General features: G+C 62.9%; 46 protein-coding genes and 4 tRNA genes (2 of these 50 running past the window's edge). 19 read left to right on the top strand and 31 right to left on the bottom strand.

The window, feature by feature from the left end:
- The 4 genes in view from queC to PJK54_RS03270 are tightly spaced (at most 8 nt apart) and all read left to right on the top strand, a layout consistent with a single transcriptional unit that may run on beyond the window.
- Positions 1 to 119, top strand: the final stretch of a protein-coding gene (queC, locus tag PJK54_RS03285; RefSeq protein WP_084208111.1) for a 7-cyano-7-deazaguanine synthase QueC. Its footprint begins 625 nt before the window's first position; only the last 119 of its 744 coding nucleotides appear in the window; its start codon lies beyond the left edge, outside the window; its stop codon occupies positions 117 to 119.
- Complete coding sequence (gene queE, locus PJK54_RS03280; RefSeq protein WP_077374732.1) at positions 119 to 811, top strand: 7-carboxy-7-deazaguanine synthase; 693 nt, start codon at positions 119 to 121, stop codon at positions 809 to 811. The genes queC and queE overlap by 1 nt, the downstream gene beginning before the upstream one ends.
- Before the next feature lie 8 nt (positions 812 to 819).
- Positions 820 to 1,719 carry a 6-carboxytetrahydropterin synthase gene (locus PJK54_RS03275; RefSeq protein ID WP_271302234.1) on the top strand — a complete coding sequence of 300 codons (900 nt, stop codon included), beginning with the start codon at positions 820 to 822 and terminating at the stop codon, positions 1,717 to 1,719.
- A complete protein-coding gene (locus PJK54_RS03270; RefSeq protein ID WP_077374738.1) occupies positions 1,716 to 2,003 on the top strand; it encodes a YkgJ family cysteine cluster protein in 288 nt (95 codons plus the stop codon). Before PJK54_RS03275 ends, PJK54_RS03270 begins: the two co-directional genes overlap by 4 nt.
- A 28-nt stretch (positions 2,004 to 2,031) precedes the next feature.
- Here PJK54_RS03270 and PJK54_RS03265 read toward each other — a convergent pair whose 3' ends face one another.
- The 3 genes from PJK54_RS03265 to PJK54_RS03255 all read right to left on the bottom strand — a co-directional run bounded on the left by PJK54_RS03265 (position 2,032) and on the right by PJK54_RS03255 (position 5,959).
- The gene (locus tag PJK54_RS03265; RefSeq protein ID WP_271302233.1) at positions 2,032 to 3,288 is read right to left on the bottom strand and encodes a CobW family GTP-binding protein; all 1,257 of its coding nucleotides are present in this window, start codon (positions 3,286 to 3,288) and stop codon (positions 2,032 to 2,034) included.
- A 178-nt stretch (positions 3,289 to 3,466) separates the two neighbouring features.
- The gene (locus PJK54_RS03260; RefSeq protein ID WP_191237500.1) at positions 3,467 to 4,618 is read right to left on the bottom strand and encodes an iron-containing alcohol dehydrogenase; all 1,152 of its coding nucleotides are present in this window, start codon (positions 4,616 to 4,618) and stop codon (positions 3,467 to 3,469) included.
- A 342-nt stretch (positions 4,619 to 4,960) separates the two neighbouring features.
- Complete coding sequence (locus tag PJK54_RS03255; protein WP_077374747.1) at positions 4,961 to 5,959, bottom strand: NADP-dependent oxidoreductase; 999 nt, start codon at positions 5,957 to 5,959, stop codon at positions 4,961 to 4,963.
- A 263-nt stretch (positions 5,960 to 6,222) separates the two neighbouring features.
- Here PJK54_RS03255 and PJK54_RS03250 point away from each other — a divergent pair, with 263 nt between their 5' ends.
- Positions 6,223 to 7,179, top strand: a complete 957-nt coding sequence (locus PJK54_RS03250) for a LysR family transcriptional regulator (protein ID WP_271302232.1) — start codon at positions 6,223 to 6,225, stop codon at positions 7,177 to 7,179.
- A 191-nt stretch (positions 7,180 to 7,370) separates the two neighbouring features.
- On the opposite strand, the gene PJK54_RS03245 is transcribed toward PJK54_RS03250, so the two are convergent.
- The 10 genes from PJK54_RS03245 to PJK54_RS03200 all read right to left on the bottom strand — a co-directional run bounded on the left by PJK54_RS03245 (position 7,371) and on the right by PJK54_RS03200 (position 16,888).
- Positions 7,371 to 9,185 carry a SurA N-terminal domain-containing protein gene (locus PJK54_RS03245; RefSeq protein WP_271302231.1) on the bottom strand — a complete coding sequence of 605 codons (1,815 nt, stop codon included), beginning with the start codon at positions 9,183 to 9,185 and terminating at the stop codon, positions 7,371 to 7,373.
- A 259-nt stretch (positions 9,186 to 9,444) separates the two neighbouring features.
- Positions 9,445 to 9,717, bottom strand: coding sequence for an HU family DNA-binding protein (locus tag PJK54_RS03240; protein WP_065392603.1), 273 nt, complete (start codon positions 9,715 to 9,717; stop codon positions 9,445 to 9,447).
- Between the two features lie 178 nt (positions 9,718 to 9,895).
- Positions 9,896 to 12,304, bottom strand: a complete 2,409-nt coding sequence (gene lon, locus PJK54_RS03235) for an endopeptidase La (RefSeq protein WP_271302230.1) — start codon at positions 12,302 to 12,304, stop codon at positions 9,896 to 9,898.
- 234 nt (positions 12,305 to 12,538) lie between these two features.
- On the bottom strand, positions 12,539 to 13,831 hold the full coding sequence (gene clpX / locus PJK54_RS03230) for an ATP-dependent Clp protease ATP-binding subunit ClpX (RefSeq protein WP_077374762.1): 1,293 nt from the start codon (positions 13,829 to 13,831) through the stop codon (positions 12,539 to 12,541).
- An 84-nt stretch (positions 13,832 to 13,915) separates the two neighbouring features.
- Positions 13,916 to 14,536 carry an ATP-dependent Clp endopeptidase proteolytic subunit ClpP gene (gene clpP, locus PJK54_RS03225; RefSeq protein ID WP_065392597.1) on the bottom strand — a complete coding sequence of 207 codons (621 nt, stop codon included), beginning with the start codon at positions 14,534 to 14,536 and terminating at the stop codon, positions 13,916 to 13,918.
- A gap of 136 nt (positions 14,537 to 14,672) precedes the next feature.
- Positions 14,673 to 16,022, bottom strand: a complete 1,350-nt coding sequence (gene tig / locus PJK54_RS03220; protein WP_077374765.1) for a trigger factor — start codon at positions 16,020 to 16,022, stop codon at positions 14,673 to 14,675.
- A 314-nt stretch (positions 16,023 to 16,336) separates the two neighbouring features.
- A tRNA-His gene (locus tag PJK54_RS03215) sits at positions 16,337 to 16,411 on the bottom strand.
- Between the two features lie 68 nt (positions 16,412 to 16,479).
- Positions 16,480 to 16,554, bottom strand: a tRNA-His gene (locus tag PJK54_RS03210).
- 93 nt (positions 16,555 to 16,647) lie between these two features.
- Positions 16,648 to 16,724, bottom strand: a tRNA-Arg gene (locus PJK54_RS03205).
- 87 nt (positions 16,725 to 16,811) lie between these two features.
- Positions 16,812 to 16,888: transfer RNA gene (locus PJK54_RS03200), tRNA-Pro, on the bottom strand.
- Positions 16,889 to 17,528: 640 nt separating this feature from the next.
- Here PJK54_RS03200 and folD point away from each other — a divergent pair.
- Together folD and mtnN are read left to right on the top strand one after the other, a co-directional pair.
- Positions 17,529 to 18,398 (top strand): bifunctional methylenetetrahydrofolate dehydrogenase/methenyltetrahydrofolate cyclohydrolase FolD, encoded by an 870-nt coding sequence (folD, locus tag PJK54_RS03195; protein ID WP_077374768.1) that lies wholly within the window; start codon positions 17,529 to 17,531, stop codon positions 18,396 to 18,398.
- Positions 18,399 to 18,477: 79 nt separating this feature from the next.
- Complete coding sequence (mtnN, locus tag PJK54_RS03190; RefSeq protein ID WP_271302229.1) at positions 18,478 to 19,188, top strand: 5'-methylthioadenosine/S-adenosylhomocysteine nucleosidase; 711 nt, start codon at positions 18,478 to 18,480, stop codon at positions 19,186 to 19,188.
- Positions 19,189 to 19,293: 105 nt separating this feature from the next.
- Here mtnN and cysS read toward each other — a convergent pair whose 3' ends face one another.
- Complete coding sequence (cysS, locus tag PJK54_RS03185; protein WP_271302321.1) at positions 19,294 to 20,676, bottom strand: cysteine--tRNA ligase; 1,383 nt, start codon at positions 20,674 to 20,676, stop codon at positions 19,294 to 19,296.
- A gap of 202 nt (positions 20,677 to 20,878) precedes the next feature.
- A complete protein-coding gene (locus tag PJK54_RS03180) occupies positions 20,879 to 22,558 on the bottom strand; it encodes a glutamine--tRNA ligase/YqeY domain fusion protein (protein WP_077374771.1) in 1,680 nt (559 codons plus the stop codon).
- 236 nt (positions 22,559 to 22,794) lie between these two features.
- Between PJK54_RS03180 and PJK54_RS03175 the strand changes: the two genes are divergently transcribed.
- Positions 22,795 to 23,289 (top strand): peptidylprolyl isomerase, encoded by a 495-nt coding sequence (locus tag PJK54_RS03175; protein WP_043331309.1) that lies wholly within the window; start codon positions 22,795 to 22,797, stop codon positions 23,287 to 23,289.
- A 156-nt stretch (positions 23,290 to 23,445) separates the two neighbouring features.
- Positions 23,446 to 24,213, top strand: coding sequence for a UDP-2,3-diacylglucosamine diphosphatase (locus PJK54_RS03170; protein ID WP_271302228.1), 768 nt, complete (start codon positions 23,446 to 23,448; stop codon positions 24,211 to 24,213).
- A 131-nt stretch (positions 24,214 to 24,344) separates the two neighbouring features.
- On the opposite strand, the gene PJK54_RS03165 is transcribed toward PJK54_RS03170, so the two are convergent.
- From PJK54_RS03165 to PJK54_RS03155, 3 genes are all read right to left on the bottom strand, one after another.
- Positions 24,345 to 28,259, bottom strand: a complete 3,915-nt coding sequence (locus PJK54_RS03165; protein ID WP_271302227.1) for an AAA family ATPase — start codon at positions 28,257 to 28,259, stop codon at positions 24,345 to 24,347.
- Between the two features lie 94 nt (positions 28,260 to 28,353).
- Entirely contained in the window at positions 28,354 to 29,055 is a 702-nt protein-coding gene (locus PJK54_RS03160) for a tRNA-(ms[2]io[6]A)-hydroxylase (protein ID WP_176493576.1), read from the bottom strand.
- Positions 29,056 to 29,125: 70 nt separating this feature from the next.
- Entirely contained in the window at positions 29,126 to 29,614 is a 489-nt protein-coding gene (locus PJK54_RS03155) for a DUF1289 domain-containing protein (RefSeq protein ID WP_077374777.1), read from the bottom strand.
- A gap of 405 nt (positions 29,615 to 30,019) precedes the next feature.
- Between PJK54_RS03155 and acnB the strand changes: the two genes are divergently transcribed.
- Positions 30,020 to 32,623, top strand: a complete 2,604-nt coding sequence (acnB, locus tag PJK54_RS03150; protein WP_271302320.1) for a bifunctional aconitate hydratase 2/2-methylisocitrate dehydratase — start codon at positions 30,020 to 30,022, stop codon at positions 32,621 to 32,623.
- 165 nt (positions 32,624 to 32,788) lie between these two features.
- Here the strand turns inward: acnB and PJK54_RS03145 are convergent, their stop codons facing one another.
- Positions 32,789 to 33,409: a porin family protein gene (locus PJK54_RS03145; protein ID WP_077374780.1), complete on the bottom strand. Its 621-nt coding sequence runs from the start codon at positions 33,407 to 33,409 to the stop codon at positions 32,789 to 32,791.
- A gap of 332 nt (positions 33,410 to 33,741) precedes the next feature.
- On the opposite strand from PJK54_RS03145, the gene rraA reads away from it, so the two are divergent.
- Entirely contained in the window at positions 33,742 to 34,242 is a 501-nt protein-coding gene (gene rraA, locus PJK54_RS03140) for a ribonuclease E activity regulator RraA (RefSeq protein WP_077374783.1), read from the top strand.
- Positions 34,243 to 34,341: 99 nt separating this feature from the next.
- Here rraA and PJK54_RS03135 read toward each other — a convergent pair whose 3' ends face one another.
- Together PJK54_RS03135 and ppsA are read right to left on the bottom strand one after the other, a co-directional pair.
- Complete coding sequence (locus PJK54_RS03135; protein ID WP_205632738.1) at positions 34,342 to 35,607, bottom strand: dicarboxylate/amino acid:cation symporter; 1,266 nt, start codon at positions 35,605 to 35,607, stop codon at positions 34,342 to 34,344.
- A gap of 462 nt (positions 35,608 to 36,069) precedes the next feature.
- A complete protein-coding gene (gene ppsA, locus PJK54_RS03130; protein ID WP_271302226.1) occupies positions 36,070 to 38,457 on the bottom strand; it encodes a phosphoenolpyruvate synthase in 2,388 nt (795 codons plus the stop codon).
- A gap of 394 nt (positions 38,458 to 38,851) precedes the next feature.
- Between ppsA and ppsR the strand changes: the two genes are divergently transcribed.
- Together ppsR and ppnP are read left to right on the top strand one after the other, a co-directional pair.
- Complete coding sequence (gene ppsR, locus PJK54_RS03125; RefSeq protein WP_077374789.1) at positions 38,852 to 39,685, top strand: posphoenolpyruvate synthetase regulatory kinase/phosphorylase PpsR; 834 nt, start codon at positions 38,852 to 38,854, stop codon at positions 39,683 to 39,685.
- Positions 39,686 to 39,761: 76 nt separating this feature from the next.
- Positions 39,762 to 40,049 (top strand): pyrimidine/purine nucleoside phosphorylase, encoded by a 288-nt coding sequence (ppnP, locus tag PJK54_RS03120; RefSeq protein ID WP_136938717.1) that lies wholly within the window; start codon positions 39,762 to 39,764, stop codon positions 40,047 to 40,049.
- A 156-nt stretch (positions 40,050 to 40,205) separates the two neighbouring features.
- On the opposite strand, the gene PJK54_RS03115 is transcribed toward ppnP, so the two are convergent.
- From PJK54_RS03115 to PJK54_RS03085, 7 genes are all read right to left on the bottom strand, one after another.
- On the bottom strand, positions 40,206 to 41,591 hold the full coding sequence (locus PJK54_RS03115; protein ID WP_271302225.1) for an MATE family efflux transporter: 1,386 nt from the start codon (positions 41,589 to 41,591) through the stop codon (positions 40,206 to 40,208).
- Between the two features lie 167 nt (positions 41,592 to 41,758).
- Complete coding sequence (locus tag PJK54_RS03110) at positions 41,759 to 42,172, bottom strand: rhodanese-like domain-containing protein (protein WP_077375616.1); 414 nt, start codon at positions 42,170 to 42,172, stop codon at positions 41,759 to 41,761.
- Between the two features lie 63 nt (positions 42,173 to 42,235).
- Positions 42,236 to 43,150, bottom strand: coding sequence for a 3-hydroxyisobutyrate dehydrogenase (mmsB, locus tag PJK54_RS03105; RefSeq protein ID WP_084208097.1), 915 nt, complete (start codon positions 43,148 to 43,150; stop codon positions 42,236 to 42,238).
- A gap of 85 nt (positions 43,151 to 43,235) precedes the next feature.
- The gene (locus PJK54_RS03100) at positions 43,236 to 44,420 is read right to left on the bottom strand and encodes an enoyl-CoA hydratase/isomerase family protein (protein ID WP_271302224.1); all 1,185 of its coding nucleotides are present in this window, start codon (positions 44,418 to 44,420) and stop codon (positions 43,236 to 43,238) included.
- A complete protein-coding gene (locus PJK54_RS03095) occupies positions 44,417 to 45,235 on the bottom strand; it encodes an enoyl-CoA hydratase (protein WP_077374805.1) in 819 nt (272 codons plus the stop codon). The genes PJK54_RS03100 and PJK54_RS03095 overlap by 4 nt, the downstream gene beginning before the upstream one ends.
- 53 nt (positions 45,236 to 45,288) lie before the next feature.
- Complete coding sequence (locus PJK54_RS03090) at positions 45,289 to 46,455, bottom strand: acyl-CoA dehydrogenase family protein (RefSeq protein WP_271302223.1); 1,167 nt, start codon at positions 46,453 to 46,455, stop codon at positions 45,289 to 45,291.
- A 116-nt stretch (positions 46,456 to 46,571) separates the two neighbouring features.
- Positions 46,572 to 48,152, bottom strand: a complete 1,581-nt coding sequence (locus tag PJK54_RS03085) for a CoA-acylating methylmalonate-semialdehyde dehydrogenase (RefSeq protein ID WP_271302222.1) — start codon at positions 48,150 to 48,152, stop codon at positions 46,572 to 46,574.
- 355 nt (positions 48,153 to 48,507) lie between these two features.
- Between PJK54_RS03085 and PJK54_RS03080 the strand changes: the two genes are divergently transcribed.
- From PJK54_RS03080 to PJK54_RS03070, 3 genes are all read left to right on the top strand, one after another.
- The gene (locus tag PJK54_RS03080) at positions 48,508 to 48,945 is read left to right on the top strand and encodes a MerR family transcriptional regulator (protein WP_077375619.1); all 438 of its coding nucleotides are present in this window, start codon (positions 48,508 to 48,510) and stop codon (positions 48,943 to 48,945) included.
- Positions 48,946 to 49,126: 181 nt separating this feature from the next.
- Positions 49,127 to 50,836 carry an AMP-binding protein gene (locus tag PJK54_RS03075; protein WP_271302221.1) on the top strand — a complete coding sequence of 570 codons (1,710 nt, stop codon included), beginning with the start codon at positions 49,127 to 49,129 and terminating at the stop codon, positions 50,834 to 50,836.
- 34 nt (positions 50,837 to 50,870) lie between these two features.
- Positions 50,871 to 51,845 (top strand): SAM-dependent methyltransferase, encoded by a 975-nt coding sequence (locus PJK54_RS03070; RefSeq protein ID WP_271302220.1) that lies wholly within the window; start codon positions 50,871 to 50,873, stop codon positions 51,843 to 51,845.
- Positions 51,846 to 52,327: 482 nt separating this feature from the next.
- Here PJK54_RS03070 and PJK54_RS03065 read toward each other — a convergent pair whose 3' ends face one another.
- Genes PJK54_RS03065 through PJK54_RS03055 form a run of 3 tightly spaced genes read right to left on the bottom strand, consistent with a single transcriptional unit; the run spans position 52,328 to position 54,803 of the window.
- Positions 52,328 to 53,293 carry a biotin-dependent carboxyltransferase family protein gene (locus PJK54_RS03065; protein ID WP_271302219.1) on the bottom strand — a complete coding sequence of 322 codons (966 nt, stop codon included), beginning with the start codon at positions 53,291 to 53,293 and terminating at the stop codon, positions 52,328 to 52,330.
- A complete protein-coding gene (locus PJK54_RS03060) occupies positions 53,290 to 54,036 on the bottom strand; it encodes a 5-oxoprolinase subunit B family protein (RefSeq protein WP_136938725.1) in 747 nt (248 codons plus the stop codon). The genes PJK54_RS03065 and PJK54_RS03060 overlap by 4 nt, the downstream gene beginning before the upstream one ends.
- Entirely contained in the window at positions 54,036 to 54,803 is a 768-nt protein-coding gene (locus tag PJK54_RS03055; protein ID WP_084208091.1) for a 5-oxoprolinase subunit PxpA, read from the bottom strand. The genes PJK54_RS03060 and PJK54_RS03055 overlap by 1 nt, the downstream gene beginning before the upstream one ends.
- Before the next feature lie 290 nt (positions 54,804 to 55,093).
- Between PJK54_RS03055 and PJK54_RS03050 the strand changes: the two genes are divergently transcribed.
- The 3 genes from PJK54_RS03050 to PJK54_RS03040 form a co-directional block, all read left to right on the top strand.
- On the top strand, positions 55,094 to 55,534 hold the full coding sequence (locus PJK54_RS03050; protein WP_077374827.1) for a VOC family protein: 441 nt from the start codon (positions 55,094 to 55,096) through the stop codon (positions 55,532 to 55,534).
- 109 nt (positions 55,535 to 55,643) lie between these two features.
- Complete coding sequence (locus tag PJK54_RS03045; protein ID WP_176503108.1) at positions 55,644 to 56,555, top strand: LysR family transcriptional regulator; 912 nt, start codon at positions 55,644 to 55,646, stop codon at positions 56,553 to 56,555.
- Positions 56,556 to 56,779: 224 nt separating this feature from the next.
- A protein-coding gene (locus PJK54_RS03040; RefSeq protein WP_271302218.1) for a TRAP transporter substrate-binding protein crosses the window boundary here: on the top strand, positions 56,780 to 57,671 show its 5' portion. Its footprint extends 128 nt past the window's final position; the window shows 892 of its 1,020 coding nt (coding positions 1-892); its start codon is at positions 56,780 to 56,782; the stop codon falls past the right edge of the window.

Below are 57,671 nucleotides of genomic sequence, written 5' to 3'. Positions count from 1 at the left end.
TGGCCTGTGGGGAATGCGGCAGCTGCCGTGAGCGCCTCGCTGCCTTCGCCGCCCATGGGCTAAGCGATCCGCTCGGGTATGACTCGACCGATTCGGCCAAGGGCGCAGGCACTCTCTGATGTATACGGTAAAGGAAGCGTTCTACACCCTGCAGGGCGAAGGTGCTCGCGCAGGGCGCGCCAGCGTGTTCTGCCGCTTTGCGGGCTGCAATCTGTGGAGTGGTCGTGAGCAGGACCGCGACACCTCGGTCTGTCGCTTCTGCGACACCGATTTCGTCGGCACCAACGGCCAGAATGGCGGCAAGTTCCGCACCGCAAGCGAGCTGGCGGACTTCCTGGCCAGCCTGTGGCCGGAACACTCCGGCATCGCCACGCCCTATGTGGTCTTCACCGGCGGTGAGCCACTGTTGCAGCTCGACCGCGAACTGGTGGACGCGATGCACGCCCGCGGCTTCGAGATCGCGGTGGAGACCAACGGCACCGTCACGCCGCCCGCCGGCATCGACTGGCTATGCGTCAGCCCCAAGGGTGCCAGCGAGCTGGTCCTCACCGGCGGCGATGAGCTCAAGCTCGTCTACCCGCAGCCGGAGGCGCTGCCGGAGCGCTTCGTCAGCCTGGACTTCGCGCACTTCTATCTGCAGCCACTGGATACCGCCGCCCTGGATGCCCTGCCCGCGCCAGCCGCCGCTCGCGAGCATTATCGCGAGGTACTGGCGACGGATACGCCGATGAACCAGTGCGTCAGTTACTGCATGGCCAATCCCCAGTGGCAGCTATCGCTGCAGACTCACAAGATCAGTGGTATCGATTGATGACGGCAATGACTTCCAAGACCCTGTTCGTCAGGGCCCTCACCGCGGTGGATGCCTCGGTGTGGAGCAATACCCGCGGCCTGCATGGCATCAGTCAGCATCTGGACCTGGAGCTGGACGGCGCCGTCGGCCATGACGGCATGCTGTTCGACTTCGGCGACGTCAAGCCGTGGGCCAAGCGCATGATCGACCAGGACGCCGATCACACCTTGATCGTGCCCAGTCAGGCCGACGGCGTGAGCGTCACGGACTGCCCGGAAGGACTGTGTCTGCGCTTCACCCAGCCCTATGCCATGGAAGTGCGCGGCCCGCGTCAGGCCTTCTGCCTGCTGCCGGTGGCCGAGGTCACCACCGTGGTGCTGGCCAACCACTTCGAGAAGCTGCTGACGCGCCGCCTGCCGCCGCGCGTCGAGGCGCTGCGCGTGCGCCTGCGCGATGAGTGCATCGAGGGTGCCGCCTACACCTACAGTCATGGCCTGCGTCATCACAGCGGCAACTGTCAGCGTATCGCGCATGGTCACCGCTCTCCGCTGGTCATCGAACGCAATGGCGTGCGTGACACGGCACTGGAAGCCGAGTGGGCCGAGAAGCTCAATGACCGCTACCTGGCCGAAGAAGGCGATCTGATCGACCGTCCCGGCCGTGAGCTGGTGTTCAGCTATGAGGCACCGCAGGGCAGATTCCGCATTCGCCTGCCGCGCAAGCAGGTCTGGTTGCTGCCGACACCGACCACCATCGAGTGGATCGCCGACTGGCTGGCGCGCCAGATCGCTCTCGACAGCGGCGACAGCATTCGCGTCGAAGCCTATGAAGGGATCAACAAGGGCGCCATCGCGCGGCACACGCCAGAGACCGCCCGCCAGCCGCTGGTGCTGCCTGAGCATGAGGAAATGCCCGCCACATCATGACGCAGACCGCCCACCACCTCGCGGCCACTCCCGCATCCGGCTGCCGCGCCGGCTGCGGGGGGTGCTGCATCGCGCCTTCCATCTCGAGCCCGATTCCCGGCATGCCCAATGGCAAGCCGGCAGGCGTGCGCTGCGTGCAATTGGATGACGAGAATCTGTGCAAGCTGTTCGGTACGCCACAACGACCGGCCGTGTGTGGCAACTTCGACTTCGATATCGAGCTGTGTGGCAATTCAAGCGAAGAGGCTCTGCGCCTGATCGGCGAGTGGGAGCGCCTGACGTGAGAGACGCCCCTGAGGGATAGATCTCAGCTCACTCGCCGAAGAAATTGAAGGGCCTGGCGGCACCCTCGCTGCGACAGGCCAGCAAGGCGGCATTCAGCTGACGGGAATCCGCCAGCGGCAACGCAGTCGCCATCCCCTCCTGCCCCTGCTCCCCCAGCGGTGCGATCAACTCGAGTCGTGAGTCCTCGCGCCAGCTGGAAGGCGCAAGTTCGGCACGCCCCTTGGCACGGTTATAGCTGCGCCAGCCTTCCGTCGTGTGAAAGATGCCCTTCACCCGCCAGTCGCGCGGCAGTCCATCCAGCCACCGGGTAAGCTGATCAAGATCGAACACCTCGCCCGCCACGATTCGCCATCCCAGACTGGCATGCTCAAGCCCTTCGGCCTGCTCGATCACCGGTGCGCCGGGCAATGGCATCACGCCTGAGGCTGACGACTTTTCACTGGTGGAGGTCTCCTGCGCCAGACGCGCCCTATCCCGCGCAGCGCGATGGGCAGCCGGCATGCTGATCTCGGGCTGGTTCTCACGATCTTCGCTGACGTGATGATCTTCGCTGGCGCGCAAGCCGCCCTGGCGATGGGATTCACGCCCTGCTGGCAGCAGCCAATCGATCAGCGTGACCTCCTGACCGTCCATGCGTGCCTGGGCCGGCAGGCTTTCGCCGTCGGCTCTGCCCAGCTCACCCACCCAGCGCTTGCGCGGCCACATCCCTTCCAGAAACTCATGCGCGGCCGCCAGCTGCTCATCAGTCGCCAGATCCCGCTTGCTGAGCACCACGCCCCCCGCCAGCGTCAGCTGGTCCTGGAAGGTGCCGTGTTCACGCGTGCGGGTATCGTCCAGTGCACGCGGGTCCAGCAGGGTGATGACCTCCTCGAGCTCAAGCGCGGAGGCCAGCCCTTCACTGCGCAGTACATCGATCAACCCTGCGGGATGTCCCAGCCCCGAGGGCTCGATGATCAGACGATCAGGACGGGTCTGATGGATCAGGCTGACCAGTCCCGCCTGCAGCACGAAGGCCAGCTGACAGCACAGGCACCCGCCGGGCAGCCCCTTGACGCTGACATCCTCGCGTCCGGCAAACAGCGCCTGATCGATCCCCACCTGCCCGAATTCATTGACCAGGATCGCCCAATGCTCATCCGCCGGCTTGGCCGCGACCAGTGCCTGGATGAAGCTGCTCTTGCCGGTTCCCAGAAAGCCGGTGATCAGATGCACCGGTATCCGCGTGTGACGTGCTAAATCCGTCGAGGCGTCGCCGGTATCGGCGCCGCGTGAAGCCAGAGACATGCTGAATTCTCCGCAGGATGAAGGGCATGCAAAAGGTTATAGAGTAACAAAATAAGCCCGCACATGACGCAATCCGGCAATCGGCAAGCCCCCGCCAAGGGGACATACGCAAAACCCCTCGCCACCAGGGGTGACGAGGGGTTTCAGGCTTGCCTTGCGCCCTGACTGACGTGCGTGATCAGGCAGCGCGGGTCAGGATACGACGCGCCACGTCCGGCGTGATGTCACCGTGCTCGCCGATGGCAGTGAAGCCATGACGTGCCAGGTTGTCGACCAGCTGGTCGATGCTGTCGGCACCGATGCCGGCTTCGCTCAACGATACCGGCGCGCCCATGCGGGTGAAGAATTCACGCGTCTTGTCGATGGCAGCGCGGGCGACGCTTTCGTCATCACCGTCCAGCCCCCAGACACGACGACCATACTGCGCCAGCTTGGCACGCTTGGCCTCGAACATTTCTTCCCACAGTGCCGGCATCACGATGGTCAGGGTGCGGCCATGATCGACACCGTGCAGTGCGGTGATCTCGTGACCGATCATGTGCGTGGCCCAGTCCTGCGGCACACCACGCCCGATCAGCCCGTTGAGGCCCAGGTTGGCGGCCCACATGATGTTGGCACGCACGGCCAGGTCATCCGGCTGGCTCAGTACCTTGGGGCCTTCCTCGATCAAGGTCAGCAACAGACCCTCGGAGAAGCGATCCTGGACCGGCGCGTTGACCGGGTAGGTCAAATACTGCTCGCTGACGTGCACGAAGGCATCGACGACACCGTTGACGCTCTGGCGCTCCGGCAGGGTCAGGGTGGTGGCCGGGTCCAGCACCGCGAAGCGCGGGTAGGCCAGTTCGCTGAACATCGGCAGCTTGTCGTGGGTCTCGTAATTGGTGACCACGGCATTGCCGTTGGACTCGGAGCCAGTGGCCGGCAGGGTCAGCACCACTCCCAGCGGCAATGCCGTCTCGGGATGCTTGCCTTCGGCGAGAATCTCCCACGGATCACCGGCGTGACAGGCGGCCAGCGCGAGGAACTTGCTGCCATCGGCGACGCTGCCTCCCCCGACTGCCAGCAGATAATCGACCTTCTCGCGCTTGATGACCTCCAGCGCTTCCAGCAGGGTGTGATAGCTCGGATTCGGCTCGATGCCGCCGAAGCTCCACCACTGATGGCCCTCCAGTGCCGCTTCCACCTGATCCATTACACCGTTGCGCTTGATCGACCCGCCACCGTAGGTGACCAGCACGCGGGCATCGGCGGGAATCTCGTCACGCACCTTGGCGATCTGGCCGGCACCGAAGTGCACGCGGGTCGGGTTCTGATAGGTAAAGTCCTGCATGATGCTCTCCTCGCAGAGTCAGGGGCGGCACGGCGGCAATGCAGAACGCCGCCATGATCAGGCGCCACCTGACACAGGGTGTCGCGTGAGGGCCTGGTGACACGAAAACGAAATGAAGACGTCACCACCCCACGAATGTTGCGCACATTCTAGAGCAGCATCTACGACGAAAGTAGAGCACAGTGCGCACGTCTTTGGTTCGTGTGAATCACCAATCGCATCGCGACGTGACAGCTTCTCACAAACGCGAAAGGCTCGCCGTGGCGAGCCTTTCGTGAATGCCTGAGCACCGCGCGTACGCGAGGCGTCAGGTGTCCGGGGCTTCAGTGCTGCCGTCTCAGGTTAAAGACGTACCAGCATCTTGCCCTTGTTGGCGCCTGTGAACAGCTTGAGGAAGGCGTCCGGCGTCTGTTCCAGTCCCTCTTCCACCGTCTCTTCGTAGTCGATATCGCCCTTGGCGACCTGCGGCCCCACTTCCTCGAGGAAGCGGCTGTAGTTGTCCCAGTGGTCAAAGACGATGAAGCCCTGCATGCGCGCCCGGCGAATCAGGATCATCGAGATATTGGAGGGCCCCGCCGCCACCTCGGTATCGTTGTAGCTGGAGATCATGCCGCAGACGGCGATGCGTGCACCGACGTTCAGGTTGTTGAGCGCCGCCACCAGGCAGTCACCACCGACATTCTCGTAGTAGACATCGAAACCGTCCGGGCAGGCCTCCTTGAGCGCTTTCGTCAGCTGCTCAGCATCCTTGCCCTTGTAGCTGACTGCCTTGACGCCGCGCGCCTCCAGCCAATCCAGTTTCTCCTGGCTGCCGGCGATGCCGACGACAGTCCCGCCCTTGGCCTTGGCCAGCTGCACGGCGAGCGAGCCGACCGCACCGGAGGCCGCGCTGACCAGCACGTTGTCGCCCTCTTTCATCTCGGCGATGATGTTCAGACCGGTCCAGGCTGTCATGCCCGGCATGCCCAGCACGCCCAGGTAGGCCTGCTCCGGCACGTCGATGCTCGGCAGCGGCTCGACCTGGTCGCCAGACAGCTGCGCGATATCACGCCAGCCGCCCATGTGACGCACCTTGTCGCCGGTCTTGAAGCGAGAGTCGCGTGACTCGATCACCTCACCGACTGCCGCACCCTGCAGCGGCTCATTGAGCTCGAAGGGGTCAATATAGGTCTTGGCGCCACTCATGCGGCCACGCATGTAGGGATCGACGGACAACCAGCGGTTGCGAATGCGCACTTCCCCTTCGCCAAGCTCGCTCAGCGCCTCTTCACGCAAGGTGAACAGGTCGCGTTCCGGAGTGCCTTTCGGATAGTCGGTGATCGTGTAATAGCGTGTCTGCATGAAATGCTCCTTGCGAATGATCTGGTCAAACGTCACGTGATCAGAATCGTCATCAGGCAGGTGGCCCGAGGCCTTGACCGTGTGACGACGGGTCGCCGCAATCGTTCCCCGGCGACGAAGTCCCACCAGATTACTCGCGCTCCCGATATCACACCAATGACAGAAACTGAATTCCGGTATGCATGAGACTGATATCATGCGTGGTTGAAAATACGCACCTTCATCCCCGTCCGGGGCCTCTTCACCACCGGAAACTTCCCGCCATGCATCTGGCTGAACTCGCTCGCCATGACCTCAACACGCTGGTCGCGCTGCATGCGCTGCTGGAAACGCGCAGCGTGTCTCGGGCCGCGGAGCGCCTCAACCTGAGTCAACCTGCCGTTTCACGTACCCTGGCTCGGCTGCGCGAGGCCTTTGACGATCCCCTGTTCGTGCGTGCGCAACGCGGCCTGCGCCCCACGGCACGTGCCGAGGCGCTCAGACAGCCTCTCGCGCGCCTGCTCCAGGAGCTGGGCGCACTGCTGGCCCCCCCCGAATTCTCGCCAGCCGACAGCCAACGCCGCTTCCAGCTGGCCACCACCGACTATGGCATGCACGCCTTCGTGGCACCGCAGATAGCGCCGCTGCATGACCAGGCGCCCGGCATCCGCCTGGACATCCAGGCCTATGGGGGCAATGTCGAACAACAGCTGGAGGAAGGGGGGCCGGAGCTTGCGATGTGCGTGCCCACCGCCAAGGTGCCGGCCGGCGTGCATGGGCGTGAGATCGGGGATGACCAGTTCGTCTGCGTGATGCGCAAGGACCACCCGCTGGCAGCGAAGGAGACATTGAGTCTGGAGGACTTCGTCGCCGCCGGCCATCAATTGATCAGCATGGGCGGTGATGAGCGTGGTGCGGTGGATCTCAAGCTGGCGGAGCTGGGCTTGAGTCGGCAGGTCGTCATGCGCCAGCCCCACTTCCTGGCCGCCTTCAGTGTCACCTGCCATAGCGATCTGCTGCTATGCGTTCCGGGCTGCCTGGCCATCAGCATGCTGGATCAGCTACCGCTGGTGCTGCGCCCGCTGCCCATCGCCATCAAACGCTTCTCCTACTGGCTGGTGTGGCACGAACGCCTGCATCATGACGCCGGGCATCGCTGGCTGCGTCAGTCTCTCTCGACAGGCATTCAAGCCCGCCACCGCGAACTCTCCCATCGGCTGCGTCAGCGCCTCACGCCGTGACACTGTCGTGACTGCGGGAATGTGCGCAGGATTGACTCGGCACTGCCCCAGAAATTGCCCCGACACTGAGCCAAAAAAAGACCGCCACCCCATGGGGTGGCGGTCTCTGGTGGCAGAGGTCAGGACGTGATTCTCAAGGGAGGCAATGCCTCGAGTGAGACGTGACGGTACTCACGTCCGTTGCTCCGTGCTCACTTGCGCTCGATATCGGCACTCTCGCGCAAGGATTCCTGCAGCCCCTCGACGGCTGACTGGGCCTGCAGGCGCATCGCCAGACGCGACAGGAACTGGTCCATGTCACCCGGCTCGGCCTCTCCTATATCGGTCAACGCGATCAGGGCGATGCCGCCCTTGAGGGCTGCCTTGCCATACACCGGCTGGTCTGCCTCGGGATGCGGCAGCGCGAAGGCCTGCTTGACCAGATTCTCAGGCAGCTGGGAATCTCCCTGACGGCTGACGTCGTCTGCGTCGCGCCAGTCGATCCCTTCCAGCGACTTGCCTTCACGCAGCGCCTCGATGCGCGTCTGTGCCAATGCCTCAAGCGCCTTGGCGGTCTTGTCCGCCTTGGCTTCACGCTGCACCTGCTGCTTGACCTCGTCGAGGGCCAGCGTGGTAGCTGGACGCTGCTCGAGCACGCGCAGCACCAGACGGCGACTGTCGTCGAGTTCGATCACATCGCTGTTGTAGCCTTCCTTGAGCACTTCGTCATCGAAGGCAGCCGCCATCACACCCGGCTCGGACAGCAGTTCGTCGTCATTGTCCTGTGCCACCCAGTCGGTCTTCTCCAGCGGAAGATCCAGATCCTCGGCAACGCTGGCCAGATCATCCGCCGCGAAGCTTTCATCCTTGAGCAGCTGCGCCTTCTCATTGAAGGTGTCACGCGAGGCTGACTTGCGCGCCTGGGTGAGCAGTTCATCACGCATTTCGTCGAACGGCGCGATATCGAGCCCGGTCACCTTGATCAGGTGCAGGCTGTCGCCGGTATCGACGATGTCCGAGACCTGCCCTTCATCCAGCGCGAAGGCGACGTCATCGAAGTCTTCGCCGAAGATACCGCGGGTGATCACTCCCAGCTCACCGCCATCCTCGGCCGTGGAGCTGTCTTCGGAGACCTCGGCCGCCACCTTGGCGAAGTCTTCGCCGTTGGCGAGTGCGTCACGTGCACCTTCGAGCTTGGCACGTGCAGCCGCCACATCATCGCCCTTCTCGACCATGATGTGCGCGATCTCGCGCGGTGCATCGGCACGCTTGGCGGCATATTCGGCCTTGAGCGTGTCTTCACTGATCTCGCCGCCGTCGGCCAGCTCATTCTGATCCAGCAGCACATAGGCCAGCTTGACCTGGGCCGGACGCCGATAGTTGTCCTGATGGCTGTCATACCAGGCGGTCAGCTCATCCTCGTTCAGGGTGACCGGCGACTCGAGGTCGGCCTGACTCAGGGTGGCGTAACGGAAACTGCGCGTCTGACGCTGAAGCTGGCTGAGGGTCTCTTCTTCGCCCGGCAGCACGAAGGCACTGGCAGCGAAGCCATCGGTCAGCTGCTGACGCAGGGTGTCGCTGCGCAACTGCTCGCGGAAGGACGTCGGCGAGTAGCCGGCGCTGGCCAGACGATTGCGGAAGACGTCGGCGTCAAAGCGGCCCTGGTCATCCTGGAATTCCGGGAAGCTGACGATCAGTTGATCGAGCTGTTGTTCTGAGAGGTGCAATCCACCCTCTTCGGCGTACTGGTCCAGCAGACGGGAATCGATCATCTGGGTGATGATCTGATTGCGTGCCTCACGCTCCTGTTCGGGAGCGACCTGTCCGGAACGGATGGCACGTTGCACTTCGGTCTCAACTGACTGACGGCTGATCTTGTCGCCATTGACGCTGGCGATCTCATCACTGCTGCCAGTGAAGGCACCAATGATCGACTCAACGCCGAAGAAGGCAAAGGTGACGACGATAAAGCCAACGATCGTCTTGGCCACCCAGCCATGCGACCGGTCTCGAATTCGTTGCAGCATGCGGGCCTCGAGCTACAGGGAAGGAAATGGCCTCTAGGGCCGCGAATCAGTGACTGTTGATTATACGCATGACGCCGACAGATGCAGGTGCCTTTGGTAGCGGCAGAAGCAGGGTCACCGCAGATTGCCCATGATATCAGTCACAAAAAAAGCGCATCGCCAGGCGATGCGCTTCGATTTCCTGGTGCCGACCTGACAGACAACGATGTCCTGACAGGGCGGCACCACGTCACCGGGTACCTGCAAGAGCAGGCAGTCCTCAGTTGACGGCGTCTTTCAGTGCCTTGCCAGCCTTGAAGCTCGGCACCTTGGCAGCACTGATTTCGATCGGATCGCCAGTCTGCGGGTTACGGCCAGTACGAGCAGCGCGCTCCTTGACAGTAAAGGTGCCGAACCCGACCAGTGCCACGGTCTCACCTTTCTTCAGGCTATCAGTGACGGTGTCGACCATCGCATCGAGTGCACGGCTAGCTGCTGCTTTCGGAATATCGGCAGATGCAGCAATGGCTTCGATCAGCTCGGATTTATTCACTCTTCACCCCTTGAATTTGCAAAAAAATTACCAGAAATCAGCGCGAAAATTACGGGTGCTAAACGCGATCGCGACGAAGCGGAGTTTATAGCAACGCCCTCAAACGACTGTCAAGCAACCTCACGCGCAAAACCGCACCACGCCGCCGTTTCGACAACGGCATGGCCAGAAATATCCATCAATGTGTACTGATGACTGACTGACGACCACTGGCATCGTCCTGTCGAGATTCATCCGGCTCACTTGAAGACTTTTCCGCCAGAGCCACCTCAAGAACTTCATCGATCCAACGCACGGGGCGAATGTCCAATGCATCCTTGATGGTGTCCGGGACCTCCTTGAGATCACGGCGATTCTCTTCGGGAATCAATACGAGCTTTATACCACCGCGTCGCGCTGCCAGCAATTTCTCCTTGAGGCCGCCGATCGGCATGACTTCGCCGCGCAGGTTGACCTCACCGGTCATCGCCACATCACAGCGCACGGGGCGCCCACAGTAAGCGGACACCATCGCGGTGACCATGGCAGCCCCCGCACTGGGGCCGTCCTTCGGCGTGGCACCTTCCGGCACGTGAATGTGCAGGTCTTCCTTCTCGAAGCGTTCAGCCTCGATACCGAAGGACTCGGCGCGTGCGCGCACGACGGTATGCGCTGCACTGACCGACTCCTTCATCACGTCGCCCAGCGAGCCTGTCTTGCTGACACGGCCCTTGCCGGGCGTGACCACCGACTCGATGGTCAGCAGCTCACCGCCGACGGACGTCCAGGCCAGACCCGTCACGCGCCCGATCTGGTCCTCGGCATCCGCGAGACCGAAGCTGTACTTGCGGACACCCGCGTAATGCTCGACCTGCTCGGCCTCGAGGTGCATGGAAGACAGCGCACCTTCCTTGGCCTCGGCGACCACGCGCTCGCGCACGATCTTGCGGCAGACCTTGGCGATCTGGCGTTCCAGCTCACGCACACCGGCTTCACGCGAATAGTAACGAATCAGCTCGAGCACGGAGGCTTCACTGAAGGTCAGCTCGCCTGGCTTCAGGCCATTGGCCTTGAGCTGCTTGGGGGCCAGGTAGCGCATCGCGATGGCCAGCTTCTCGTCTTCGGTGTACCCCGGCAGACGGATGATCTCCATGCGATCACGCAGCGGCCCCGGAATGTTCATCGAGTTCGAGGTACAGATGAACAGGGTCTCGGACAGATCGTAATCCAGTTCGAGGTAGTGATCGGCGAACTTGTCGTTCTGCTCCGGGTCCAGCACCTCAAGCAGCGCCGAGGCCGGATCACCACGGTGATCCATGCCCAGCTTGTCGATCTCGTCGAGCAGCACCAGCGGATTCTTGACGCCGGTCTTGGTCATGCGCTGGATGATCTTGCCCGGCAAGGCGCCGATGTAGGTGCGACGGTGGCCACGAATCTCGGATTCATCCCGCACGCCACCCAGCGCCATGCGAGTGTACTGACGATTGGTGGCGCGAGCGATGGACTTGCCCAGCGACGTCTTGCCGACACCCGGCGGTCCTACCAGACACAGCACCGGCCCCTTGAGCTTCTTGACGCGCTTCTGCACGGCGAGATACTCGAGGATGCGTTCCTTGACCTCGTCGAGACCGTAGTGGTCCTCATCGAGCACCCTGGCGGCGTGATCAATGTCGTGACGCACGCGGGTGCGCTTCTTCCACGGCACGTCGCACAGCCAGTCCAGGTAGGTGCGCACCACGGTCGCCTCAGCGGACGTCGGGCCCATCATCTTGAGCTTGTTGAGCTCCTGATTGGCCTTTTCCTCGGCGTCCTTGGGCATGCCGGCGTCCTTGATGCGACGCTCATACTGCTCGACCTCATTGGGCACGTCATCCAGCTCACCCATTTCCTTCTGGATGGCCTTCATCTGCTCATTGAGATAGTACTCGCGCTGCGACTTCTCCATCTGCTCCTTGACGCGGGTACGAATGCGCTTCTCGACCTGCAGCAGGTCGATCTCGGCTTCGATCAGCGTCATCAGGTGCTCGATGCGGTCGCGCACCTTGTCCATCTCGAGCAGCGCCTGCTTGTCATCGATGCCCAGTGACAGGTGGGCACTGATGGTATCCACCAAGCGACTCGGGTCCTCGATGCCCTGCAGGCTGCCCAGCACTTCATTGGGCACCTTCTTGGACAGCTTGACGTACTGCTCGAACTGGTTGAGCAGAACGCGTACCAGGGTCTCCTGCTCGCGCTCGGACAGCGGCTGGCTGTCACGCAGCACGACATCGGCGATGCTGTGACCGTTGTCATGCAGACGAATCGCCTGGATATCGGCGCGTGAGCTGCCCTCGATGAGCACCTTGACGGTGCCATCGGGAAGCTTGAGCAACTGCATGATGTCGGCGACGGTCCCGATCGCGAAGAGATCCTCGGCAGTCGGGTCGTCCTGGCTGGCTTCACGCTGTGCCGCAAGCAGGATCTTCTTGTCGCCTTCCATGGCCACTTCGAGGGCCTGGATCGACTTTTCCCGGCCGACGAACAGCGGAATCACCATCTGGGGATAGACCACCACATCCCGCAGCGGCAGCAGCGGAAGTGTCAGGGTCTGATCATCGTTCTGCTCCATGGCAGACGTTCCTCGGTATTCTGTGGGTGGGCCGCCTCACACGGCTCTCTGATACAGAGACCATGGGGGCAAGGTCATGATTTTGCAATGATCCTGAGACGCATGGGCGGTAACTCAACGCTGAATGAAGCCGCACGCGAGTCATGAGGAACATTGCCAGAGAGGCGAGTGACGAAGGCAAACGCAACGGGGGGCCTTGCGGCCCCCCGTTGGTGCGACTCAGGCCTGGACGCTTCAGCCGTCCTTGCCGGCCACCTTGCCCTGACTCTTCTCTTCGCTCTGGGAGTAGATCAGCAGCGGCTTGCTGTCGCCGGCAATCACTGACTCATCCACTACCACCTTGCTGACATTCTCTTCCGAAGGAATGTCATACATGGTATCGAGCAGCACGCCCTCGAGAATCGAGCGCAGACCACGTGCGCCGGTACGACGCTCGATGGCCTTGCGAGCCACGGCACGCAGTGCGTCTTCACGCAGGTCCAGCTCGACATCTTCCATCTCGAACAGGCGCGAGTACTGCTTGACCAGCGAGTTCTTCGGCTCGGTCAGGATCTGTACCAGCGCGTCCTCGTCCAGCTCGGTCAATGTCGCGATGACCGGCAGACGCCCGACGAACTCGGGGATGAGACCGAACTTGACCAGATCACTCGGCTCGACATCCGCCAGTACGCGACCAACCGTCTTCTCGTCCTGCTTGCTCTTGACCTCGGCATTGAAGCCGATGCCACCCTTCTCGGCGCGCTCACGGATCACCTTGTCCAGACCGGCGAATGCACCGCCGACGATGAACAGGATGTTGGCCGTGTTGACCTGCAGGAACTCCTGCTGAGGATGCTTGCGCCCGCCCTGCGGCGGCACCGAGGCAGTGGTGCCCTCGATCAGCTTCAGCAGTGCCTGCTGCACACCTTCACCCGAGACATCACGGGTGATGGAAGGGTTGTCAGACTTGCGGGAGATCTTGTCGATCTCATCGATGTAGACAATGCCGCGTTCGGCCTTCTCGACATCGTAATCGCACTTCTGCAACAGCTTCTGGATGATGTTCTCGACATCCTCACCGACGTAACCCGCTTCGGTCAGGGTGGTCGCATCCGCGATGGTGAAGGGAACGTTCAACAGGCGTGCCAGCGTCTCGGCCAGCAGCGTCTTGCCGCTACCGGTCGGGCCGATGAGCAGAATGTTGGACTTGCCCAGCTCCACTTCGTCCGCTGCCTTCTGACCGGCACGCAGACGCTTGTAGTGGTTGTACACCGCGACGGACAACACGCGCTTGGCGCGGTCCTGACCGATCACGTAGTCGTCGAGAGTCGAGCGAATCTCACGCGGCGCCGGCAGGCGATCATCATCACCTTCGGCGTCGGCTTCGAGGACCTCTTCGCGAATGATGTCATTGCACAGATCGACACATTCGTCGCAGATGTAGACGGAAGGTCCCGCGATCAGCTTGCGCACTTCATTCTGATTCTTGCCACAGAAGGAGCAGTACAGCAGTTTGCCGTTCTCGTCCTTGCCTTTGCCGTCAGCCATTCGCGTACCTCTCAATGGCGGTGACTCCCCGGGGAGTCACCGGAAATGCATGTTTACCGACGTCAGGTCAGCCGTGTGCGTGGATCATTCCACGTCCGGACGGCGTTCCAGCACGGCGTCGATCAGGCCGTACTCCATCGCCTGATTGGCGGCCATGAAGTTGTCACGGTCCGTATCGTTGGCGATGGTGTCGAAGTCCTGTCCCGTATGGTGCGCGAGAATGCGGTTCAGCTTCTCGCGAATGGTCAGGATTTCCTTGGTGTGGATCTCGATGTCCGTTGCCTGGCCCTGGTAGCCACCCAGCGGCTGGTGAATCATCACACGAGAATTGGGCAGCGCGTAACGCTTGTCAGCGGCACCGCCTGCCAGCAACAGTGCCCCCATGCTGGCCGCCTGGCCGATGCATACGGTGGACACGTCGGGCTTGATGAACTGCATGGTGTCGTAGATCGCCATCCCTGCAGTCACGGAGCCACCCGGCGAGTTGATGTACAGATGGATGTCCTTGTCCGGGTTTTCAGACTCGAGGAACAACAGCTGAGCCACGACCAGATTGGCCATGTAATCCTCAACCGGGCCCACAAGGAAGATCACCCGTTCCTTCAGCAGGCGGGAATAGATGTCATAGGCCCGTTCGCCGCGAGCATTCTGCTCGACAACCATCGGAACCAGACCGCCTGCATTCTTGATGTCGAAGTCGTTCATGGGGGCTTCCTTCATCCGATGACATTGATATCCATTGAGCATGCCACTTTACCCTGCCCACTGACCAGAGACCCGGCCGTAGCCGGGTCCTGGAATCACATGCAGAAAGTCAGCACGCTAGGTCAGCAGACAGGTATCAGGCCTGCTCTTCTGCTTCTGCCGCTTCTTCTTCGGCTTCTTCCTGCTGCTGTGCTGCCTGCAGGGCTTCCTGGTAGGACATGGTAACGTCCTTAACCTGAGCCTGTGTCAGCAGCTTGTCAACGGCCTTCTCTTCGAGCAGGACGGACTTGAGCTGGTTGCGAGCCTGTTCGTTGGAACCATAGTACTCGGTGACCTGAGCCGGATCCTGATACTGCTGGGCCATTTCTTCAACGCGAGCGTTGAGCTCTTCGTCGCTGACGTCCATCTCGTTGCTGCTGACGACTTCGCTGAGCAGCAGGCCAGTCTTGACGCGCTGTACGGCCTGGTCCTGGAACAGCTCACCCGGCAGCTGGGAGACGTCGAAGTCTTCGCCCAGACCGAACTGCTGTGCTGCCTGACGCTTCAGGCCGTCGATTTCCTGATCCGCCAGTGCCTGCGGAACGAGGATGTCATTGGCCTTGGTCAGCTCAGCCAGCACCTGCTGCTTGACGCGATTCTCGATCGCGTTCTTCAGCTCGCGCTGCATGTTCTTCTTCACTTCCACCTTGAAGCTTTCGACATCGGCAGCTTCCAGGCCGAACTGGGCGATGAACTCTTCGTTCACTTCCGGCAGTTCCTGAGCCTTGACGGCGTGGACCTTGACCTTGAAGGTCGCTTCCTGACCGGCGAGGTGCTCGGCCTGGTAGTCAGCCGGGAAGGAAACCTTGATTTCCTTGTCGTCGCCAGCAGAAGCACCGACCAGCTGCTCTTCGAAGCCCGGGATGAAGCTGTTGGAACCCAGCACCAGCTCGTGGCCTTCAGCGCTGCCGCCTTCGAAGGCTTCTTCACCGAGGAAGCCTTCGAAATCGATCTTGACCTGGTCGCCGTCAGCGGCAGCACGCTCGACGTCGGTCCAGGAGGCATTCTGCTTGCGCAGGGTCTCGATCATCTCTTCGACGTCGGCGTCGGTCACTTCGGCCTGCGGACGCTCGATTTCAGCGCCTTCGATCGGCTTCAGCTCGATTTCCGGGTAGATTTCCAGAGTCGCGACGAACTCCAGATCCTTGCCGGCTTCATCGACGGTGGCATCGATCTTCGGCCAGCCAGCCGGGTTCAGTTCGTTTTCGGTGACGGCGGTCACGTAATGCTGGCGCATGATCTCGCCAACGATCTCGTTGCGCACGTCCTTGCCGTAACGCTGTTGCACCACTGCCATCGGCACGTGGCCCTTGCGGAAGCCGTTCAGACGAACGGTCTTGGCGGTTTCCAGAAGACGGGCGTTGACGGCCTGGTCGACTTCAGAAGCCGGCACCGTGATGGTGACCTTGCGCTCGATCGGAGAAGTCGTTGCGACAGAAGCTTGCATGAAAGTTCCTCTACCCACTGGTGGCGTTCGAATCATAAAGGCGAAGATTGTAGAAACCCCGCCACGCGCTGGCAAGCGCGGATATGACCTGCCATATGGTGCCTTGGTCCAAGATATTCAAGGAGCCAGGCCTTTTTCTGCTCCGTCCTCCCGCCTGACAGGCGCATGGAGCGCCCGTCAACCCGGTCAGATCGCAGACGAAGCAGTGCGAAAAAACACGAAAAAAGGGGGAGAAAGCCATTGGCCTTCTCCCCCTTTTGCGGCATGCCGCCCGCCCAAGCGGGACAGGCAGCATCCTGATATTCATCGAGACGTGGGGTGGATGATGGGGTTCGAACCCACGACCACCGGAGTCACAATCCGGGGCTCTACCACTGAGCTACACCCACCACTTCTGGAGGTTGGACAGAAAGCCTGCCGTCTCCATCTCGTTGATACTGCTCAAGCTGACATGCAATGGGGTGGATGATGGGGTTCGAACCCACGACCACCGGAGTCACAATCCGGGGCTCTACCACTGAGCTACACCCACCACTGCATGAACACCTTCACATCGTCTGGTCGCCATCATCAGGCTCAATGAAGAGCAATCCGATTCCCATCATGACAACAATCGCTATCGTGATGGCACGCCCAGCAGGACTCGAACCTGCAACCTACGGCTTAGAAGGCCGTTGCTCTATCCGGTTGAGCTATAGGCGCAGAAACTGATGCTGCGAGTCAACCTCCGGACAAAGCCTTGAATGCGTGTCTCGAAAGACCGAAGTCTTGCGAGGTGCTGCATTCAAATGGTCGGGATAGAGGGATTCGAACCCCCGACATCCTGCTCCCAAAGCAGGCGCGCTACCAGACTGCGCTATATCCCGAAACCGTCTTCAACCGACCGTCGAACCCCGTCGATGCGAGGCGTATTCTACCGAACTTTCGTCTGCGGTCAAGCCCTTACGTGAATTCTTTCCAAAAGAATCGTTTCCCTTCCTGCTGTCACGCCACTGTCATGTCAGCATCCAGTGATACACGCGGGGTGCGCTACCACCTCCATACGGGCACCTCACTCTCGCCCCCTACCCTGGCACCGGGCGAGATCAGTGACGACTCACTTCCACTGAGCGGCATCCGTGGCCCGACCATCGGGTCTGAGCTTCTCCTTCTCCTCGAAGCTGATCACGTCGATCGTCCTTTCTAGCTCTACCTCTTTCTATTTCTCTTCCCCGATCAGGCATCTCACGAACGCCTCGTCTGACGGATCCCTGGAAAACTGACAGAAAGGTCTGACAGAGAGAACTGGCTGAGAGAACCGACAGCTGTGGTCTCATGACGTCGAGTTCCAGACTCGTGGGCAATCAGCACCGCTGCCTGCCCACGAGACGCCTCCAAAAGAGGCGATACTTGCACCTGCTTTCGACCAAGGTCGTCATTCGGCGTTGACTGCCAGACAGGGCATGCGAAAATTGTCCCCGGTTTCTCCCCTCCTGCATTTTTGCCTATGAGAAGGAATGATCGCTGATGGCAGCACAACTGATTGATGGCAAGGCCATTGCCGAACGCGTACGCCAACAGGTCGGCCGCCAGGTCGAAGCGCGCCGCGATGCCGGTGAACGAATCCCGGGGCTTGCCGTCGTGCTGGTCGGCGAAGACGCGGCATCCGAGGTCTATGTCCGCAACAAGCACCGCGCTTGCGAGAAGGCAGGCATCCTCTCCACCCAGCACCGTCTGCCTGCTGACACGACCCAACAGGAACTTGAGGCACTGGTCGACTCGCTGAATGACGATGCCAGCATTGATGGCATCCTGGTCCAGCTGCCGCTGCCGGAGCACCTCGACTCACGCCCGATCCTCGAACGGATCCGCACCGACAAGGATGTGGACGGTTTCCATCCCTACAACCTCGGTCGTCTGGCACAGCGCCTGCCGGTGATGCGTCCCTGCACGCCCAAGGGCATCATGACGCTGCTGTCCGAGAGCGGCCTGCAGGTGCGCGGCATGGACGCCACCATCGTCGGCGCGTCCAACATCGTCGGCCGTCCGATGGCGCTGGAGCTGATGCTGGCTGGCTGCACCACCACCGTCTGCCACCGCTTCACCAAGGACCTTGAGAGCAAGGTCCGCCAGGCGGATCTGGTCGTGGTCGGCGTGGGCAAGCCGGGCCTGGTCAAGGGGGAGTGGATCAAGGACGGCGCCATCGTCATCGATGTGGGTATCAATCGTCTCGAGGACGGTTCGCTGGTCGGCGATGTGGAATTCGCGCCAGCCGCGGAGCGCGCCGGCTGGATCACGCCGGTCCCCGGCGGGGTAGGCCCGATGACCGTGGCCTCGCTGCTTGAGAACACCCTGTTCGCCGCCGAGCTGCACGACGCGCGCCTCACCGCCGAGTAACCCCCTCGCCCTTCTCTCTAGCTCGTGATGGAGGCCCGACATGAACGGGCCTTCATCGCGTCTGACTCAGGATCGCATCATGACCCTCAAGACTCTTGGCATCATCGGCGCCATGGCCGAGGAAGTGGCCATTCTCGCCGAGCGCCTGGAAGACAGCACCACCAGCACCCACGCCGGCGCTACCTTCCATGTCGGCCAGCTGCACGGAATGAAGATCGTGCTGCTGCAATCCGGTATCGGCAAGGTCAATGCCGCCGTCGGTGCCTGCCAGATGATCGAGCGCTACCAGCCGGATGCCATCATCAATACCGGCTCGGCCGGTGGTTTCGCGTCTGATCTCGAGATCGGCGATGTGGTCATCTCCAGTGAAGTGCGCCATCACGATGTCGATGCCGTGGTCTTCGGCTATGAGCACGGACAGGTGCCGCAGATGCCGGCGGCCTACCCGTCAGCCCCTGAGCTGGTCAAGGTCGCGCGCGAGTGCGTCGAGGCTCAGGGAGAGATCAAGGCGCGTGAAGGCCTGATCTGTACCGGCGACATCTTCATGTCCGACCCGGAACTGGTCGCGCTGACCCGCTCACGCTTCCCGAGCATGCTGGCCGCCGAGATGGAAGCCGCCGCCATCGCCCAGACCTGCTACCTCTACGACATGCCGTTCGTGGTCATCCGTGCGCTGTCCGACATCGCCGGCAAGGACAACAACAGCCAGTCCTTCGAGGAATTCCTGCACGTGGCCGCACGCCAGTCCTCGCGCATGGTCGATGCCATGGTCAAGCGACTCGCCAGCTGATCGCAGACGGCTCGAAAGCGGTGCTGGTCGACAGCGCACAAAAAACCGCCGCCCCTCATGGGACGGCGGTTTTTTTCATGCTGACATCGCATCACGCCAGTGACATCAGCCTTCCAGCACCCAGGTCGTCCCCTCACGGGAGTCCTTGAGGATGATGCCCTGTGCGGCCAGCTCGTCACGGATGCGATCCGCCCCCGCGAAATCCTTGGCCTTCTTGGCGGCGGCACGCGCCTCGATCTGCGTCTGGATCTCGTCTTCAGACAACGCCAGTGCCGCAGTATCGCCCTTGAGGAAGACTGCCGGGTCCTGCCCGAACAGACCCAGCAGACCGCCCAGCGCGGTCAGCTCGAAGGCCAGCGCCGGCGCCTGCTGCGGTGCTTCCTTCTTGGCACGGTTCAGCTCGCGTGCCAGCTCGAACAGCACCGACAGCGCACCCGCCGTATTGAAGTCGTCATCCATGGCGGCCACGAAGCGTGCCCGCCAATCGCCTGACACCTCGCCTTGCTCGGGCGTGACAGTCTCGAGCGCATTGTAGAAGCGCTCCAGCGAGCGACGCGCCTCATCCAGCGAGTTGGCTTCATAGCTGATCGCGCTGCGATAGTGGCTGGCCACCAGCAGGTAACGCACCACTTCCGGGTTGTGCTGCTCCAGCACGTCACGAATGGTGAAGAAGTTGCCCAGCGACTTGGACATCTTGTCCTGACCGACACGCACCGCGCCGGCATGCATCCACACGTTGGCGTACTGCTGGCCCGTGGCGGCCTCGGACTGGGCGATCTCGTTCTCGTGATGGGGGAAGGTCAGGTCCGGCCCGCCGCCGTGGATATCGAAGGTGTTGCCCAGGCAGCAGGTCGACATCGCGGAGCACTCGATGTGCCAGCCAGGACGCCCCTCCCCCCAGGGCGACGGCCAGCTGGCCTCGCCCGGCTTGGCAGCCTTCCACAGCACGAAGTCGAGCGGATCTTCCTTGGCTTCCTCGACCTCCACGCGCGCACCGGACTGCATTTCGTCCAGCTGACGGTTGTTGAGCTTGCCGTAGCCCTCGAAACGACGCACACGGTAGTAGACATCACCGTTGCTGGCCGCATAGGCATAGCCCTTGTCGATCAGCGTCTCGGTCATCGCGATGATGTCAGCGATGTGCGCGGTGGCACGCGGCTCGCGATCAGGACGCAGAATCCCCAGGCGCCCTTCATCTTCATGCATCGCCTGGATCATGCGCTCGGTGAGCGCATCGAAGGCCTCGCCATTCTCGTCGGCGCGCTTGAGGATCTTGTCGTCGATGTCGGTGATGTTGCGCACGTAGGTGACGTCATACCCGCGCGCACGCAGGTAGCGCGTGATGACATCGAAGGCCACCATCACACGCGCATGCCCGATGTGACAGAGGTCATAGACCGTCACGCCACAGACGTACATGCGCACCTTGTTGCCTTCCAGTGGCACGAAAGGTGCCTTGGTCCGGCTCAGGGTACTGTAGATGGACAGTGTGCTCGCGGCATCTTCGAGTGGAATCATTCAATCATCGCCCTTGGCTACTTTGCTGACAGAAAGCTGTCAGCCTTTCAAAATGGAACGGCCCGCAGGCCGGTCATGCAACTTCGTCACAGAAGGTACAGGATCAGACTGCGGGCCGTGAAGCAGGTCACGAAAGCGTGACGACAGGGCTCCCGCGGGAGCCCGCCGACCATCACCCCTTCTTCTGTGCCTTGGCCCAACCGTCCTTCAGGCTGACGGTGCGGTTGAAGACCAGCGCGCCATCGACGCAGTCATGACGATCCGCCACGAAGTAGCCGATACGCTCGAACTGGTAGCGCGTTTCCGGCGCGGCATCGCGCAGACTCGGCTCACCGAAGCCCTTGACGATGCTCAGCGACTGCGGATTGAGGTGCTCAAGGAAATCGACATCCTTGTCACGGTCCGGCTCGGCTTCCAGGAACAGATTCTCGTACTGACGCACCTCGACCGGCACTGCATGCTCGGCGCTGACCCAATGGATGACACCCTTGACCTTGCGGCCTTCCGGGTTCTTGCCGAGGGTATCGAGGTCGACACTGCACCGCAGCTCGACGATCTCGCCGGCGTCATCCTTGATCACTTCATCACAGCGGATGACGTAACCGTTGCGCAGACGCACTTCCTTCTCGGGCGCGAGACGGAAGAACTTCTTCGGCGCGTCTTCCATGAAGTCATCCGCGTCGATCCACAGCTCACGGGTCAGCGGAATCTGACGCGTGCCCATGTCATCACGCGCCGGATGGCCGGGGACCTCGAACACTTCCTCATGGCCTTCCGGCAGGTTGGTCAGCACCACCTTGAGCGGGTTGAGCACGCACATGGCACGCAGCGCGTTGTCTTCCAGGTCCGAGCGAATGGCGTGGTGCAGCATGCCGATCTCGACCATGCCGCCGTCAGCACGGCTCACGCCGATCATGTCGCAGAACTTGCGGATGGATGCCGCGGTATAGCCACGACGACGCATGCCGGAGATGGTCGGCATGCGCGGATCATCCCAGCCATCGACCACGCCTTCATCCACCAGCAGCTTCAGCTTGCGCTTGGAAGTGACGGTGTAATCCAGGTTCAGACGCGCGAACTCGATCTGACGCGGCGTGCTCGGCACCGGCAGATTGGCGAGGAACCACTCGTACAGCGGGCGGTGATCTTCAAACTCCAGCGTACAGATGGAGTGCGTCACGCCTTCCAGTGCATCGGATTGACCGTGGGTGAAATCATAGGACGGATAGATCTTCCACTTGTCGCCGGTCTGATGGTGGCTGGCATGACGAATGCGGTAGAGGATCGGGTCGCGCAGATTGATGTTGGGCGCCGCCATGTCGATGCGCGCACGCAGCACCTTCTCGCTCTCGCCGAACTCGCCCTTCTTCATGCGCTCGAGGAGATCGAGATTCTCCTCGGGGCTACGCTCACGGTAGGGGCTGGGACGTCCCGGCTCCTTGAGCGTGCCACGGTATTCACGGATCTCGTCCGGCGAGAGGTCATCGACATAGGCCTTGCCTTCGCGCACCAGGTGCTGGGCCCAGGCATAGAGCTGATCAAAATAATCGGAGGCGAAGCGCACCTTGCCGGCCCACTCGAAGCCCAACCACTCGACGTCTTCCTTGATGGCGTCGATATAGGCCTGCTCTTCCTTGGCCGGGTTGGTGTCATCGAAGCGCAGGTGACAGTCGCCACCCAGCTGTTGCGCCAGACCGAAGTTCAGACAGATCGACTTGGCGTGCCCGATGTGCAGGAAGCCGTTGGGCTCCGGCGGGAAACGCGTGACAACCTTTTCGGCGCGGCCGGCGTCGAGTTCTTCGCGGATCTGGTTCAACACGAAGTTCGGGGCGCTCTGGGTCTCGGTACTCATGAAGTTTCGCTGCACCTCTGTGTGGTTCTTGGGCGTCGTGTTCCGGGACGTCACGGGGACTGGCACTGGGTAGCAGGCGATCGTGACGCGCGCTGGCGTGCGTCTCCGGGGCCTGCCGCCCCCTCAGGCTTTCGTCTCAGGATACAAAGCCGCTATTATAGCGCGACGCCCGCAGGCGATGCCATGAGGCCCCGCCTGCCTGACACTTGAGCAAGACAGATGACCGGGAAATTCGCATGATCGTTCTTCACACCAACTACGGCGACATCACCCTCGAACTCAACCACGAGAAGGCCCCGAAGACTGCGGCCAACTTCGAGCAATACGTGCGTGAAGGCCACTACAGCAACGTCCTTTTCCACCGCGTCATCCCGGGTTTCATGGTTCAGGGCGGTGGCTTTGACACCGACTTCAACCAGAAGCCGACCAACGGCGTGATCGAGAACGAAGCCGACAATGGCCTCAAGAACGACCGCGGCACCGTGGCCATGGCACGTACCATGGATCCTCACTCCGCCAGCGCCCAGTTCTTCATCAACGTCAATGACAACGACTTCCTGAACTTCACCAGCAAGACCAGCCAGGGCTGGGGTTACTGCGTGTTCGGCAAGGTCGTCGAAGGCATGGACGTGGTCGAGAAGATCGAGGCGGTCAAGACCACGCGTCGCGACGGCCACGCCGACGTGCCGGCAGAAGACGTGATCATCACCAGCGCCGAAATCACCGAATAAGCGATTTCCGCTGATCGCGCCTCACTGCGTACCTGCCGCCCGGCCTTGCCTCGTGATATCGAGCGTCAAGCCGGGCGGTTTGCGTTGCTCTCTCACTCGGCCTCTTCCGTCGCCTGCTGCGCATGACGACACCCGCCCCGACCCGTGGACCTGACCATGACTGCCACCACTCTGTTCATCTCCGACCTGCACCTGCAGCCCGAGACTCCCGAGATCGCCCAGGGCTTTCTCGACTACATGGCGCGCCTGGCGACCTGCGAACCTGCGGTGGATCGCCTCTACCTGCTGGGGGATATCTTCGAGGTATGGGTCGGCGATGATTATCGCGACGACTTCACCCAGCGCATGAGCGAGGCCATGCAGCGCGTCTCGGCCCGCGGCACCAGGCTCTACTTCATGCATGGCAATCGCGACTTCCTCATCGGCGAGACCTTCGCGGCCGAGGCCGGCGTGACCCTGCTGCCCGACCCGAGCGTGATCGAGCTCGACGGCGAGCGCGTGCTGCTGATGCATGGCGACAGCATGTGCACCCGCGATGAGGCTTACATGAAGTTTCGTGCCATGACGCGCGACCCTCAGTGGCAGGCACAGATTCTGGCCATGCCGCTGGAGCAACGACTGGCGCTGGCCCAGTCACTGCGCATGCAGTCCGGCGAGACCAATAGCGAGAAGGATGAGGCGATCATGGACGTCACGCCCGAGGAAGTGGTTCGCGAGATGCGCGAGCACGGCGTGCGCACCCTGATCCACGGCCACACCCATCGCCCGGCGGTACATGAACTCGAGATCGATGGCGAAGCGGCGCGCCGCATCGTGCTGGGCGACTGGCGCCCCGATACCGCCTTCGACATCATTGCCTGCGGCCAGGGACCGACCCTGCGGGAATTCGCATTGCCACTGTGTGATGCGATCACCCACGACTGATCGCTCGCAACGCCCATGAAAAGCCCCCGTTGCCTTGAGTGGCAACGGGGGCTTTTCCTTGTCTAGCCTCGGCTTTCGAAGCGACTGGCGCCGTTCAGAGTCTGCTCAGCCCGGAGCGCCGGGCGTGCGCGTCAGGCCGGCGAGGACGCCTTGCGACGCGCACGCCCTTCCACCGCCTCCACCAGCTGATGCCACCCCAGTACCGCGGGTGCATCCGTTGCCGGCAGCTCATCCAGCAGTGCCTTGAGGCGCTCGCAGCGCTCGGCATCCTGCGCATCGACCAGCCTCAACCAGGCAGCGAGTCCCATTGCTTCATGATGCGGATTTTCCTGCTCGATGGAGTAGGCCAGGCCCTGCTCGATCAAGGAACGCACCTTCTCGCTCGGCAGACCTTGAGCGGCACGCAACGCGGCCACCAGGTAGCTGACCTCTGCCAGATAGAAGGAGTTGCGCTCCTGAGCCACCAGCAGCACCTTCTCCATGTACTCTTCGGCCGCCGAATGCTCACCCAGCGCCATCACGGCATCCATGTACCAGAGATTGGGCCGCTGATGCCGCTCACGCCCGGTCAGCTCGGCGAACTCGTTGATGCTGGACTGCAGCATCGCGAGCCCGTCGCGGTCGCCGTTCATCGCCCGCGCCCAGCCAAGCACGCCATGCGCCGCCATGTGCCAGAGGTGCAGATCCGCGGAGCGGGTCAGCTCCAGCGCCCGCTCGGCACGCTGGGTGGCCAGATGGGTATGGCCCAGCTGACGATAGAGCGAGGTGGAGAACATCAACGCCATGGCCAACGAGCCCGGCTGACCGATGACCTCCGCCATGCGGATGGCCGCCTCGGCCTGCTGCTCGGCCTGCACGTAGTCAAAGCGCAGGCAGGACGTCCAGCTCTGCAGACATGCCGCTGCCACCTGAGGGTGATCACTGAACGGCAACCATTCGAGCACCATGGGATTGTGGACCGGATCGATCTCATCGAGATGCTCACCTGCCACGCGTACGCGACCGGCCCAGAATTCGCAGTGTGCCCGCGCATAGTCGGCCAGACGACGATAACGGCCATCCGACAGCTCTTCCGCCAGATCACTCAGGCCCGAGGCCAGCGCGAAGGCATCCGCATGCGCATGGCGCTCACTGCAACCGACCCACAGTCCCCACTTCACGATGAAGGCCTGCTCGAGATCCGGCTCATCATCTTCCAGCAGCGCCGGACTGTTGAGCAGATTGCGCGCCTGCACGAAGCTCTCGTGCGCGATGCGGGAACCATGCCCTTCCAGCGCGAAGCCGGCCTGGCCGCGCACGGTCAGCAGGCTGACCTCGCGCTCCTCCTGCCCTTCGACATGCTTGAGACACGCCAGACCACTGTCGGCCATCTTGAGCGCGGTACGGTTGGCGCTGATCTTGAGCGCTTCACGTGCCGACAGCTCGAAATAGCGCGCAGCACGACTGAAGTTCTGTGACTTGCGCAGATGGACGGCGAAATAGCCGGGGTGACGGCTGATCCAGGCAGGATGCTTGTCCTCGATGAGGGCCACGACCTGCAGGTGAATGCGGCGACGCACGTCACGCGGGCAGGACAGATAGGCCGCTTCCTGGATCAGCTGGTGGGTGAACTGATAGTCGAATTCACTATCGTTGCCACAGGCCTCGATGATCTCCAGGCGCTGCATGCTCTCGATGGAACGCTTGAGGCGCCCTTCCTCGAATTCGCAGCTCTGGCGCAGGAAGCTCAGTTTGAAGACACGTCCCAGCACGGCGGCGGCGTGGGCCACATCGCGGCCTTCCTCCAGCTGGTCGATACGGCTGGACAGCAGGCCGATCAAGCCCTTGGGCAGCTCGTCGAGCTGCACCGGACGCCCCTCACGGCGATCCATGTCGAGACGACGACAGATCTCCTGCAGGTAGAGCGGCACACCATCGCAGCGCTCGATGAGCTGGCTGCGCATGCGCGGGCTGAGATGCAGACGATAGCGACGCGACAGATGCGACAGCAGACGCGAGACCTGCATCGGGTCCAGGCGACCCAGCGAGATATGCTGGTCCCAGTTGAGCTTGACGGCAAGGCTGTCGCGGCCGTTGTGACTGGCCGCCAGCATGAAGCCGATGTTGATGGGCAGGCGCGCCTGCAGTCCCGCCAGCACTTTGAGCGACGGTTCATCGAGCCACTGCAGGTCGTCGATCATCATCACCAGCGGGCGCAGGCTTGCCGATTTCTCGATCACCAGATGCAGCACACGCACCACACGCTCGACCGTCTCGCTGCTCTGGATCAGGGATTCATCTTCCGAGGCCTCCTCCGCGGTCCCCAGCACCGCATGGAAGGAGCGACGCACGTCCTCGTCGAGAGCCTGCAAGGCCTCGGAGGATTCAAATACCTGTTCGACGCCATCACGATCCACATGACCATCGAGGCGCCAGCGCATCAGGGTGCGCACCACGCTGTAGGGTTCCAGCTGCGAGAGGCGAGTCGTCGGCATCCAGCACAGGCCCACGTCCTGACTCTGTTCGAGCTGCCGGAAGTTGACCATCAGGGCCGACTTGCCCATGCCGGAGTTGCCGCTGACCAGCACGCTCTGACGCAGCCCGATACTGGCACGCGCCAGCGCATCGCGCAGACGGCGCAGCTCGCCTTCACGTCCGATCAGTGTCGGCAGTGACGCCTCACGATGCCCCACGCTGCTGCTCAGGACCAACGCGCGCAGACGCACCCGCCCGTCCGCTGCCAACAGGCGTGACGTGAGACGCGGCTGCAGATCCAGTGCGGGAGGCATGTGCTGACTGGCCTCCTGGGAAATCACCAGCTCGCTGCCTTCGGCCGCCGTCATCAATTCCAGGGAATACTGGGTCACCTGGCCAAGCGGGTCGGCCAGCTGACGCTCCGGCAGATAGATGACCTGCCCGGAGTGGAGACCCGCCGACAGCGAGAAGACCGGCGGCTTGCCTTCGCCATCCCAGATCCGCTCGATCTCATCCGGCATCGCCTTGCTGCAGTGCTCATAAAGCGCCACAAGCTCTGCCAGCTGGTGGGCCGGGCCATGCGTGCCGAAGCACGCCAGGCCGACGCCACCCGTGGCACCCGGCAGCCAGAAACCGCCCAGGTGGTGACATTGCTGCTCCAGCCAGCGCAGCAGCTCGATCTGCAGGGTCAGACTGGCGCGGGCCCAGACACGATCACGATGACTGTCCTTGACGCTGAGGCGAATCGCCATGACCGACAGCTGACGATGGTCGATCTCATCTTCACGCAGCGGCGCGCTGTCCAGCGACAGCGTGCGAGAAATGGCGCCCTGCGGCGTGAGCGCGCCCATCTGCTCGCTCTTGCCATCGGACCAGTAACGGGCCAGCTGCAGGAATCCCGGATCAGGCTGCTGACCGGAGAGTGCCAGCTGTTGCAGGAAGGCATTGAACTGCTCATGCGCCGCAGCCGACTGACCATCTTCCGCGAGCTGACGTACCAGGCGTTCATGGAAGGGGCCATATCCGGAGAAGCGGCTCACCAGGGTCCGCAGCACATCGTCCGGGACCGGCTCATCGGTCGCCAGTACTCGCTCGGCATACTGGATGACGCGCTGACGCCATTCGCCGCGCACCTTGATCATCCAGCGCTGGAATTCCGGGCACTGGGTCAGGGCAAGCTCTTCGACGAGATCGCCCCGGTAGAGTCCCAGCACCTCGTTGAGCGTCGCCACCGAGGGCGGCGCCAGCAACAGGCCGTTGAGCTCGTCGAGATCCAGCTCCCAGTAATCCGGAATCGACAGCGCGATCGTCTGACGTGAGACCGTCAGAAGATTGTCGGCCTCCTCCCCCAGGCTCTGACGCAGGCAATGCAGGGCATGGCGCAGGTTGGTGCGGCCCGAGGACAGCCCCTGATCCGGCCATAGCAGCTCTGCCAGCCCCGCCCGCGAGACGGCCTGATCATGCAGCAGAAGATGCAGCAACAGTGCCTTGACCTTGTCGTAGCTGAACTGCGTCAGCGTGTCATCGCCCAGGGTCAGCTGGAAATGTCCCAGCAGCGCCAATTGAGCTTGACCAGATGTTTCCTGCGTCATGTGTCATCCATTTCAAAGTCGCGAACGAAACGCCAGCCCAGCCATGGCGCCGGAGGTCCCCTGTTCTTGAGCCTTGCCTTGTGTCTGTACTGCCTCAACTCACCTGGCTTGAGGCGTTTTCCACCCGATTCATGACGGGGATGCCGCTGTGGAAACGGAAGCTGACATCAGGACGCTCGATCAGCTCCTTCTCCACCGCACGCAGTACCGCAAGACGGGATTCCAATGGTTCCTTGCTGTAACGCTCGGCCAACATGAGGTAATCCTCATAATGGCGTCCCTCAGACTTAACCAAAGTGCGATAGAACTTTGCAAGCTCGGGCTCAAGATACGGGATCAGACGCGCGAATCGCTCGCAGGACCGCGCTTCGATCAATGCCCCGATCAGCAGGATATCCACCAGCCGCTGAGGGTCTTCCTTGCGCACCTGCTGACGCAGCCCTTCTGCATATCGGGAAGCCTTGATATGACGATAGACGATTCCACGCCTTTCCATCAGTCCTACCACCTGCTCGAAGTGCAGAAGCTCCTCTCGAGCCAGCTGTGACATCTTGCTCAGCAGCAAGGGGTGGTCCACATAGCGGTACATCAGACTCATCGCGGTGGAGGCCGCCTTTTTCTCGCACTGCGCGTGGTCGATCAGCAACAGCTCAGGATTGTCGAGCGCCGCCTCTACCCAGGCGTGCGGTGTGCGGCAACCGAGAAAGGCCAGCAGGGAGTCCGGCAGCAGTGCATCGGTATCCTCGTTGCTCGGCCCCTGCGGCGCCTTGATGACGCGTGAAAGCTCATGGGCCATCCGAGCGTCATGCTCATCCGTCGCGAAACGCTCGCGGTCAGTCATCAGGGTCATGCCATCGTCCATCATGTCAGTCTTTTCTCTTGCCAGCGTCATCTTGCGTTGCATCAGAAGGATGACCTGCCGGACTCACTTCATTATTGGCCCGCTTTGCCGCTTCCACCATGATTTCATCGTTTATTCGCGAAAAAAGCTGTTCCGGCTCAAGTTCTTCGCCGCCACTGCACGGCGTGATGCCATAGGCAGAGAGGTCACGAATCCTGGTGCGTCCCACCCGCAGGAGCTCCACCGCACGTGACAGCGCCGACTGATCCTCACGAAAACGAATCCGGTGTCGCGTCAACTGTTCCGCCAGCGCCGCCTCGTCATGCACGTACAGCCAGCGCCCGGCGACGTCACTGCGCAGCGCATCCAGCTCGCGCATGCGCTGCGTGCGCTGCTCACTGTCATACCCGAACCAATCGAGGATCTCCTGGTCATGGCGCTGGCATCCACGACAGACGTTGTCACCCACCGTGGTGGAACACACCCCGACGCAGGGAGAAAGAATACGGCTCATGCTGCCCTCGGCTTGCGGCGAAATTTCAGGAAAAAGGATAACAGCATCATACCGTGCGCCTGCTGAGCTCGACAGCGGTGCACGGAGACCGCAAGGCTCGAGTCACCTCGACGCGACATCGGGCGATGCGAGCCGCGCCATGCCTGAAGCGCGACAAAGAAATGCAATATCAAGCTGTTAAGGTCGAAATGGCGCCCTGGATGACGACCAAAGTCTCAGCCCCCACACGGGGGTGCTCCTTAACATTGTCGACAAAGTTGAGTAGACTCGCGTTCGCCCCGTAGCGCCTGATTCGCTCGCAATAAGACGCTTGAATTACCCGCAAGAAGCCTCGGGATGTCTCTGCCGGTTCGCGTGACGACTGGCACACGCATCTCGACACGATTACAGATGAGGGTCTCCCACGTGCTTGAAGCCTACCGTCAACAGGTTGAAGAACGCGCCCAGCAGGGCATCCCGGCGAAGCCGCTGAATGCAGAGCAGACCGCTGATCTGGTCGAACTGCTCAAGAATCCGCAGGCCGGTGAAGAAGAGTTCATCCTCGACCTGTTCACCAATCGCATCCCGCCGGGCGTCGATGAAGCCGCTTACGTCAAGGCTGGCTTCCTGACCGCCATCGTGCGTGGCGAAGCTTCTTCACCGCTGATCGACAAGACCCACGCCACCAAGCTGCTCGGCACCATGCAGGGCGGCTACAACATCGCCACGCTGGTCGAGCTGCTGGACGACGAGTCCATGGCCAAGGAAGCCGGCGAACAGCTCAAGCACACCCTGCTGATGTTCGATGCCTTCCACGATGTCGCCGAGCGCGCCAAGGCCGGCAACACCGTCGCGCAATCCGTGCTGCAGTCCTGGGCGGACGCCGAATGGTTCCTGTCAAAGCCCGCCCTGGCGGACAAGATCACCCTGACCGTCTTCAAGGTGCCGGGCGAGACCAACACCGACGACCTGTCCCCGGCGCCTGACGCCTGGTCACGTCCGGACATCCCGCTGCACGCCAACGCGATGCTCAAGAACCCGCGTGATGGCATCATCCCGCAGGAAGAAGGCGTCATCGGCCCGCTGGCCCAGATCGAGGAAGTGAAGGCCAAGGGCTTCCCGGTCGCCTACGTCGGCGACGTGGTCGGTACCGGCTCCTCACGCAAGTCCGCCACCAACTCCGTGCTGTGGTTCTTCGGTGACGACATCCCGAACGTGCCCAACAAGCGCGCTGGCGGCTTCGTGTTCGGCAACAAGATCGCGCCGATCTTCTTCAACACCATGGAAGATGCCGGTGCCCTGCCGGTGGAAATGGACGTCGAGAAGATGGCCATGGGCGATGTCATCGACATCTACCCGTACGAAGGCAAGGTCTGCCGTCACGACACCGACGAAGTCATCTCCACCTTCTCCCTCAAGACTCAGGTCCTGCTGGACGAAGTGCGTGCTGGCGGCCGTATCCCGCTGATCATCGGTCGCGGTCTGACCGACAAGGCACGTGCCGAGCTGGGACTGGACGCCTCTGACGTCTTCCGTCTGCCGGAGCAGCCGAAGGATACCGGCAAGGGCTTCACCCTCGCGCAGAAGATGGTCGGCAAGGCCTGCAACATGGAAGGCGTGCGTCCGGGCATGTACTGCGAGCCGAAGATGACCACCGTCGGCTCCCAGGACACCACCGGCCCGATGACTCGCGACGAGTTGAAGGATCTGGCATGTCTGGGCTTCCAGGCCGACCTGGTGATGCAGTCCTTCTGCCACACCGCCGCCTACCCGAAGCCGGTCGATGTCGAGACTCACCACACCCTGCCGGACTTCATCATGAACCGCGGCGGCGTGTCGCTGCGCCCGGGTGACGGCATCATCCACTCGTGGCTGAACCGCATGCTGCTGCCGGACACCGTCGGTACCGGTGGTGACTCCCACACCCGCTTCCCGATGGGCATCTCCTTCCCGGCAGGCTCTGGCCTGGTGGCCTTCGCCGCCGCGACTGGCGTGATGCCGCTGGACATGCCGGAATCCGTGCTGGTGCGCTTCAAGGGCAAGCGTCGCCCGGGAATCACCCTGCGTGACCTGGTCCACGCCATCCCGCTGTACGCCATCAAGCAGGGCCTGCTGACCGTCGACAAGTCCAACAAGAAGAACGCCTTCTCCGGCCGCATTCTGGAAATCGAAGGTCTGGAAGATCTCACCGCAGAGCAGGCCTTCGAGCTGTCTGACGCCTCTGCCGAGCGCTCCGCCGCGGGCTGCACCATCACGCTGTCCGACGAGAGCGTGACCGAGTACCTGACGTCCAACATCACCCTGCTCAAGTGGATGATCGCCAACGGTTACGGCGATGCCCGTACCATCGAGCGTCGTATCGCCGGCATGGAAGAGTGGCTGGCCAACCCGAGCCAGATGCGTGCCGACAAGGACGCGGAATACGCCGAGATCATCGAGATCGACCTCGACGAGATCGATCAGCCGGTGCTGTGTGCCCCGAACGACCCGGACGATGCGCGTCTGCTGTCCGACGTGGCCGGCCAGAAGATCGACGAGGTCTTCATCGGCTCGTGCATGACCAACATCGGTCACTTCCGTGCCGCCGGCAAGCTGCTCGAGAAGCAGCCGGCCGGTAGCCTGAAGACCAAGCTGTGGCTGGCACCGCCGACCAAGATGGACCAGCACCAGCTGACCGCCGAAGGCTATTACGGCATCTACGGCCGTGCCGGCGCGCGCATGGAAATGCCAGGCTGCTCGCTGTGCATGGGTAACCAGGCACGTGTGGCTGCCAAGTCCACCGTGGTGTCCACCTCCACGCGCAACTTCCCGAACCGTCTGGGCGACGGCGCCAACGTCTTCCTGGCGTCTGCCGAACTGGCCGCCATCGCCGCGGTCATCGGTCGTCTGCCGAGCGTCGAGGAGTATCAGGGCTACATGGGCGAATTCGATGCCATGGCCGGCGAGATCTATCGCTACCTGAACTTCCATGAGATCGAAGAGTTCCAGAACGCCGCCTCCAACGTGATTCCGGTCACTCAGGAAGCCTGATCAGGCGAGGCGCCGGGCTCCAATGTCCGGCGCCTCTCTGGACAGCAGCCGTCACTGGTCACGCCAGAGCTGCCAGCGAGACAACGAAACGGGCCGCCCCATCAGGGACGGCCCGTTTTTTTATGCCTGGCGTTTTCGCCCGCCGCCCGAGACGACCTGCTCGGCCTAGAACTTGTAACCGACAGAGGCCGTGAAGGCATCTACCTGATAGTCGCTGTCGAAGTCATAACGCTCGTATTCGGCACGGATCAGGAACGGATCGAGATTGACCTGGGCACCGGCACCATAGACCGGGTCGAAGCCGTCATTGTCCTTCAGGTCGACACTGGAATCGCCCAGATTGCCGTCGACATCGGTTTCCCACTTGGCCATGCCCGCCTTGGCGAACAGCGAGAAGTACTGGCCGATCGGCAGGATACCCACCACGTTGACGCCGTAGGCCTTGGACTTGAGGTCGGTATTGCCGAAGTCATTGCCCTTGAGCTGAACGGTCCCGAGATCCGTATAGAAGGCTTCGGTGGCGAAGTACGGGTTGTACTGATAGCCCACGAAGGCCTTGTAGACGTTGTCGTCATCATCCACGTCGAAGTCATCACTGCCGGAGTCGATGAAATCGCCGGCCTCATCGGAATCATCGTTCTTCAGGCTGGAAAAACCGGTACCGGCACCGATATAGAGCCCTTCGGTGGCATTGCCTGCCGCCTGGGCGTGTCCACTGAGCGCCAGAGCGAGAGCGGCGAAGGAAACGGTGGCCAACGGGGCGGCCAGAAGACGTGACTTGCTCATGTGTTGCTCCTTGATCCAATGGGCGGCACAGGCGGATACCTGCCAGAGGCAGTCTGGTTCAACGTCGCCTGCCATGGGTGCAGGAGCATCGTGGTAGATATCGAACGGTGTTTCAAGAGTGGCGTTTTCACTACTTCCCACGTCGCCAGTCAGCAACATGCCCTCGTGCCCCTCCCGTCCCTCGCTTGCACGCGCCCGAGGCCCGCTTAGCCCTTCGCACAGGTGCAAAGCCTTGGCGTATCGGGCATTCTCGACGTTGTGGCATTGCAGCAATCGCCAGCGCTCCGTCCCCAAGCGACCCTCACCGGGCCGCCCAGCACAAGGAATCCGACATGACGCACTCCATCTCCACCCCCGATCTCTGCGATGAGTTCCCTGATGTGCAAGTCCTCGAGCCCCTGTTCATCAACTACGGCGGCGTCGAGTCCTTTGGCGGCGAAGTCGTGACCATCAAGTGCTTCGAGGACAACTCGCTGGTCAAGGCGGCGGTCGCGGAACCCGGTGCAGGGCGCGTGCTGGTCGTCGATGCCGGTGGCTCGATGCGCTGCGCCATGCTGGGCGACATGCTCGCCGAGCAGGCCGCCAAGAGCGGCTGGGCCGGCGTGATCATGTATGGCTGCATCCGTGATGTCGACGAGATCCACGCCACCCAGCTCGGCGTGCAGGCACTGGGCTGCTACCCGCGTCCCAGCATCAAGCGTGGCGAAGGCCAGCGCGACATCCCGGTCACCTTTGCCGGTGTCACCATCGTGCCGGGCGACTTCCTCTATGCCGACAACAACGGCATCGTCACCTCGAAGGAAGCGCTGATTCGCACCCAGCCGACGCCCTGACCGGTTCCCGACCACCGGTCGAACCGTTCAAGCCCCCAATGAAAACGCCCCCGCAACCGTTCTGGCTGCGGGGGCGTTTTCCTGTCAGTCGTGTCTGTCTCAGCGCACGCTGACCGGCTCACCTGATGCGGTGTCCTGGCGCTCGGCGACCGCATCATCGGCACGCGCAAAGCGATCCACCACGGCGGCGCAGGCCGCGTCACCGGTGATGTTGAGCGCGGTACGCGTCATGTCGAAGATACGATCCAGCGCGAACAGCAGCGGCAGGCCCTCGATGGGAATGCCGGCCGCCAGCAGCACGGCAACCACCAGGAACGACGGCCCCGGCACGCCAGCCTGACCGATGGCACCCAGGGTCGCGGTGAACACGATGGCGGCGTAGGCGGAGAAGCCGAGATCGACGTTGAAGACCTGGGCGAAGAACATCGCCACCAGCCCGTAATAGATGGCGTTGCCGCTCATGTTGATGGTCGCGCCCAGCGGCAGCACGAAGGCCGTCGTGGCGTTCTTCAGGCCCAGCTCCTTCTCGCAGACTTCCATGTTGACCGGCAGGGTCGCCATGGAGGACGCCGTGGACAGCGCGACGGCCTGCGGCTTCTTCATCACCGACAGGAAGCGACCCAGCGGCACGTCAGAGCCGAACTTGACCACCAGCGGGTAGAACACGAAGCCATAGATGAGGATGGCGCCCATGTAGACGAGGAACAGCTTCATCACCAGGGTCAGCACATCGAAGCCGAAGGTGCCGACGGCGTCCGCCATCAGACCGAAGACGCCGATCGGCGCGATCAGCATCACCACATTGATCATCCACACGAAGGCCTCGATGACGGTATTCAGGCCTTCGATCAGCGGCTTGCCACGCTCGCCGGTCTTGGACAGGCCAATGCCGAGAAACAGGCAGAACACCAGAATCTGCAGGATGTTGGCATCGGTGAGTGCGCCGAAGATATTGGTCGGCACCATGCCCAGAATGGTATCCATCACGCCCGGCACGCTGCCCTTGTCGGCGTAGGCGTTGGAGAACATGCCCTTGGCGCTTTCCAGATCCACCCCACTGCCCGGCTGGAACACATGCCCCATCACCAGCGCCAGCATCACCGCCACGGCTGAGGTGAGCATGAAGAAGGCGAAGGTGGAGAGACCGATCTTGCCGGCAGAAGGGCTATCGCCCAGATTGGCGGCTCCCGACACGATGGAGACCGCGATCAGCGGTACCACCAGCATCTTGATCAGGTGAATGAAGAGCTCACCGAGTGGCGCGAACATCGCGGCGCTCTCGCCCATGTAAGCGCCTACACCAGCGCCCAGTATCATGGCGATGACTACCTGGACGCCGATGTTCTTCCATAAAGACTGTTTCACGTTACGACTACCTTGGATTGTGTCTGAAAGGTCGGTTGTTGCGTGCCACCGCATTGCTGGCTACCGGTGAGGCCTGCCGTCATGGTCACCATAGATTCATAGCTACCATGGATTCATAGCCACCATGGATATTGTGGTCAGCGGGGTGGCTGGGATTATAAATGACTGCCTTTTCCACACGAGGCAGGATGATCATCATTTAGTCGCGGATTCGAGATCATTTTGTTGCTATTTGTTACGAACTGACATGCTTCTGCCGGTTTCTACACCATTGGTCTAGTGTCGCGAGCTGACCATCCATTCAGTTTTCGGGCGAGAAAATGAAAAGCGCCCACCGCACATGATGTGCAGTGGGCGCTAGATCAGCCGGCGACTGGCGCCAGCATCTGGTAGTGCGCCAGCCTAGGGCCTCTCACTGGGTCAGATACCGAGGCTGGGCATCACATCCGCTCGCGAGCGGGATCAGGCCAGTTCCTTGTCCGCCAGCATGAACCAGGTTTCCAGCACGGAATCCGGGTTGAGGGAGACGCTGTCGATGCCCTCTTCCATCAGCCACTTGGCCAGCTCCGGATGATCCGACGGCCCCTGGCCGCAGATGCCGACGTACTTGCCCTGCGCCTTGCAGGCACGGATCGCCATCGACATCAGCTGCTTGACCGCCGGATTACGCTCATCGAAGAGGTGAGCGACGATGCCGGAGTCGCGATCCAGCCCGAGGGTCAGCTGGGTCAGATCGTTGGAGCCGATGGAGAAGCCATCGAAGTGCTCCAGGAACTGATCCGCCAGCAGCGCGTTGGTCGGCAGCTCGCACATCATGATGACGCGCAGACCGTTCTCGCCACGCACCAGGCCATTCTCGCCCAGCAGCTTGATGACCTGTTCCGCCTCGCCGGTAGTCCGCACGAAGGGCACCATGATCTCGACGTTGGTCAGCCCCATCTCGTCACGCACGCGCTTGAGCGCACGGCATTCGAGATCGAAGCAGTCGCGGAAGGTGTCGGACACGTAGCGCGAGGCGCCACGGAAGCCCAGCATCGGGTTCTCTTCACCCGGCTCGTACATCTTGCCGCCGATCAGGTTCTCGTACTCGTTGGACTTGAAGTCCGACATGCGCACGATGACCTTCTGCGGGTGGAAGGCGGCCGCCAGGGTGGAGATGCCCTCGACCAGCTTGTCGACATAGAAGTCGACCGGACTTGCGTAGCCGGCGGTACGCGCATCGATGGTCTGCTGCAGGTCGATGGGCAGGGTGGCGTAGTCGAGCAGCGCCTTGGGGTGCACGCCGATCATGCGATTGATGATGAACTCGAGACGCGCCAGGCCCACACCGGCATTCGGCAGACGCGAGAAGCTGAAGGCGCGGTCCGGGTTGCCGACGTTCATCATGATCTTGAACGGAATCTCCGGCATCTCGTTGACGCTGGTGACGGTGCGGTCGAAGTTGAGGATGCCGTCATAGACATGACCGGTATCGCCTTCGGCGCAGGAGACCGTCACTTCGCGGCCTTCGGCGAGCACCGAGGTGGCGTCGCCACAGCCGACGACGGCTGGAATGCCCAGCTCACGCGCGATGATCGCCGCGTGGCAGGTACGGCCGCCACGGTTGGTGACGATGGCGGAGGCGCGCTTCATGACCGGTTCCCAGTCCGGGTCGGTCATGTCGGTGACCAGCACGTCGCCGACCTGCACCTTGTCCATCTGCTCCGGGTTGTCGATCACGCGCACCGCGCCCTGGCCGATACGCTGACCGATGGCACGCCCCGTCACCAGGGTGCGGCCCTTCTCGCGCAGCTGGAAGCGCTCGAGATTGCCGCCCTCTTCCTGGCTGACGACCGTTTCCGGACGCGCCTGGACGATGTAGAGCTTGCCGTCATCGCCGTCACGCGCCCATTCGATGTCCATCGGACGCTGGTAGTGCTTCTCGATGATCATGGCCTGGCGCGCCAGTGCCTCGACATCGGCGTCGCTGATGCAGAAGCGATGACGCTCCGGCACCGGCACGTCGACGGTCTCCACGGAACGCCCGGCGCTGGTGTCGTCGGTGTAGACCATCTTGATCAGCTTGGAGCCCAGGTTGCGGCGCAGCACCGCCGGGCGGCCGGCGGCCAGCGTGGTCTTGTGGACGTAGAACTCGTCAGGGTTGACCGCGCCCTGTACCACGGTCTCGCCCAGGCCCCAGGAGCCGGTGACGAAGACGGCGTCGCGATAGCCGGATTCAGTGTCCAGGGTGAACATCACGCCGGAAGCGGCCGTCTCGGAGCGCACCATCTTCTGCACGCCGGCAGACAGCGCGACCAGCGAGTGATCAAAGCCCTTGTGCACGCGGTAGGAGATGGCGCGGTCGTTGAACAGTGACGCGAACACCTCGTGCACCGCACGCTTGATGTTGTCGAAACCTTCGATGTTGAGGAAGGTTTCCTGCTGACCGGCGAAGGAGGCGTCCGGCAGGTCTTCCGCGGTGGCGGAGGAGCGCACGGCGACCTTCAGGTTCGGGTGTCTGGCCTGCAGCTCGGCATAGGCACGTTCCATCTCGGCCTCGAAGGCCGGCGGCAGCGGCGTATCGATGATCCACTGACGAATCTCGGCACCGACGCGCGCCAGTTCGACCACGTCATCCACATCGAGGGCATCGAGGGCAGCATTGATACGCTTGTCGAGGCCTTCGTGGGCCAGAAACTCGCGATAGGCATAGGAGGTAGTCGCAAAGCCGCCGGGCACGGTGACACCGGCATCGGCCAGATTGGAGATCATCTCACCGAGCGAGGCGTTCTTGCCGCCAACGCGATCAACATCGTTCATGCCGAGCTGATCGAAATCGACGACGTATTCGGATGTGGCTTGCTGTGACAAGGGAACCCCCTGGTACCAATGGATGGAAACGAATGACCGATGGAGGACGTTGAACCGCCTTCCGTTCAGCAATGACGCCACCCTAACAAGCTCTCTCTAGTATTAGCCATTGGTCTAACCGGCTAGTCAGTGGAGGAGGACTACAACCCTGAGACTGTTTCAGGCGTTCTGTCGCCATCGTCGCCGAACATGTCGACAAGCCTGAAACGGCCGCTACAGGAATGTAGTCATGGGCCGCTTTGCCGGGGAACGGGAACACGAGATTTCCCATATCGCACCACTGGCCATCCGCCGGATATTGCAAGCACGACAGTGAACGCCGACACTTGAGACTTCACGAGACGACACCCTGCGCCGGGTTGTGTCTTCGATTCGTTCTTCACGAGTGCCCGTCATGACCCGAACCGCCTTCTTCATTTCCGATGGAACCGGTATCACCGCCGAGACACTGGGACGCAGTCTGCTGGCCCAGTTCGAAAACACCGACATCCGCATGGTGACCAAGCCCTACATCGACTCCTCCGAGAAGGCCACGGCGCTGGTCAAGGCCATCGAGAGCGCCCACGCCACGGACGGTGAGCGCCCCATCATCATCGACACCATCGTCGATCAGGACATCCGTGACATCATCTCGGAATCCTCCGGTTTCAAGGTCGACATCTTCTCCACCTTCCTCAAGCCACTGGAAGAGGAGCTGGATACCCACTCGTCCTACAGCGTCGGCAAGACCCACTCCATCGGTCAGGATGATGTCTACATGAACCGCATCGATTCGGTGCATTTTGCCCTCGACAACGATGATGGAGCGCGCACCCACCAGTACGACAAGGCCGACGTCATCCTCATCGGCGTCTCACGCTGCGGCAAGACCCCGACCTCGCTGTATCTGGCCTTGCAGTTCGGCATCCGCGCGGCCAACTACCCGCTGACCGAGGATGATCTCGACGAATCCGGCACCCTCAAGATGCCGGCGTCACTGGCGCAATATCGCCACAAGCTGTTCGGACTGACCATCGACCCGCGCCGCCTGGCTGCCATCCGAACCGAGCGTCGCCCCAACAGTCGCTACTGCTCGATCGACCAGTGTCTGCAGGAAGTCGAGCAGACCGAGGCGCTGTTCCGCCGCTCCAAGGTGCCCTACATCGATACCACGCGCTTCTCGATCGAAGAGATCTCGACGCGCATGATCGCCGAGACCGGCCTGGCACGCCGCTTCTCACCACGCTGATACCCGTCGCTACGTTACGCCCCCAACAACACACATCGACCACAACAACCCCCCTACTCACGCAGGAAGTCTCCCCATGTTCCACACCAACCACTACTTCGACGGCCAGGTGGCCTCCATCGCCTTCCAGAGCGCAGATCTGCCTGCCACGGTCGGCGTGATGGCCATCGGCGAATTCGTGTTTTCCACCAGCCAGCGCGAATACATGACGCTGATCAGCGGCGACATGCAGGTACTGCTGCCGGGCGCCGAAGAGTGGTATCAACTGGCAGACGGGGAAAGCTTCATCGTCGAAGCCAACCAGAGCTTCGAGGTGCGCACCACGGTCGAGTCCGCCTATCTGTGCAAGTACGAAGACGCCTAAGGCACTGGGAATAAGCCGCCTAAGGCACTTGAAAACAGCCGCCTGAGGCACTGGGCAACAGCCGCCCAAGGCACTGAAAGCCAGACATGAAGAAGCCGCCGAGCCCTCAAGCACGGCGGCTTCTTTCGTCACGACGACTGCCTCTCGATACCAGGCTCAGGCGCGTCGCCTGAGCACGGAGCGCAGCGCCAGATAACTGATACCGCCCATCAGCAGATAGCTTGTCGCCACCCCGGCAAAGATACCGACCACACCGTGAAGCGTCCCCCCCAGCCAGGCCAGTGGCACCAGCAGAGCGAACAGTCGCACCAGCGAGAGTGTCATCGCCCGGCGTGGCTCGTGCAGCGCATTGAGGCTGGAATTGGCGAGGATGATCACGCCCTGGGCGCCGAGTGCGGCGGGAATCAGCCACAGGTAGGTGACCACCAGCTGCGCGACTTCCGGGCTTTCAGCGAAGCGCGCCGCGATCCACTCACCGCCAAGCCCCAGCCCCAGCCAAACCGCCAGCTGCCAGACGAGAATGAAGCCGAGTATGCCGTGGATGGCTCGCCATACCCGCCGGTGCTGCCCGGCACCATCGTTCTGGCTGATGAAGGGTGACAGCGTCATCGAGAGTGCCAGCACCAGAATCAGTGCCAGTGACTCGATGCGTGAACCGATGCCATAGGCCGCGACGGCGGCATGACCATGCTGACTGACGATCCGCGTGACCAGCGCCGTGGCGATCGGCGTCATCACGCTGGTCATGGCCGCAGGCAGGCCGATGGCCCCCACTTCTCGCCATGAGGTGATCAGACGTGTCAGCGACAGCTGATGCAGATCCAGCCGCGCGCGCAGCAATGGCAATGCCAGCAAGCCCAGCGTCATCGCCAGCCACGACAGCACCGTGGCCAACGCCGCCCCCGCCACGCCCATGCCCTGCCAATCTCCGATGCCGAAGATCAGCAGCGGGTCGAGCAGCGCATTGAGACCCCCTGCCGCCGCCATCACCAGCGAGGGCACCAGGGTATTGCCCTCGGCGCGCAGCACGCTGCCCAGCACGCGTGGCAGCAACACGAAGGGCGCCCCGAAGTACCACACCTGCATGTAGTCCTGGATGTGCGGCATCAGGGTGTCATCGGCCCCCAGCAGCCCGAACAGCGGCCCGATGCTGACAAGCCCCGCCACGATCATCATGACGCCCAGCAGCAGCCCCAGCAGACTGGCATCCGTGGCCCGCGCCTTGACCGTCTCGAACTCGCCACGCCCGAGCCTGCGTCCCACCACGGCGGTGGTGCCGATGGACAGACCGATGGCGATGCTGATGACGGCAAAGGTCACCGGAAAGGTGAAGGTGACCGCCGCCAGCTCCGCGGTGCCCAGCTGGGCGATGAACCAGGCATCCACCAGGTTGAACAGCATCATGGTGACGATGCCGCCGATCACCGGCCCCGTCATGCGGGCAAGCGTCGAGGCGATCGGATCACGCAGCAGATCACGCCGACCACGCGGGGACGGGTTTCTGGCAGAGGAAGAGGACGTGGGGTTGGCAGGCTCAGGCATGCAGGCTCCGGACAGTAAACGGCCCCGTCAGGCGAGCTGCCTGCGGGGCCATCGGGGGCTATCGATCGTACGATCTGTCGTGCAATCCGTCGTGCAGGACGGGCACAGTGTAAGACATCCGCGCGGCGAGAGCAGTTCCCTTGCGGCTCAGGGGGCTGCAAGCCGGACTAGTTGCCCTGCATGAAGGGCGAGATGACTTCGCCTCCCGACTCACGCCAGGCCGCGAAGCCACCCCCGAGATGGGCGACCGGCCCGAATCCCATGTCCTTGAGCGACTTGGTGGCCAGCGCCGAGCGCAGTCCGCCGGCGCAGAACAGCACATAACGTCCCTCACGGGCGAAATCGGCACGGTGATAGGGCGAAGCCGGGTCGACCCAGAACTCCAGCATGCCGCGTGGCGCATGGATGGCCCCGGGAATGCGGCCTTCCCGCTCCAGCTCACGCACATCTCGGATATCCACCAGGATCAGGGGTGTACCGCCTGCGCGAGACTCCTCCAGCGCCTGACGCAGCGCCTCAGGCGACAGGGTGTCGATCTCCTTCTCGGCCGCTGCCACCAGCTCACTGACCGGTCGAATCATGGGGTCCTCCTTGCAGATGATATCGTCCTGATGATGCATGCCACTCACCGCCTGCGTGACACCTCACACATCCGCCTCGCCGCAACGATAGAAACGCTGGATGCTCGAGAAATCGAGACGTCCCGCACCCTGGGCGGCATGCTGGGCGAACAGGTTACGCGCCTGGGAGCCCATTGGCACTGCCGATTTCGAGCCCAGCGCCATTTCCCAGGCAAGGCCAAGATCCTTGGCCATCAGATCCACCAGGAAGCCGCCCTGATAGTCGTTGGACGCAGGTGCCGCCTCCATCACCCCGGGCCAGGGGTTATAGACGTTGAGCGCCCAGTTGCCGCCGGAGGACTGCTTCATCACCTCCGAGAGCACGGCCGGGTCCAGTCCGTTCTTGACCCCCAGCGCCAGCGCCTCGGCAGTGCCGCTCATCAGGATGCCCAGCAGCATGTTGTTGCAGATCTTGGCGACCTGACCGCTGCCGGCCGGGCCTGCATGGAACAGATTCTTGCCCATCACTTCCAGCAGCGGCACGGCACGCGCGTAGCCGTCGGCCTCACCACCGACGATGAAGCTCAGGGTGCCGGCACGTGCGCCACCGACCCCGCCCGACACCGGGGCGTCCATGAAGGTGATGCCACGCTCGGCGGCATGGCGAGCGACCAGCCGGGCATCATCCGGCGCGATGGTCGAGGCGTCGATCACCAGTACCGAAGCGTCGAGTGTCGCCAAGAGGCCACCCTCGCCGTCTTCCTTGTCACCCAGATAGAGCTTTCGCACGTGCTGCCCCGCCGGCAGCATGCTGATGACGACGTCAACGCCCTCTGTCGCCTGGCGTGGCGACTCGGCGCGTGAGGCACCCGCCTCGACCAGCTGGCTCATGGCCGACTCGACCAGATCGAAGACCTTCACCTCATGGCCGGCCTTGACCAGATTGAGGGCCATGGGGCCGCCCATGTTGCCGAGCCCGATGAAACCGATGGATGTCATGGCAATGCTTCCTCGTGAACAGGTTCTTGTTGTCATTGGCGTCCGGCGGCATGTCCGCACCTGCCGCCCGTGCTGAAAAGCGCGCTTATAGATCCATCAGCGGATGCTCGTCCTCTTCCCACAGCGGCGCGAAGAAGCCGTCGATGTATTCCTCGGAGACCTGTGCGATCGAGACATAGGCCCACTGCGGCTGTCTGTCCTTGTCGATCAGCAGGGCGCGTACTCCTTCGGCAAGCTCGGTGCCCATGCAGCAGCGCACCGACAGGGTCAGCTCGTCGCGGAAGGCTTCCGCCAGCGAGGAGTGGCGATGGCGTGCCAGCATGCGAAATACCAGATGCGGGGAACTGGGGCAGCCGGCTTCCAGACGTTCGCGATTGGCGTTCAGCCATGCATTGCAGTCACTGCGCGCCTGGGGATCATCGAGGATCCGCTGACAGGCCTTCAGCACTTCGCGCCCGGCGACCAGCTGCTGAAGATGATCAAAGAGCGGCATGACCTGTCCCGGCGGCGCCAGCTCACGGCGCTCGAACTCGCTCAGCACCTGGCTCAGATGACGCGACGGATGACGCCCGAATTCCCCCTCGCACAGCGCCTGCTTGAGCGCCTCGCGCTGCGCGTCGGGAATCAGACGTGTGGCAAGCCCGAGATCCAGCGCATCGCGGGCATTCAGCTGCGCGCCGGTCACTCCCAGATACTCGCCGATGCCACGCGGCAGGCGATTGAGCAGCCAGCTGGCCCCGACATCCGGGTACAGGCCGATGCTGACCTCCGGCATCGCCAGCCGTGAGCTTTCGGTGACCACGCGCTCGCAACCGCCGGCGAACAGCCCCATGCCGCCGCCCATCACGATGCCGCCGCCCCACACCAGTAGCGGCTTGGGGAAGGTATGCAGCCGGTGATCGAGCCGGTATTCCGCGGTGAAGTAGCGGGTGGCGAAGAAATCCTCCAGCGCTTCAAGAGGGTCTGCGCCTTCGCTTGCCGGTGCGGTGGTCATCGCCTGATAGAGCGCCACGATATCGCCACCGGCACACAACGCACGCTCGCCGGCGCCTTCCAGCCACACCATGGCGATGCTGCTGTCCAGCTCCCAGGCATCCAGCTGGGCCTCGATGCGCTCGATCATGGCCAGCGACAGCGCATTCAGCGAGCGCGGCGCATTCAGGCGCATGATACCCAGCTGCTTGCCGTCGCGGGCGCGACGCGTCTCGAACACCACGGGCGCCTCGACATCGGTCGCGGCCTTGGCAGTGACACCTTCTATCTGGCTCATGAGCGCCCTCCTCCCTTCACCTCTTTCTGATGCGAGACCCACTGCGGTGCACGCTTCTCCAGGAAGGCACTCACGCCCTCCTTCTGGTTGGGGTCATCGAACAGCTCGACGAACAGCTCGCGTTCCATGCGCAGGCCATCGCTCATGCCGCGATGGCGGGATGACATGATCAACGCCTTGCAGCGCGCCACCGCACTCGGGCTCTGGTTGGCGACGCTCTCGGCCATCGCCAGCGCGCGCTCGAGGCTCTGGCCGGTCTCGACCACCTCTTCCGCCAGCCCGATGCGACCGGCGGTCTCGGCATCCACCTGCTCACCACACAGGATCATGCGCTTGGCCCAGCCTTCGCCGACCAGCCACGGCAGATGCTGGGTGCCGCCCGCGCACGGCAGCAGACCGACCTTGGCCTCCGGCAGCGCCAGTTTCGCCTGACGCTCGACGATACGGATATCGCAGGCCAGCGCGCATTCAAGCCCGCCGCCCATCGCGTAGCCGTTGACGGCGGCAATCGTCACGCCGGGGAAGTTGGCCAGCCGCTCGAAGGCCAGCCCGAAGCGGCGCGCCATGGTGGCGGCCACGCCCTTGTCACCGTCGGCGAAGGTCTTGAGATCGGCGCCGGCGGAGAAGAACCTGTCGCCCTCACCGGTAATCACCACCGCACTGACGCTGCCATCGCCCTCCAGCTCATCGAGCAACTGCTCCAGCTCGATCAAGGACGCCTCCGTCCAGGTGTTGGCCGGCGGGTTATTGATGGTGACACGGGCGATATGACGATCCTTCTCGAGAACGAGGCATGGCCCTTGATTGGATGACATCACGTAACTCCCTGAAAGATGGTAACCACTGACGAATTGAAGTGGAGGCGCCGTTACGCCAGCGACTCGATCATCCCCGGCGTCAGTAGACGGCGCGCGATGATCAGACGCATGATCTCGTTGGTGCCTTCCAGAATCTGGTGCACACGGGTGTCACGCACCAGCCGCTCCAACGGATACTCGCGGATATAACCGTAGCCGCCATGCAGCTGGAGTGCCTGATTGCAGACCTCGAAGCCCATGTCGGTGGCAAAGCGCTTGGCCATCGCACAGTGGGCGCTGGCCTCGCCGTCGCCCTCATCGAGCTTGAAGGCCGCCAGTCGCACCAGGGTGCGCGCCGCGGTCAGTTCGGTGGCCATGTCGGCCAGCTTGAACTGCAGGGCCTGGAACTGCGCCAGCTCGCGCCCGAACTGCTTGCGCTCGCCGAGATAATCCCGCGACAGCTCCAGCGCCTTCTGGGCCGCGCCCAGCGAGCAGGTGGCGATGTTGATGCGTCCGCCATCCAGCGCCTTCATCGCGAAACGGAAGCCCTCGCCCTCCTCGCCCAGACGATTGGCCGCCGGGACCCGCACGCGATCGAAGCTCACCAGCCGGGTCGGCTGGCTGTTCCAGCCCATCTTGTCTTCCTTCTTGCCGTAGCTGATGCCGTCGGCATCCGCTGGCACCACGAAGGCCGAGATACCCGCCGCGCCGCTGTCCGGCTCGCCGGTGCGCGCCATCACCACCAGCACGTCCGTCGCCCCGGCACCGGAGATGAACATCTTGGAGCCACTCAGGTAGTAATCATCGCCGTCACACTCGGCGCGGGTGCGCAGACTGGCGGCATCACTGCCGCTGCCCGGCTCGGTCAGGCAGTAGGAGCCAAGCTTGTCGCCCGCCACCATCGCTGGCACCCACTGCTCGCGGCACTCGTCACTGGCGAAGCTCGCGATCATCCAGCCGACCATGTTGTGGATGGTGATGTAGGCGGTGGTCGAGATGCAGCCGGTGGCCAGCTGCTCGAGAATGATGGAGCTGTCCAGACGCGGCAGGCCAAGACCGCCATGCTCCTCGGGGACATAGAGCCCCATGAAGCCCGCCTCACCCGCCTTCTTCAGCGTCTCGATGGGGAAATGGGCCGTGGCGTCCCACTCGGCGGCATGCGGGGCAAGCTCGGCATCCGCGAAGGCACGCGCGCCCTCCTGCAGGGCACGCTGGTCATCGGTCAGCGAAAAGTTCATGCAGCTGCCTCCTGTTGTCCTTGTTCTTTATCTCCAGGCCCGCCGAGTCCTCGGCGAGCCTGTGAAGAGCCCTCAGCGCATCTGAAGAGCCATCAGCGGTCTTGTGAAGAGAGCCCTCAGCGCATCTGAATAGAGAAGTTGGGCTGATTGCCCTCGGCCGGCGCATCATCGAACCAGCGCGCCGTCACCGTCTTGGTCTCGGTATAGAAGCGCACCGCCTGCTTGCCATAGGCATGCAGATCGCCGAAGAAGCTGCCGCGCCAACCGGTGAAGGAGAAGAACGGCAGCGGCACCGGAATCGGCACGTTGATGCCGACCTGACCGACCGCGATCTCATTCTGGAAGCGGCGCGCCGCCCCGCCGGAACGCGTGAAGATGGAAGTGCCGTTGCCGTAGGGGTTGTTGTTGATCAGCTCGATGGCCTCGGACAGATCCGCCGCCTCCATGCAGCACAGCACCGGCCCGAAGATCTCCTCGCGATAGAGCACCATCTCCGGCGTCACCTTGGAAAACAGGCACGGCCCCAGCCAGTTGCCGTCGGGATAGCCCGCCACCGAGATGCCGCGACCGTCCAGCAGCAGCTCGGCCCCTTCCTCGACGCCCTGCCCGATCCAGCCCGTCACGCGCTCCAGTGCCTGCGGCGAGATCAGAGGTCCGTAGCTGGCGCCCTTGTCATTCCAGGCACCGGGGCGCACCTCGGCCAGCGCATCACGCACCCGCGCGATCAAGGCCTTCGAATCACCGACGAAGACCGCCACCGAGATCGCCATGCAGCGCTGACCCGCCGCACCGACACTGGCCCCGACCAGCGCATTCACCACCTGGTCCGCCGGAGCATCCGGCATGATCACCATGTGGTTCTTGGCACCCGCGAAGCACTGGGCGCGCTTGAGGTTGTCAGTGGCGGTACGATAGATGTGCTGCCCCACCGGTACCGAACCGACGAAGCTCACGGTGCGCGGTGTCTCGTGGGCCAGCAGGTGATTGACCTGATCGCGCCCGCCCTGCACCACGGTCAGGATGCCCTCGGGCGCTCCCGCTTCCATGAACAGCTCCGCCAGACGCAGCGTGGTCAGCGGTACCTGCTCGGAAGGCTTGAGCACGAAGGCATTGCCGCAGGCGATGGACAGCGGGAACATCCAAAGCGGTATCATGGCGGGGAAATTGAACGGCGTGATCCCCAGGCAGACGCCCAGCGACTGGGTCACGGAGTAGCTGTCGATGCCGGTGGCGACGTTCTCCACCGTCTCGCCCATCAGCAGACTCGGAATGTTGGCGGCATGCTCGACCACCTCGATGCCGCGCCAGACATCGCCCTTGGCGTCCTCGAAGGTCTTGCCCAGCTCATGGGAGATGATCTCGGCCAGCTCGTCATGGTGCTGCTTGAGCAGATGCTGATAGCTGAGCATCAGACGGGCACGGGTCGGCACCGGGGTGTTGCGCCAGCGCTGGAAGGCCTTCTCGGCATGCACCAGCGCCTCGTCCAGTTCGCTGAGCGGCGTCAGTGGAACACGCGCCACTTCAGCGTTGGTGGCCGGGTTGGTCACGCTCAGGTGCTGATCGGCGGCGCTTGCGACAAACTGGCCATTGATCAGCTGTGGCAATACCAGTGGTGCGCTGTCACCGGCGACGACGGCGCGCAGTCGTGACAGCAACTCAAGCGAGCCGTTTGCGGACGTGAGGGTAGTCGAAGACATGACGTGGCATTCCTGTGTCTGTTGTTATTGGGTGAAGGACGGCGTGTCAGCAGAGCCGGAGACGTCAGCCATAGCCATCTTGCCGAAAGCGGCAAGCCGACATTGCGATCTGACTCAACCTAGCATCTGCTTGGTTGGCTGCAAATACTATTACCCTTTACGTTAACGTAAACAATGCTAGTCTGTAGAAAATTCACGGCCAGACGCCGCTGGCATCCGCTGCGCAGAGGGGCATGCCATCTCCTCGGCGCACACAGCATTCGGAGCGGCAGTGCCCATGACGGATACGATGATTACCTCAACGCCTGACACCCAGAACCCGACAGCCTCCGAGAGTCCGGACGATGGCGTCGGCATGGAAGGCCTGCTGAGTGCCACCAGCACCAGCGACGCCATTCGCCCGACCCAACGCACCTGGAGCATCGGCGAGCTGGCACGTCATTTCGACGTGACCACACGCACCATCCGCTTCTATGAGCAGGAAGGCCTGCTGCATCCCCAGCGACGCGGCCAGACGCGCATCTATCACGACAAGGACCGCGTGCGCCTCAAGCTGACGCTGCGCGGCAAGCGGCTGGGATTCTCGCTGGCCGAGATTCGCGAGGTGGTGGATCTCTACGATGCCGCGGATGGCGGCGGCGAGAAGCAGCTCACGAGGCTGCTCGACATCCTGGCCGAGAAACGTGAAGGACTGGAGCGCCAGCTGCGCGACCTCACCGCCATGCAGCGCGAGCTGGACGATGTCGAGACGCGGGCGCGGGAAGCGCTGGCCCGCCTGACGACACACGGATGATGCGCGACACCCGTCACCCTCTTCCAACACCTTTGAGAGCATCACGACAGCAAGACCGATAACGACAACAAGCACCATGACATTCACGCCGCCGTCCCCTGGCGGCGTGACCGCCCGCCGGGCGGCTCCCCCTGAACACGCCTTGCCACACCAATAACAACCAGGGACACAGGACAACGCCATGTCACAGGACGCCATTGCCACACGCCAGTCTCTCAGCTATCTGAGCACCCTCTCCGAGACTCCCCTGATGGGGGAAACCATCGGTGACTGTCTCGATCGCATCACCGCGCGCTGGCCCGAGCGCGACGCCTTGATCAGCCGTCATCAGGGGCTGCGCTACACCTGGGCCGAGCTGCATGCAGAGGTCGAGCGCGTGGCGCGCGGCCTGCTGGCGATGGGGATCGAGCGCGGCGACAGGGTCGGCATCTGGGCGCCCAATCGTGCCGAGTGGACGCTCATCCAATACGCCACCGCCAAGATCGGCGCGGTGCTGGTCAATCTCAACCCGAGCTATCGCGGCCATGAGCTGGCCTATGCGCTCAAGCAGTCCGGCGCGGCGACGCTGATCTTCCAGGCACGCTTCAAGGCCTCGGACTACGTCGCGATCCTCGAGGAGCTGTTCCCTGAGGCCAGGGAGGCCCGCGGCCGTGATGGCATTCACAATGGCGCGCTGCCGGACCTCAGGCGTCTGGTCTGCTTCGAGGCCGAGGATGCCCTGCCCGGAATGCTCCACTGGCAGGATGTGCTGGGCGGCGCCGGAGAGGTCAGTCTCGAGACACTCCACGAGCTGCAGGCCAGCCTGACCTTCGATGACCCGATCAACATCCAGTACACCTCCGGCACCACCGGGGCCCCCAAGGGGGCCACGCTCTCGCATCACAACATTCTCAACAACTGCTTCTTCGTCGCCGAGCGCATGAATCTCACGGAGCACGACAAGCTGGTGATGCCGGTGCCGCTCTATCACTGCTTCGGCATGGTGATGGGCAATCTGGGCTGTCTGACCCACGGGGCGACGATCATCTACCCCGAGGCGGGTTTCGATCCGCTGGCCACGCTGCAGGCGGTCAGCGAGGAAGGCGCCACCGCGATGTTCGGCGTACCGACGATGTTCATCGCCGAACTCGAGCACCCGCGCTTTGACGAGTTTGATCTCTCCAGCCTGCGCACCGGCACCATGGCGGGTTCCATCTGCCCCATCGAGGTGATGCGCCAGGTCATCGAGCGCATGCACATGCGCGAGGTCACCATCGCCTATGGCATGACCGAGACCAGCCCGGTGAGTCTGCAGACCACCCGCGAGGCACCGCTGGACAAGCGTGTCTCCACCGTCGGCACCCTGCATCCCCATCTGGAGATCAAGATCGTCGACCCCGAGACAGGCCAGGTGGTCCCGCGCGGCGAGAAGGGCGAGCTGTGCACACGCGGTTACAGCGTGATGCTCGGCTACTGGAACAACCCGGACGCCACCGCCAAGGCCATCGACAGTGGCCGCTGGATGCATACCGGTGATCTCGCCACCCTCGATGAGGACGGTTACGTGACCATCGTCGGGCGCATCAAGGACATGATCATCCGCGGTGGCGAGAACATCTATCCCCGCGAGATAGAGGACTTCCTCTACACCCATCCTGCCGTGTCGGACGTGCAGGTGATCGGCGTGCCCGATGAGCGCTATGGCGAGGAAGTGATGGCCTGGGTCAAGCTCAAGGAAGGCGAGCAGCTGGATGCCGAAGGCCTCAAGGCGTTCTGCCAGGGCAGAATCGCCCACTTCAAGGTGCCGCGCCATATCAAGTTCGTCGAGGAATTCCCGATGACCGTCACCGGCAAGATCCAGAAATTCAAGATGCGCGAAACCGCCACGGCGGAGCTGGGTCTCAAGGCATGAGCGGACACCTCGGAGGGCCACGGAGAACAAGCGCATGAGTCACGACACGCCGAGAGGCGACGACGCCTCCTCCGCTCGCCACCTGAGCACGGCCTGTGCCCAGGTGGCGCACTACGCGCCTCCTCGGCATCACGCGGCACTGGAGGAGGCACTCGAGGCATTGATCAAGGCGCATCCTGAGCCCGTCCTGCCGCCCTCGGCGCTGGCAGGGCTGGATCAGCTGCATCTGGGAGGCGCGGCCGGCAGCCGCGAGTTGCTGGCGATGGCGGCTCTCGAGACCCCCGAGGGCATGCCACTCGCGATTCTCGAGCCCGGTGCCGGGCTCGGCGGACTGGCACGCATGCTGGTCAGTCAGCATGCCAGCGCCGGGCATCACGTCACCACGCTGGATCTCTCGGAGAGCCTCTGCCAGCTGGCCGTCGCGCTCAACCGTGCCACCGGCCTGCGCGAACGTATCCGAGTGCTGGAGGGCGACGCCTGCTATCCCGAGCTGCACCCCGCCCTGACAGGGCGACATGTCGACCGCATCCTGAGCCAGCACCTGCTGGTCCATCTGAGCGACAAGACCGACGTGTTGCGTCAGTGGCATGACTGCCTCAACGATGACGGCTATCTGGTGCTGCATGAGCCGGTGCTCAGCGTCCAGGCACAAGCCTTCCATGAGCGTCCGCAGCTGCCGGTGCCCTGGGCACTGACGCCCCGCGCCGATCACCTGGCCAGCTGCGAGGAACTGCACGAGGCGATGGCCAACAGTGGTTTCGAGGTCGAGGCGCACGCCGAACTGACGCCTCAGGTGCTCGCCTGGCAGGCGCGGCGTCTGCGCACACCCTCCCCCGGCGCCTCCGGCCAGCCCCCACTCTCGCCCGCCCAGCGTGCCAGCCAGGCGCTAACACCGGAGCTGATCTTCGGGCCACATTTTCCGACGATGCAGCACAATCTGGCCGAGGCGCTGGAGGCCGGCTGGCTGGAAGTGCACCTGTGGCGACTGCGCAAGCGCCGCCATCCGTGACGGTGATGAGGCTGGAGGTTTCCCGCGTGAGGCCAGTCCGATACCGGCGTGAAAAAAATTAGAAAACACCGCTCGTAAATGACTGGCATCCACTGTCATCAACCGTTATTCTTGCCAGTACAGTCCCGTTCGGGGGATAAGCCGTTCGTTATCCGTCATCATGCAAGAGGGTCTTCCTCACCATGATGACCGCACTGGAGCATGTCTTTCATTTCCATGTGCCAGTGCACAGTTTCCCGATGCTCGCGCACCGTTTCTCCGGGAATCTGTTCATCAAGGCGCTGATCTGATCAATCCGCGCCGACTGCATCAAAGATTCCCTCACGGGAAAACCGAAAGGGCCTCCATCTGGAGGCCCTTTTTTTGTCTGCTCGCTTTGTCTGCTCGTGCTGTCAGCTCGATTCCTGCCGGTGCGAGCCATTGATCCGACACGCCGTCCGTCAGCTCATCGGCACGGCATGGCACACTGGATCAGCGGGCCCTCAGGCCTGCCAGGCGGCCAGTGTCGCGAGGTGATCCTGGCGCGCCTGGCCCGGCGTCACGGCCGCCAGCCGCACCCTGGTGCCCGGCACGCATTGGGCGAGCTGCGCGCAGGCCAGTGGCGTCAGCGCGCCAAGGCGCGGATAGCCGCCGATGGTCTGGCGATCATTGAGCAGGATGATCGGCTGGCCATCGGCGGGCACCTGTACCGCGCCCAGCGGAATGCCTTCGGAGACCATCCCGGCACCATCACGCTCCAGACGCGGGCCGGTCAGACGCACGCCCATGCGATCGGCACGCCCGTCCACTGCCCAGTCGCGGTTGAAGGCGCGAAAGAGGCTGTCGCCGCTGAATTCGGCAATCTGGGCGCCTACCACCAGCGCCAGTTCGAGCGCCTCGCCCTCCTCGGGGGTCAGCGACTGCTGCCATGCCTGTGCCGACGCCGGCAACTCGCGCAGCGACAGTTCATTGCCGGCCGCCGTGAGCACATCGCCGCTGGCCAGTGCATGGCCTTCGCCATCCAGCCCGCCCAGACCATCACGCACGGTACAGGCCGCACTGCCCAGCACCGGGGCGACATCCAGCCCACCCGGGAAGGCCAGATAGGCGCGCAGCCCGGCGACCGGACGCTCGAACTTGAGCACCTGCCCCGCCGTCACGGCGAAGGCCTGCCCGGGCAGCAACGCCTCACCATCCAGTGTCGCCGCCAGATCAGCGCCACACAGCGCCAGCGTGCCCGCCTGCCCGACCTTGAGGGTCAGGCCGCCGCCCATGGTGATCTCGAGTCCCGGCGCATCCGGGGCATTTCCCAGCAGCCAGTTGGCCCAGCCCAATGACACCCAGTCCGCCGCGCCGCCCTGGGTCACGCCCAGATGGCGGACACCCAGGCGTCCCGCATCCTGTACCAGTGCCAGGGCACCGCTGCGCTCGACGTAGAGTCTCACGCGCTTGTCGTTGTCGGCACTCATGCGCGCTCCTCCAGCGGGGTGACATCGCCGCCCAGACGAACGAATTCCTCTCGGCTCACGGAAACGAAACGCACGCGATCACCGGGCATGAAGCGACTGGACGGCTCACCGGCCTCGTTGCGACCGAACAGCGTGATGGGCGTGCGGCCCAGGATGTTCCAGCCACCGGGAGAGCGTGACGGGTAGATCGCGGCCTGACGGTCGGCGATACCGACGCTGCCGGGGGCGATCTTCTGGCGCGGCGTCTTGAGGCGCGGTGTGGTCAATGCCTCCTCCAGCACGCCCATGAAGGCGAAACCGGGGGCGAAGCCAAGCGCGAACACGCAGTAATCATGCGCGCCATGCCGTTCGATCAACGCCTCGACACTGATGCCGAGACGCGCGGCGATCGGCGCAAGCTCCGGACCGACACTGTCGTCGTACCAGACGGGCACCTCGTGCAGCTGGCCCTGCTGACCGCTCTGCGGAGCGAGGTTCTCGAGGGCCGCCTGGATACGGGCACGCACCTCGCCTTCTTCCAGTGCCGCCACGTCATAGTGCAGCAGCAAGGTGGTATAGGACGGCACCAGATCCACCAGCGCCGTGCCGAAGGCCTCACGCAAGGCCCCGTCAGCGGCCAGAATCCAGGCCATGTTGGATTCCTCGATGCGGTCGAACAGCCGGATGATCAGCGAGTCCATACCGACGGTCTCGAGGCGCAGTTGCGGTGACGAGCCACGTTCGTGGCTATTCCCCCCAGCCATCAGGCACCCGCCAGCGCATCGAAGGCGTCACGGATGGCACGCACCGCCGCCACGGACTCGGCGTTGTCACCGTGCACGCACAGGGTGTCGGCACTGAGCACCAGATCACCGCCGCTGCTGTCGGTGAGGGCTTCACCGCGCGCCAGCGTCACCGACTGGGCGATGATCACCTCGCTGTCGTGATGCACGGCGCCGGGCTCACGACGCGAGACCAGGTGACCGCGCGAGTCGTAGGCACGGTCGGCGAAGGCCTCGAACCACAGCGTGATGCCCATCTCGTCGGCCAGTGCCTGCATCGGTGCCGGATTGGCGGTCGCCATCACCATCAGCGGCAGGCTGGCGTCATAGCGCACCACGGCCTGCATGACGGCACGCAGTAGCGTCGGGTCAGCGGCCATGTCGTTGTAGAGCGCACCATGCGGCTTCACGTACTGGACGCGAGTGCCTTCGGCGCGACAGATACCGTCGAGCGCGCCGATCTGATAGAGCAGCATGTCCTCGACTTCCGCAGGCGAACAGGCCATGGAACGGCGCCCGAAACCCTGCAGATCCGGATAGGCGGGATGTGCGCCGATGCGCACGTCGTGCTTGACCGCGAGCCGCACGGTGCGGCGCATGATGGTGGGGTCAGAGGCGTGGAAGCCACAGGCGATGTTGGCGCAATCGACGTAGGGCATGACCTCGTCATCGAGGCCGATCTTCCAGTTGCCGAAGCTTTCGCCCATGTCGCAATTGAGCAGAGGGAGGGAGGGAGCGGAACGGGACATTGAGACACCTCGCAGGATGATCTTGTGTGTTGTTATCCCTCCACTCTAAGTAAGGCCATGCCTCGGTATCCAATCGTATTTTGTGATTCGTTATATCGATGAAATCTTTCATTACCAGAAGGTATGAAAGCCCAGTCAATCATCCGCTTGCCTGTCAGACCGCCACATGCTTCTGTCTGGGGCACCCCGGACAGCCACGAAAGGGCCGTCATCTCTCCGAATGCCGGCCTGACTCAGGCGACCGACGCGTCCTGTCTGGCGGAACCACCCACAACAACAGGAATTTCCACATGGCCGTCAGTGATCCGTTCCACCTCGCGATTCAAGTGCGTGACATCGCCGAAGCCCGGCGCTTCTATGGCGAATTCCTCGGCTGTCCGGAGGGACGCTCCTCGGACAGCTGGGTCGATTTCGACCTCTACGGCCACCAGTTCGTCTGCCACCTGAACCCGGCACTGGCCGACCCTGACAACCCGCTCGCCCAGCACCGCAATCCGGTCGATGGGCATGGCGTCCCGGTGCCGCACTTCGGGGTGGTACTCGAGATGGAGGCCTGGCAGGCACTGGCGGATCGTCTCACTGCCGAAGGCGTGACATTCGAGATCGCACCTCATGTGCGCTTCAAGGGCGAGCCCGGTGAACAGGCCACGATGTTCTTCCTCGACCCCACCGGCAACGCGCTGGAGTTCAAGGCCTTCAAGGACCGCGAGAGCCAGCTGTTTCGCAAGTGAAGGTCCCGCGCCCCGTCTCGTGCGGGGCATGCCCGGTGATGAAAGCTGACGCCCTGCACGGCATGCGGCAAGATGGTCGGTCTCAACGATTCATCACGGGGCATCTGTCATGTTCGATTTCAAGGAACTCGAGGCCTTTGTCTGGGTCGTGCGGCTCGGCTCGTTCCGCAAGGGCGCGACCAAGCTGCACCTCACCCAGCCCTCCATCTCGGACCGCATCAACCGTCTTGAGGCCGCCGTCGGCGAATCGCTGCTCGAGCGTGCCACCCGCCCCATCCAGCCCACCCTGCGCGGTCGGGAATTCTTCGCGCATGCCGAACGCCTGTTGAGCGGGCGCGAGGAAGCCATGCGCCTGTTTCAGGAGGAAGGCGCCTTTTCCGGCACGCTGCGTCTGGGCGTCATCGAGACCATCGCCAACAGCTGGTTCCCGGCCTTCATGCGCCAGCTGGCCGAGCGCTACCCCAAGCTGACGCTGGAAATGACCGTCGACATCTCGCCCTTTCTGCATCAGCGCCTGGCCGACAATGACCTCGACATGCTGTTCGCGATGGACAGCGCCGCCATGGGCCCCTACGCGACCCAGACACCGCTGTGCACCTTCGAGATGGGCATGTTCGCCTCGCCGACCCTCGCCGAGCAGCTGGCCCAGGACGGCGAATGCTTCGCCAGAACCCCCTTCATCTCCTTCAGCAAGCAGGCCCGTCCCTATACGGAGCTTGTCAGCTACCTCGCCGAACAGGGCATCACCCAGCCCAAGGTGCACTGCACCAGCACCCTGATGACCATTCTGCGCATGAGCAGCGAAGGACTGGGCATCGGTGTCCTGCCGGTCGCCACCGTCGAGGACGTGATCAATCACGGCGAACTGGTGCGTCTGCCACTCGAGACCCCGCTGCCGCCAATGGTCTATGAGGCCATCTGGCGCAATGCCAATTACCCCGACTTCTGCGCCAGTGTCGCGCGCCTGGGTCGCCAGTGTGCCGAGACCTACTCGCAGCAACACGCGCATGCCGATCCCTGATCAGGCCGCCTGCCATGCGCTGAGTCAGGGTTGATCGCGCCCCGCCCTGCATCAGATCAGCATCAGACCAAGGTCTAATAATATCGCCAAAGGCTTTCATGCGACGACACGATGAAAGATTTCATCGATACTGTAAATCAGAATTAACGATTGGACGGGATGGCCTGTCACTTGAAGAATGAAATCGTCTGCCGACAACATTCAATAATAATGAGGAACTAGACATGCGTAAGCCCAGCGACTCCCTCACCCGCAAATCTGCCACCTCCAGTACCCTCATCGGACTGGCAGCCGCCGGTGCCCTGGCCTTCAGTGGCTCGGCCCTCGCGGCACAGTGGAACCTCGCCACTCCGTATGGCGATGCCAGCTTCCACACCAAGAACACCAAGCAGTTCGCCGAGGAGGTCACCGCGGCCACCGATGGCGAGCTGAGCATCACCGTGCACAGCGGCGGTTCGCTGATCTCCCACGGCGAGATCAAGCCGTCCGTGCGTCGCGGCACCGTCCAGGCCGGCGAGATCTTCCTGTCGATCCTGTCCAACGAATCGCCGGTCTACGAGCTGGACACCCTGCCGGGCGTCGCCTCCAGCTACGAGGAAGCCTTCGCTCTGTGGCAGGCCTCCAAGCCGGACATCACCGCACTGTTCGCCAAGGAAGGCCTGATGCCGCTGTACGCGGTCGCCTGGCCGGCCCAGGGCATCTACACCGATTTCGACCTGACCGACGTCTCCCAGCTCAAGGGCCTGCGCATCCGCGCGCCCAACATCAACACCCAGCGCTTCGTCGAGAACGTCGGCGGCAAGCCCACCGAGACCGAAGAAGCCGACATCCCCACCGCCTTCAGCACCGGCCGTGTCGACGCGATGATCACCTCCAGCTCCACCGGCAAGTCCATGTCGGCCTGGGATTACGTCAAGCACTACAACGACGCCAAGCTGTGGTTGCCGAAGAACATCGTCTTCGTCAACAAGCGCGCCTTCGATCGCCTCGACGAGAGCACCCAGCAGGCCGTGCTGGACGCCGCCAAGGCCGCCGAGACCCGCGGCTGGGAAGCCAGCAAGGCCGATGCCGACGAGAGCGCCAAGGTGCTGACCGAGAATGGCTTCACCATCACCG

It is taken from the genome of Cobetia sp. MMG027 (assembly GCF_027947415.1).
Taxonomy (GTDB): domain Bacteria; phylum Pseudomonadota; class Gammaproteobacteria; order Pseudomonadales; family Halomonadaceae; genus Cobetia; species Cobetia marina.
The sequence above is the reverse complement of the archived record's forward strand: the minus strand, read 5'-3'. Positions and strand labels throughout refer to the sequence as shown.

What these genes read in the sequence shown, in the direction of transcription:
- queE (WP_077374732.1), top strand. Translation starts at nt 119, where the DNA reads ATGTATACGGTAAAGGAAGCGTTCTACACCCTGCAGGGCGAAGGTGCT.
- PJK54_RS03275 (WP_271302234.1), top strand. Translation starts at nt 820, where the DNA reads ATGACTTCCAAGACCCTGTTCGTCAGGGCCCTCACCGCGGTGGATGCC.
- PJK54_RS03270 (WP_077374738.1), top strand. Translation starts at nt 1,716, where the DNA reads ATGACGCAGACCGCCCACCACCTCGCGGCCACTCCCGCATCCGGCTGC.
- PJK54_RS03265 (WP_271302233.1), bottom strand. Translation starts at nt 3,288, where the DNA reads ATGTCTCTGGCTTCACGCGGCGCCGATACCGGCGACGCCTCGACGGAT.
- PJK54_RS03260 (WP_191237500.1), bottom strand. Translation starts at nt 4,618, where the DNA reads ATGCAGGACTTTACCTATCAGAACCCGACCCGCGTGCACTTCGGTGCC.
- PJK54_RS03255 (WP_077374747.1), bottom strand. Translation starts at nt 5,959, where the DNA reads ATGCAGACACGCTATTACACGATCACCGACTATCCGAAAGGCACTCCG.
- PJK54_RS03250 (WP_271302232.1), top strand. Translation starts at nt 6,223, where the DNA reads ATGCATCTGGCTGAACTCGCTCGCCATGACCTCAACACGCTGGTCGCG.
- PJK54_RS03245 (WP_271302231.1), bottom strand. Translation starts at nt 9,185, where the DNA reads ATGCTGCAACGAATTCGAGACCGGTCGCATGGCTGGGTGGCCAAGACG.
- lon (WP_271302230.1), bottom strand. Translation starts at nt 12,304, where the DNA reads ATGGAGCAGAACGATGATCAGACCCTGACACTTCCGCTGCTGCCGCTG.
- clpX (WP_077374762.1), bottom strand. Translation starts at nt 13,831, where the DNA reads ATGGCTGACGGCAAAGGCAAGGACGAGAACGGCAAACTGCTGTACTGC.
- clpP (WP_065392597.1), bottom strand. Translation starts at nt 14,536, where the DNA reads ATGAACGACTTCGACATCAAGAATGCAGGCGGTCTGGTTCCGATGGTT.
- tig (WP_077374765.1), bottom strand. Translation starts at nt 16,022, where the DNA reads ATGCAAGCTTCTGTCGCAACGACTTCTCCGATCGAGCGCAAGGTCACC.
- folD (WP_077374768.1), top strand. Translation starts at nt 17,529, where the DNA reads ATGGCAGCACAACTGATTGATGGCAAGGCCATTGCCGAACGCGTACGC.
- mtnN (WP_271302229.1), top strand. Translation starts at nt 18,478, where the DNA reads ATGACCCTCAAGACTCTTGGCATCATCGGCGCCATGGCCGAGGAAGTG.
- PJK54_RS03180 (WP_077374771.1), bottom strand. Translation starts at nt 22,558, where the DNA reads ATGAGTACCGAGACCCAGAGCGCCCCGAACTTCGTGTTGAACCAGATC.
- PJK54_RS03175 (WP_043331309.1), top strand. Translation starts at nt 22,795, where the DNA reads ATGATCGTTCTTCACACCAACTACGGCGACATCACCCTCGAACTCAAC.
- PJK54_RS03170 (WP_271302228.1), top strand. Translation starts at nt 23,446, where the DNA reads ATGACTGCCACCACTCTGTTCATCTCCGACCTGCACCTGCAGCCCGAG.
- PJK54_RS03165 (WP_271302227.1), bottom strand. Translation starts at nt 28,259, where the DNA reads ATGACGCAGGAAACATCTGGTCAAGCTCAATTGGCGCTGCTGGGACAT.
- PJK54_RS03160 (WP_176493576.1), bottom strand. Translation starts at nt 29,055, where the DNA reads ATGGCCCATGAGCTTTCACGCGTCATCAAGGCGCCGCAGGGGCCGAGC.
- PJK54_RS03155 (WP_077374777.1), bottom strand. Translation starts at nt 29,614, where the DNA reads ATGAGCCGTATTCTTTCTCCCTGCGTCGGGGTGTGTTCCACCACGGTG.
- PJK54_RS03145 (WP_077374780.1), bottom strand. Translation starts at nt 33,409, where the DNA reads ATGAGCAAGTCACGTCTTCTGGCCGCCCCGTTGGCCACCGTTTCCTTC.
- rraA (WP_077374783.1), top strand. Translation starts at nt 33,742, where the DNA reads ATGACGCACTCCATCTCCACCCCCGATCTCTGCGATGAGTTCCCTGAT.
- ppsR (WP_077374789.1), top strand. Translation starts at nt 38,852, where the DNA reads ATGACCCGAACCGCCTTCTTCATTTCCGATGGAACCGGTATCACCGCC.
- ppnP (WP_136938717.1), top strand. Translation starts at nt 39,762, where the DNA reads ATGTTCCACACCAACCACTACTTCGACGGCCAGGTGGCCTCCATCGCC.
- PJK54_RS03115 (WP_271302225.1), bottom strand. Translation starts at nt 41,591, where the DNA reads ATGCCTGAGCCTGCCAACCCCACGTCCTCTTCCTCTGCCAGAAACCCG.
- PJK54_RS03110 (WP_077375616.1), bottom strand. Translation starts at nt 42,172, where the DNA reads ATGATTCGACCGGTCAGTGAGCTGGTGGCAGCGGCCGAGAAGGAGATC.
- mmsB (WP_084208097.1), bottom strand. Translation starts at nt 43,150, where the DNA reads ATGACATCCATCGGTTTCATCGGGCTCGGCAACATGGGCGGCCCCATG.
- PJK54_RS03100 (WP_271302224.1), bottom strand. Translation starts at nt 44,420, where the DNA reads ATGAGCCAGATAGAAGGTGTCACTGCCAAGGCCGCGACCGATGTCGAG.
- PJK54_RS03095 (WP_077374805.1), bottom strand. Translation starts at nt 45,235, where the DNA reads ATGTCATCCAATCAAGGGCCATGCCTCGTTCTCGAGAAGGATCGTCAT.
- PJK54_RS03090 (WP_271302223.1), bottom strand. Translation starts at nt 46,455, where the DNA reads ATGAACTTTTCGCTGACCGATGACCAGCGTGCCCTGCAGGAGGGCGCG.
- PJK54_RS03085 (WP_271302222.1), bottom strand. Translation starts at nt 48,152, where the DNA reads ATGTCTTCGACTACCCTCACGTCCGCAAACGGCTCGCTTGAGTTGCTG.
- PJK54_RS03080 (WP_077375619.1), top strand. Translation starts at nt 48,508, where the DNA reads ATGGAAGGCCTGCTGAGTGCCACCAGCACCAGCGACGCCATTCGCCCG.
- PJK54_RS03075 (WP_271302221.1), top strand. Translation starts at nt 49,127, where the DNA reads ATGTCACAGGACGCCATTGCCACACGCCAGTCTCTCAGCTATCTGAGC.
- PJK54_RS03070 (WP_271302220.1), top strand. Translation starts at nt 50,871, where the DNA reads ATGAGTCACGACACGCCGAGAGGCGACGACGCCTCCTCCGCTCGCCAC.
- PJK54_RS03065 (WP_271302219.1), bottom strand. Translation starts at nt 53,293, where the DNA reads ATGAGTGCCGACAACGACAAGCGCGTGAGACTCTACGTCGAGCGCAGC.
- PJK54_RS03060 (WP_136938725.1), bottom strand. Translation starts at nt 54,036, where the DNA reads ATGGCTGGGGGGAATAGCCACGAACGTGGCTCGTCACCGCAACTGCGC.
- PJK54_RS03055 (WP_084208091.1), bottom strand. Translation starts at nt 54,803, where the DNA reads ATGTCCCGTTCCGCTCCCTCCCTCCCTCTGCTCAATTGCGACATGGGC.
- PJK54_RS03050 (WP_077374827.1), top strand. Translation starts at nt 55,094, where the DNA reads ATGGCCGTCAGTGATCCGTTCCACCTCGCGATTCAAGTGCGTGACATC.
- PJK54_RS03045 (WP_176503108.1), top strand. Translation starts at nt 55,644, where the DNA reads ATGTTCGATTTCAAGGAACTCGAGGCCTTTGTCTGGGTCGTGCGGCTC.